Source organism: Streptomyces sp. NBC_01707 (assembly GCF_041438805.1).
GTDB lineage: Bacteria > Actinomycetota > Actinomycetes > Streptomycetales > Streptomycetaceae > Streptomyces.
In genome coordinates this window covers 3,387,089-3,442,333 of sequence record NZ_CP109190.1, presented here as the reverse complement: position 1 = coordinate 3,442,333, position 55,245 = coordinate 3,387,089, and the positions used below count along the sequence as shown (strand labels likewise).

Below are 55,245 nucleotides of genomic sequence, written 5' to 3'. Positions count from 1 at the left end.
AGTGGAACAGGACGTACGGGTGACGGCCACGGCCGGCTCGGCAGCATGCTGTCGGGGCTGGCCGTGGCCGTCGGCCTTGTGCTCTTCCTCGGCGGGTTCGCCTGGGGCGCGCTGGTGTACAAGCCGTACATCGTGCCGACCGAGTCGATGACGCCGACGGTGAACGCGGGGGACCGGGTTCTCGCGGAGCGCGTGGACGGCAGCGAGGTGCGCCGCGGCGACGTGGTGGTCTTCACGGACCCGGCCTGGGACAACAACATGCCCATGGTCAAGCGCGTCGTCGGAATCGGCGGTGACAAGATCGCCTGCTGCGAGAAGAGCGGCCGGCTCACCGTCAACGGCAAGCCGATCGATGAACCGTATCTGCAGACACAGGGCCTTGCCTCGGTGAAGAACTTCACGGCGAACGTGCCCAAGGGACAGCTCTTCCTCCTCGGGGACGAGCGCAGCGGTTCCCTGGACTCCCGGGTCCATCTGGACGACCCGGGACAGGGATCGGTGCCGCGCAGCGACGTACAGGCCCGGGTGGACGCCATCGCCTGGCCGATGAACGGCATGGTCGAGCGACCGCAGGCGTTTGCCGCTCTCCCCGGCGGGGTGTCGGCTCCCGGCCCCCTGAAGCTTCAGCTCGGTGCCGTGGTGGCGGGCGTGGTCCTCATCTTCGGAGGCTCCGCGTACGGTCCGATCGCCGCGCGGTCCGCACGCCGGAGGAGCGGGCAGGACCGAAGGGTGCCTGCCGGTGCCCACTGAGAAGCGGAAGGTGGCCCGGGTGGTCCTGCTCGACCCCGACGACCGCATTCTGCTGGTACACGGATATGAACCGGAGGAGCCCACGAGCACCTGGTGGTTCACCCCCGGCGGTGGGCTGGAGGGCGACGAGAGCCGGGAGCAGGCGGCCCTGCGCGAGCTGGCCGAGGAGACCGGGATCACCGACGTCGAGCTGGGTCCGGTGCTCTGGCAGCGGATCTGCTCCTTCCCGTTCGACGGGAGGCGCTGGGATCAGGACGAGTGGTACTTCCTGGCACGTACGACGCAGACGGCCACGGACCTGAGCGGGCTGACCGGGCTGGAACAGCGCAGTGTCGCGGGTCTGAGGTGGTGGACCTCCGCCGAACTGTCGGTGGCGCGTGAGACGGTGTACCCGACCAGACTCGCCGAGCTGCTGCGCACGCTGCTCGAAGAGGGTCCGCCGCGTACGCCACTGGTTCTGGCCCCCGAAATCGTCTAAGCGTCCAGGGGCGCCCGAGCCTGGCGCACAATAGGTGGACGCACGGCTGAAGGGGAACATGCCAATGAGCGCCGAGGACCTCGAGAAGTACGAGACCGAGATGGAGCTGAAGCTCTACCGGGAGTACCGCGATGTCGTCGGTCTGTTCAAATATGTGATCGAGACCGAACGGCGCTTCTACCTCACCAACGACTACGAGATGCAGGTGCACTCGGTCCAGGGCGAGGTGTTTTTCGAGGTGTCCATGGCGGATGCCTGGGTCTGGGACATGTACCGGCCCGCCCGATTCGTCAAGCAGGTACGCGTGCTGACGTTCAAGGACGTCAACATCGAGGAGCTCAACAAGAGCGACCTCGAACTGCCGGGCGGCTGAGCCGCCCAGGGCCTCTCGTTCGGATCATGCTGGGCTCGCGGGGGTCCCCGGCACGCGGATCTGCCGCGTTGTCGTCAGTTCTCCCCGAGCTCTCGGTTTCGCTCGAGCAGGGGAGACCCCATGTGCTCCGCGTGGGCTCCTTCCTCCGCCTTGCGGCTGCACGCACCGCGGTGACATCAGCCGCCCGGCGGCGGGCCGCTCCCTGAGCCGGCCTGATCCGAACGAAGGACCCGGGAACGCCCCTCCGACCGGTCCCCCTCACAGGTGGCCGGGTTGTCCACAGCCGCCGAGTTGTCCACCAAGATCCACCGGTCGGGGTCGGACGGGACAGAGTCGGTGCCGGAGGTGGTGCCGATATGAACGCACGGGGGGCACTCGGGCGGTACGGCGAGGATCTGGCGGCGCGGCTGCTGACCGACGCCGGCATGGCCGTACTGGCACGGAACTGGCGCTGTCGCACCGGTGAGATCGACATCGTCGCCAAGGACGGCGACGCGTTGGTCGTCTGCGAGGTCAAGACCCGCAGGGCGGGGGCGTTCGAGCATCCGATGGCGGCCGTCACCCCGGTCAAGGCGGACCGGCTGCGACGGCTGGCCGAGATCTGGCTCGACCTGAACGGCGGTCCGCCGCCGGGCGGGGTGCGGATCGACCTGGTCGGCGTGGTGGTGCCGAGGCGCGGAGCGCCGGTCGTCGAGCACGCGCGGGGGGTGGCCTGATGGGGTTCGCGCGGGCGTGCTCGGTGGCGCTGGTCGGCGTCGACGGCGTGGTGGTGGAGGTCCAGGCGGACCTGGAGCCCGGGGTGGCGGCTTTCACCCTGGTGGGGTTGCCGGACAAGAGCCTGGTGGAGAGCCGGGACCGGGTCAGGGCCGCAGTGGTCAACTCCGGGGCCGAGTGGCCGCAGAAGAAACTCACGGTCGGGCTCTCCCCGGCCTCCGTGCCCAAGGGCGGCAGCGGATTCGACCTGGCCGTGGCGTGTGCCGTGCTGGGCGCGGCCGAGCGGATCGACCCTGCGGCCATCGCGGATGTGGTGATGATCGGGGAGCTCGGGCTCGACGGCCGGGTGCGGCCGGTGCGCGGAGTGCTGCCCGCCGTGCTCGCCGCGGCGGAGGCCGGGTACCGCAAGGTCGTCGTGCCCGAACAGACCGCGGGCGAAGCGGCGCTGGTCCCGGGGGTGTCGGTCCTCGGGGTACGGAGCCTGCGGCAGCTGATCGCCGTGCTCAGCGACGAACCGGTGCCCGACGAGCCGGAGATCCGCGAGGAGGGGCGCCCCGACACCATGCTCGCGGGGCTGATGGTGCCGGGAGCCGGCATCGGTACCGGACTGGCGATGGGCTCCGCGCAGGGCGACGGACACCGCCCGGACCTGGCGGACGTCGCCGGCCAGGAGACGCCGCGAAAGGCCCTGGAGGTCGCCGCGGCGGGTGGTCACCATCTGCTGCTCTCGGGACCGCCGGGCGCCGGCAAGACCATGCTGGCCGAGCGGCTGTCCGCGATTCTTCCGCCGCTGACCAGGCGGGAATCCCTCGAAGTGACCGCGGTGCACTCGGTGGCGGGCATCCTGCCGCCCGGCGAACCGCTGGTCTCCCGGGCGCCGTACTGCGCGCCGCACCACTCGGCGACCATGCAGTCGCTGGTCGGCGGGGGCAACGGACTGCCGCGGCCCGGTGCGGTCTCGCTGGCCCATCGCGGTGTGCTCTTTCTGGACGAGGCGCCGGAGTTCTCCGTGCGGGCCCTGGACGCGCTGCGCCAGCCGCTGGAGTCGGGGCATGTGGTGGTGGCGCGCAGTGCCGGTGTGGTGCGGCTGCCCGCCCGTTTCCTGATGGTGCTGGCCGCCAATCCGTGTCCGTGCGGCCGCCACACGCTCACCGGCGCGGCCTGCGAATGCCCGCCCTCGTCGGTCCGTCGCTATCAGGCGAGACTGTCCGGGCCCCTGCTCGACCGGGTGGATCTGCGTGTGGTCGTCGCTCCGGTCACCCGTGAGGACCTGATGGGGCGGGGCGGCCGCGGCGAGTCGACGGCCGATGTCGCCGCCCGGGTACGGGAGGCCAGGTCGCGGGCGGCGGCCCGGCTCGCGGGCACACCCTGGGCCACCAACAGCGAGGTCCCCGGCCATGAGCTGCGGACCAGGCTGCTCGCGGCGCCCGGGGCGCTCATGGAGGCGGAACGGGACATGGAGCGCGGACTGCTGACCGCACGGGGACTCGACCGGGTCCTGCGAGTGGCATGGACCCTGGCCGATCTGCGTGGCGCCGATCGCCCGGAGGCGTTCGACATCGCGGTGGCCCTGGAGCTTCGGACGGGGATCTCGCGCGGGGCCTCGGTGCTGGACCGGGCTTCATGACGCCGGGCGGCCCCGGCGCCGGACCGGGCATCAGGGCACCCGTCACGGCACCGGAGGGCGTTGACGAGGGGCGGGGCATCAGCGCGCCCGGCGTCCGGGAGCGGAGCCGTGAAGCGGGGTGGGCGCGACCGGCGGTGGGCGACCGGGAGCGCCTGGCGCGGGCCGCCCTGACCCGTGTCCTCGAGCCGGGCGACGAACGCGGTGGCCGCTGGCTGCGCGAAATCGGCGCCACCGAACTGATACGCCGGATCACGGCCCGGGACGGGAGCGCGGAACAGCTTCGGGGGATGACGGCGAAGCGGCTGGCCGGCTACCGGTTGCGGGCCGAAACGGTCGACCCCGAGCGGGACCTGGCGTCGGTCGCCGCCGTGGGCGGCCGCTTCGTCTGCCCCGGCGACCGTGAGTGGCCCGGTCAACTCGACGACCTGGGGTACTCCCGGCCGACCGGCCTCTGGGTTCGGGGGCGGCCCGATCTGCGGCTCTGGGCGCTGCGCTCGGTCGCGGTGGTCGGCGCCCGGGCGTGTACTCCGTACGGGGCACATATGGCGGCGAGTCTTGGGGCGGGGCTGGCGGAGCTGGGCTGGGTGGTGGTGTCGGGGGCCGCGTTCGGGGTGGACGGGGCGGCCCATCGCGGCGCCCTCTCGGCCGGCGGGGCGACCATGGCGGTCCTGGCCTGCGGGGTGGACGTCGCCTATCCCCGAGGGCATGCCGAGCTGATCGAGCGCGTGGCGGAACAGGGGCTGCTCATCGGAGAGCTGCCACCGGCCGACCATCCGACGCGTAGCAGATTCATCCTCCGGAACCGGGTGATTGCCGCGCTGACCCGGGGGACGGTCGTGGTCGAGGCCGAATACCGCAGCGGCTCACTGGTGACCGCGCGCAGTGCGCAACGGCTGGGCCGGTTCACCATGGGGGTGCCGGGGCCCGCCACCAGTGGTCTGTCGGCCGGGGTCCACGAACTCCTCAGGGGCGAGGGAGTCCTGGTCACCGACGCCGCGGAAGTCGCCGAACTGGTGGGGGAGATCGGCGATCTCGCCCCGGTCCGGCGTGGCCCCGTACTTGCCAGGGATCTGTTGGACGCCGCCTCCGCCCGGGTTCTGGACGCCCTGCCCTCCCAAGGCTCCGTCAGTCAAAGGGACATCGCCCGCACGGCGGGCACCGGTGTCGACGAAGCACTCGGCAGATTGTACGAACTGCACTCACTGGGGTTCGTCGAACGCGCTGGCGAAGGCTGGCAGTTGACGCCGCGCCCGACACGCAAGGGCGGCCCGCGGCGAGGCGGTCCTTGACCTGGAGCATTCGGGTGAAAAGGTGATGCCGATGACCTCGGTGGATCCTTCAGTGACGCCTCCGGGACCGGTCCACGCGGTGACGGTTCCGGAGTGCAGTCATGTCCATTCGTCCGGAAGTGCCCGGCGCAGATCCTCTATCCTTCGCGCACCGCAACACTTCAGTCACGCTACGCTCACAAGGATTTCGGCCCAGACACAAGTCCCCCAGCAGTCCACAGCAGAACGGCTCAAGGCACCACATGCCCCAGCACACCTCCGGGTCTGACCGTGCGCCAGTACCACCGGCTGCGCGTGGCACTGTGCGCCCTCCTGCCCCTTCCTCGCTCGACGAGTTGTGGCGTTCGTACAAGTCCACGGGCGACGAGCGGCTGCGGGAGCAGCTGATCCTGCACTACTCGCCGTTGGTGAAGTACGTCGCGGGCCGGGTGAGCGTGGGACTGCCGTCCAACGTCGAGCAGGCGGACTTCGTCTCCTCGGGAGTCTTCGGGCTGATCGACGCGATCGAGAAGTTCGACATCGAGCGGGCCATCAAGTTCGAGACGTACGCAATCACCCGCATCCGTGGCGCGATGATCGACGAACTCCGGGCGCTGGACTGGATCCCACGCTCCGTGCGGCAGAAGGCACGGGCCGTGGAGCGCGCCTACGCCACGCTGGAGGCGCAGTTGCGGCGTACACCCTCCGAGCCGGAGGTCGCCGCCGAGATGGGCGTCACGCTGGAAGAACTGCACGCGGTTTTCAGCCAGTTGTCGCTGGCGAACGTGGTCGCGTTGGAGGAGCTCCTGCATGTCGGCGGCGAGGGTGGTGACCGGCTGAGCCTGATGGACACGCTGGAGGACACCGCCGCCGACAATCCCGTGGAGGTCGCCGAGGACCGTGAGCTCAGAAGGCTGCTCGCCCGGGCGATCAACACACTCCCGGACCGTGAGAAGACGGTCGTCACCCTCTACTACTACGAGGGCCTCACCCTCGCCGAGATCGGCAACGTACTCGGGGTCACCGAGAGCCGGGTCAGCCAGATCCACACCAAATCGGTGCTGCAGTTGCGCGCGAAACTGGCCGACGCCGGACGTTGAGACGGGTGCGCGGCAGGCGATCGGTGCCGCCCGTCCCCCTCTCCCACAGGTGCCGCCGTACAGTGGATCCGTGCCCAGGATTCGAGCGGCCTCCGTGGCCGAGCACCGGACCATGCAGCGCGGCGCCCTCCTGGACGCTGCCCGATCCCTGCTGTCCGAGGGTGGTACGGAGGCATTGACCTTCCCCGCTCTCGCCGAGCGCACAGGCCTCGCCAGGTCCTCCGTCTACGAGTACTTCCGCTCCCGGGCGGCCGTGGTCGAGGAGCTGTGCGCCGTCGACTTCCCCGTCTGGGCGGCCGAGGTCGAGCTCGCCATGGAGCGGGCCGGGACCCCTGAGGGAAAGATCGAGGCGTATGTGCGCCGCCAGCTCGACCTGGTCGGGGACCGGCGGCACCGGGCGGTTGTCGCCATCTCCGCGAGCGAGCTGGACGCGGGCGCACGCGAGAAGATCCGGGCCGCGCACGGCGGACTGATCGCCATGATCGTCGAGGCGCTCGGCGACCTCGGCCACGAGCAGCCGAGGCTCGCGGCGATGCTGCTGCAGGGTTCGGTGGACGCCGCCGTGCGCCGTATCGAGCTGAGCGTGGCGGAGCCGCCGGACGTGATCGCGGACACCGTCGTCGCCATGATCCTGCGGGGCATCCGGGGCTGACGCCCGGACCGGAGGGCCGCCGTGGCGAGCAGCGCGGCAGGGGCCGCGTATCCGATGGCGCCCGGTGTGTCCGGCGTCGGTTCCGGTACGCCGACGACCGGAAGCAGCCGGGACGGGCCGCGTCGGAGCAGTGACGGCGGCAGCAGGGTCAGCGGGTCCAGATATGCGTCACCGCGCCGCAGCCCCCAGTGCAGACACCCGGACGCACAGTGGAACGGACCCGCCTCCAGGACCGCGACCACCTGCCCGGCGACAGCCTCCTCGCCTTTCTCGACCAGCGCGCGCACCGGTTCGTAAGTCGTGCGCAGCGGCGGATCACCCGTCCCCGCCACCTCGATCGCGACGACTCCGCGGCCCGCGACGCGCCCTGCGAACGAGACGCGGCCGGAGGCGGCGGCGCGCACCGGCGCACCGGGCCGGGCGGCGAGATCGACGCCACGGTGCCCCCGTCCGTATGTACTGGCCGGGGGTTCCCACCCCCGTACGACCGCAGGGTGCCCGTCGAGCGGCCACACGCGCTCGGCGCCGGGCCCGGAGTCGGCAGCGGTGGCGGCGTGCGCACTGCACAGCAGAGTGAGTACCGCCAGGGCCACCGCCGCGAGCAGGGTTCGCGCCCGACGGGAACGGCTCGCCTCACCGCGGCGGGCAGCAGGCGGTTCAGGTGTGTATCGCATGATCGGAACCGTCCCGCATCCGGCGGATCCATGCGGATCATGGACCGGATCTGTGGACCACCGGCCGGTTGTGGACATCGCCGTCACCCGGCACCCGACGGGTCCCGTACACTTCTTGTGGCGATCCGGGTCACCGGGTCGACTTCGCACGCCCCGCCACCTCCCTCTCTGCGGACGGTGGCCGCGCTCCTCGGTCCCTTGTGGCACGGCGCGTCGGGGCGTCAGGCGCGACAGCAATCCTGCGGTCGCGACAACCGAGCACCTCAAGGAGTACGGCCATGGCCGTCGTCACGATGCGGGAGCTGCTGGAAAGCGGCGTCCACTTCGGTCACCAGACCCGTCGCTGGAACCCGAAGATGAAGCGCTTCATCTTCACCGAGCGCAACGGCATCTACATCATCGACCTGCTCCAGTCGCTGTCGTACATCGACCGCGCCTACGAGTTCGTCAAGGAGACCGTCGCGCACGGCGGCTCCATCATGTTCGTGGGTACGAAGAAGCAGGCCCAGGAGGCCATCGCCGAGCAGGCGACGCGCGTCGGCATGCCGTACGTCAACCAGCGTTGGCTCGGTGGCATGCTCACCAACTTCTCCACCGTCTACAAGCGCCTTCAGCGTCTGAAGGAGCTCGAGCAGATCGACTTCGAGGACGTGGCCGCCTCCGGCCTCACCAAGAAGGAGCTCCTGGTCCTCTCCCGCGAGAAGGCCAAGCTGGAGAAGACCCTCGGTGGTATCCGCGAGATGCAGAAGGTGCCCAGCGCCGTCTGGATCGTCGACACCAAGAAGGAGCACATCGCCGTCGGTGAGGCGCGCAAGCTCCACATCCCGGTCGTCGCGATCCTCGACACCAACTGCGACCCCGACGAGGTCGACTACAAGATCCCGGGCAACGACGACGCGATCCGCTCCGTCACCCTGCTCACCCGCGTGATCGCCGACGCCGTCGCCGAGGGCCTCATCGCCCGTTCCGGCGCCGCGACCGGCGACTCGAAGCCGGGCGAGAAGGCCGCCGGCGAGCCGCTCGCCGAGTGGGAGCGCGACCTGCTCGAGGGCGACAAGAAGGCGGACGCCGAGGGCGCTGCCGAGGTGCAGACGTCCGCCGAGACCGAGAAGGTCGCGGACGCCGCCGAGACGCCGGCCGAGGCCGCTGCCGAGGCTCCGGCCGCGGACGCCGAGCAGGCCTGACCACTGCTTCACGGCTGAATGACGGCGGGGGCCGGTGCCACAAGCACCGCCCCCGCCGTTCACCCGTAGATCTTTCAGACTTCGAGAGAGAATCACAGACTCATGGCGAACTACACCGCCGCTGACGTCAAGAAGCTCCGTGAGCTCACCGGCGCCGGCATGATGGACTGCAAGAAGGCGCTCGACGAGGCCGACGGCAGCGTCGACAAGGCCGTCGAGGCCCTCCGCATCAAGGGCCAGAAGGGCGTCGCCAAGCGCGAGGGCCGTTCTGCCGAGAACGGTGCCGTTGTCTCCCTCATCTCCGAGGACAAGACCTCCGGCGTCCTGCTCGAGCTCAAGTGCGAGACGGACTTCGTCGCCAAGGGCGAGAAGTTCCTCGCCGTCGCCGACGCGCTCGCCGCGCACGTCGCCGCGACCTCGCCGGCCGACCTGGCTGCGCTGCTCGCCTCCGAGATCGAGGCCGGCAAGACCGTCCAGGCGTACGTCGACGAGGCCAACGCCAACCTCGGTGAGAAGATCGTCCTGGACCGCTTCGCGCAGTTCACCGGCGGTTACGTGGCTGCGTACATGCACCGCACCATGCCCGACCTCCCGCCGCAGGTCGGCGTGCTCGTCGAGCTGGACAAGGAGAACGCCGAGGTCGCCAAGGACGTTGCGCAGCACATCGCCGCCTTCGCCCCGAAGTACCTCAACCGCGACGAGGTCCCGGCCGAGACGGTCGAGAACGAGCGTCGTGTCGCCGAGGCCACCTCTCGCGAGGAGGGCAAGCCCGAGGCCGCCCTTCCGAAGATCGTCGAGGGTCGCGTCAACGGCTTCTTCAAGGACGTCGTCGTCCTGGAGCAGGCCTTCGCCAAGGACAACAAGAAGTCTGTCCAGAAGGTCCTGGACGAGGCCGGTGTCACCCTGAAGCGCTTCTCGCGCATCAAGGTCGGCATCTGAGTCCGTCCGCGAAAAACGGTGGACCCCGATAGGGTCTAGTGCAGTCGTACGGCCGCACACCTGCCGTACGACCGCAGATCTGACGAGGAGGCCATTGCCGCTGAGGGACACCAGACCCACCGGCAATGGCCTTCTTCGTATGTGCACGAGGAGAAACTCCATGAACAAGGGCGCGGACGCCGCAAAAGGTGACCAGAAGCGCGAGGACGGCAAGGTGCCCGGGCGCTTCATGCTGAAGCTGTCCGGCGAGGCGTTCGCCGGCGGCGGGGGACTCGGCGTCGACCCCGACGTCGTACACGCCATCGCCCGGGAGATCGCGGCTGTCGTCCGGGGCGGTGCCGAAATCGCGGTCGTCATCGGCGGCGGCAACTTCTTCCGCGGCGCCGAGCTCCAGCAGCGCGGCATGGACCGGGCGCGCTCCGACTACATGGGCATGCTCGGCACGGTCATGAACTGCCTCGCGCTCCAGGACTTCCTGGAGAAGGAGGGCATCGACTCCCGGGTCCAGACCGCCATCACCATGGGCCAGGTCGCCGAGCCGTACATCCCGCTGCGCGCCGTGCGCCACCTGGAGAAGGGCCGCGTCGTCATCTTCGGTGCCGGTATGGGCATGCCGTACTTCTCCACCGACACCACTGCCGCCCAGCGCGCCCTGGAGATCGACGCCGAGGGTCTGCTGATGGGCAAGAACGGTGTGGACGGTGTCTACGACTCCGACCCCAAGACCAACCCCGACGCGGTGAAGTTCGACGCTCTGGAGTACAGCGAGGTGCTCGCCCGCGATCTCAAGATCGCCGACGCCACCGCCATCACGCTCTGCCGTGACAACCGGCTGCCGATCCTTGTCTTCGAGCTCACCGCGGCGGGCAATATCGCCCGCGCCGTCAAGGGTGAGAAGATCGGCACGCTCGTGAGCGACCAGGGCACCCGGGCCTGAGAACCGGGGGGACGGCGCCGGGGGATCCCGGTGCGGTCCCGAGGCTCTTCGGGAACACTCCTGGAGGGGCCCCGAAGGATGGACAACGGCCTGCCGGTCGGACACCGTGCAGGTGAGGACGCGACGCAGGACCCGCCGGGCCGGAGCAAGCCGGGCCCACTCTAGACACGCAGGAGCACGTGGTGATCGAAGAAACCCTCCTCGAGGCCGAGGAGAAGATGGAGAAGGCCGTCGTGGTCGCGAAAGAGGACTTCGCCGCGATCCGCACCGGCCGTGCGCACCCGGCGATGTTCAACAAGATCGTCGCCGACTACTACGGCGCGCTGACCCCGATCAACCAGCTGGCCTCTTTCTCGGTTCCCGAGCCGCGGATGGCCGTCGTGACGCCGTTCGACAAGAGCGCTCTGCGCAACATCGAGCAGGCGATCCGCGACTCCGACCTCGGCGTCAACCCGAGCAACGACGGCAATATCATCCGGGTGAACTTCCCGGACCTCACCGAGGAGCGTCGCCGCGACTACATCAAGGTCGCGAAGACGAAGGCCGAGGACTCCAAGATCTCGATCCGGGCCGTCCGCCGCAAGGCCAAGGAGACCCTGGACAAGCTGGTCAAGGACAAGGAGTCCGGCGAGGACGAGGTGCGCCGCGCCGAGAAGGAGCTCGACGACATCACTGCGAAGTACGTCGCGCAGGTCGACGAGCTGCTCAAGCACAAGGAAGCCGAGCTGCTCGAAGTCTGATGAACGACTCTTCCTGGGGCGCCTCGCAGGCCGGCTACTGGGGTGCGCCCGAGATGCAGGCTGCTCCGGCGGGTCCTGCATACGATGTGCATGACGCCCAGCACACTCGGCCCATGCCCATCGTGCCTGACGTTCCCGACGCAGGTAGAGACGCTGACGACCGTGACGACCGTGACGAGCGGGACGGGGGAGCCGCCCGCCGGGGCGGTGGCCCCCTGTTCCGTGACGAGAAGCCGCAGGAGCCCATGTCCACCCCGCCGCCCCCGCAGAAGAAACGTGCGGGCCGTGATCTGCGAGCCGCCATAGGGGTCGGCGTGGGGCTCGGTGCCGTCATCGTCGCCTCGCTCTTCATCGTCAAGGCCGTCTTCATCGGCGTGATAGCGATCGCCGTCGTCGTCGGCCTCTGGGAGCTCACCTCCCGGCTCGAGGAGCGCAAGGGCATCAAGGCGCCGCTCGTGCCGCTCGCGGTCGGGGGCGCGGCGATGATCGTGGCCGGCTATGTCCGCGGTGCCGAGGGCGCGTGGGTCGCGATGGCGCTGACCGCCCTGGCGGTGCTCGTCTGGCGGATGACCGAACCGCCGGAGGGGTACCTCAAGGACGTCACGGCGGGGGTCTTCGCCGCGTTCTACGTACCGTTCCTGGCCACCTTCGTCGCGATGCTGCTGAGCGCGGACGACGGTCCGCAGCGGGTCCTCACCTTCCTGCTGCTGACCGTGGTCAGTGACACGGGGGCGTACGCAGTCGGCTGGCGCTTCGGCAAGCACAAGCTCGCGCCGCGCATCAGCCCCGGCAAGACCCGTGAGGGCCTGTTCGGAGCGATCGCCTTCGCGATGGTCGCCGGTGCGCTGTGCATGCAGTTCCTGATCGACGGTGGCACCTGGTGGCAGGGTCTGCTGCTCGGCCTCGCTGTCGCCGCCAGCGCCACCCTCGGCGATCTGGGTGAGTCCATGATCAAGCGGGATCTCGGGATCAAGGACATGGGCACGCTGCTGCCGGGCCACGGCGGGATCATGGACCGGCTGGACTCGCTGCTGCCGACCGCTCCGGTGGTCTGGCTGCTGCTGGTGCTTTTCGTCGGCTCCAGCTGAACAGTCGGGTTGCCACCCGTCCTGGCCTGCGTTTTTGTGAGTGAGGGTCCGTTGCCCACAGGGCGGCGGGCCCTCACTTCTCTGTCTGCGGGACTGCGAGAACCGTGCCTGTTCACGGGCGTGACGCCGAGGCCGGCGATCCAACTCCTGAAGCGGGTGTCAGCCCGCCTCTCCCGACTCGAACGTTGCTGTGGGGTCTACCTGCAGTGACCGGTGGACTCACAGGCAGAGGCCGCGCCGTACTCGTGTGGGTGGCCGCCCTGCCATTGCACCCACTGCGGGTCGTCGAGTACGTCACCGGCGTCGGGCAGGCCTGCGCGGCGCAGGAACTCGATCACGTCGTCGTCGCTGCGGGCGAGGCCGGCGACCTGGGCGCGGATCGTCACCCGACGGCCTCCCGTTCCGGCTGGGCGGTGGATGACGATGGGTGTTTCGCTCATGTCCTCGGGTTCTGACGGTCTTCGGTTCACAGCACTCCAAGCTCTCTGTCCGGCCGGCAGTACGCGCAGGCCGTGATGCCGTCTTCCGTGAGCGCGCGCAGGGCCTGCTCCCGGGTCATCGGCTTCGTTCTCCTGCCGCCCATGCCGCAGTCGCCTGTGTGGACGGCGTCGGCATGGGAGGTGCCGCCCGCGCGCTGCAGGGAGAGCTTCCAGTCGGGTGCCGGTGGCGGCAGGGTGCGTGCTGCCCGGGCGGCCGTGGCCTCGCGTTCTTCCAGCTCGGCGATGGTCCGATCGGTTCGGCCGAGCTGGTACGCCTGCCACTCGCGCACGATGCGCAGGCGATCCAGACGAGAGAGGTTTTCGGACACGTATTCGATTCTAGGTCCCGGTGGGACGCTCTGCGCACGTTCTCTCCGTAGTGCGATCGGTCACTGTCCCTCGGGGCGGCTGGGACGGCTCCGGGCCGTCGGTGGGCCGTCAAAGGGCCGCGACGTCGGCCGATGGCGACCGACGACGACCGGGCGTGTGTGCACCTCACCCGCCCTGACCTGGCGAAGGCCTCTGCCACCGCGGCGTGTCTGCAACACTGGAGGAACCATGCCTAAGCCCGGAGAACTGGCAGCGAACGGACAAGAGCAGGCCCCCTACCTGCGCGTTTGGTGCACCTGAGGGGTCTACTTCTGGTGGCTGGGCCGTCTCTGGGCCGTCGGTGCTACTCCCCGCACGACAACTCGCTCATCGAAATCAAAACCCTCGGGCTCGGCTCCCTGCGCTACGAACGCCCCGAGTTCCTGGAGCGCTACACGGTCGACACCGACGAGTTCGGCAAGCTCCCCGACCTCACCCGGCTCTGGCGTGACTTCCGCCGGCCACTGCCCTCCGCGGTGCGGCAGACCCAGCTCTACATGTACCTCGGCGTGCACTTCGAGGATCTCGAAGTCGACCGCACGGTGTTCTTCTACGACTTCAAATCGACTCAGGAAACGAAGTCCTTCACCGTCACCTACGACGAGTCGTTCTCCGAACCGCTCATCGACGCCGACGCCGACGCCGACGCCGACGCCGACGCCGCCGCCGCGATCTGCGACTGCGTCGCCGCCGACATCGCACCCCACTGCAACATCAACGGCCGTATCGGCTGCTCGTCCTTCCTGGAATTCAAGGAGGCGGAGTGACTACCGCCGCCGACCGACTCTGGGACGAGCTCGAAGGCATGGCCTTCGAGAAGGAGGAGCGGCCCGACGGCTACCTCCCCGCGCTCCCGCGTGACATCACCGCGCTGACCGACCAGGAGCTGATGAACCTCTACGGCCAGTTCGTCACGTCGCCGCCCTGAGCCTGTGCGAGGCCCTCGACATAATCCACAGCAATGCCGAGGCCCGCGCCAACTTCTGCTCGCGCGACCTCACCCGCCGGCAGAACTCCCGCGACACCGAGGCCCGCGCCAACCGCTGGGGAGTCTGATGCCGCGCAGTTACCTCGGCATCGACCAGTCCTGCAGCGGCTGCGCCATCGTCACCTACACCCCGGCCACCGGCCACACCGGCGTCGAGCGGTTCGACTTCTCCCCCAAGACGGCCGGCACCTGCCCGCGGCGCATGGTGCACGTCCACTGGACTCTGCGCGAGTTCTTCCACGCTCAACGCCTGGCCGGCACGGTGGGCGCCGTCGCCTTCGAAGGGTACGCCTACGGCGCAAAGTTCAAGCGTGAGGAAATGGGCGAACTGTGCGGCGTCCTGCGCCTGGCGCTCGTGCAGACGTGGCACCCGGGCCTGCTGCACGCGGTCGCCCCGCCGTCCGTCAAGAAGTACGTCACCGGCTCCGGCCGGGCCGACAAGGACAAGATGCTGCTCGCGGTGTACATGCGCTGGCAGTTCGAGGCGCCGAACCACGACGTGGCCGACGCCTACACCCTCGCGCGGATCGAGGCCCACCTGGACCCCGAGCTCCGTGTGGAGCCGCCCGAGCTGAAGTTTCAGCAGGAGGTGCTCGACACGGTGCGCGGGACGAAGAAGTCTCCTCGCCTGCAGACAGGGCCCAGTTAATGGCCGCTGGTCACGGTGAAAGTGCCAAAGCAAGTGGTCCCGTCAAGGGTCGTGAACTTCACCGAGTGAGGCCCGGGACGTGTCGACTGGGGCACGGTGCCCAAGAAGGCGATAGCCCGACCCTCGTTATTGACCGGGAGTGTGACTGGTTCAGACAGCCCTCCCCAGTCAACTGTGACCGTAGAGTTTGTAGGCAAATCGCTCACTATGGCCTGGACACCATCCCGGCCAGCGACTACCGGGGGTCCTCCCGCCCTGACGTGACACTTAGCCTTGGGCTCTTCCGTCGTCTTGGGCGGCGGTTTCGGCGGTGTCTGCCCCCAGCAAGCTGGCTGAAAGATTATCGGCTCCTTCCAGTTGCACGTGATGAGGCCCCCATCGGCTGTGCTCGTGTGGTCGCCGAGGACGCGGTGGCCTCCGTCTCCGCCACCAGGGACGCGGTGGCCTCCGTCTCCGCCACCAGGGACGCGGTGGCCTCCGTCTCCGCCACCAGGGACGCGGTGGCCTCCGTCTCCGCCACCAGGGACGCGGTGGCCTCCGTCTCCGCCACCAGGGACGCGGTGGCCTCCGTCTCCGCCACCAGGGACGCGGTGGCCTCCGTCTCCGCCACCAGGGACGCGGTGGCCTCCGTCTCCGCCACCAGGGACGCGGTGGCCTCCGTCTCCGCCACCAGGGACGCGGTGGCCCCCGTCTCCGCCACCAGGGACGCGGTGGCCCCCGTCTCCGCCACCAGGGACGCGGTGGCCCCCGTCTCCGCCACCAGGGACGCGGTGGCCTCCATCTCCGCCGGGCCAGTCGCCTCCACCGGGGTCGCGGTGGCCGCCGTCTCCGCCGGGCCAGTCACCGCCACCGCCCCCGCCGCCACCACCGCCGGGCCAGTCGCCGCCGTCCCCGCCGCCGTCCGCCGGTGCTCCGGCCGTTATCTCATTGGGCGATGGGGAGGCTGCCACGGCAGTGGTGGCTCCTGTGGAGGCGAGGAGCCCAGTGGTGAGGAAGGATGCGCAGATGAGCTTGGGGATTTTCCGGCGGACGCTGGTAGTCATGACGATGTCCTTGTGCGCGTAGAGGATGCGCTTATGGCGATGGGCTTTATCCTCCCGGGGGTCAGTTTCATTGAAACGGTGACAACTCGCGGCGCCCCACCCAGAGTTGGACGGCCGCCGTCAGTTCCCCCACATGCAATCGACCCGGCGGCCAAGCCTGGGAGACGCAAATGCGGTTGACGCCCCCGCAATCTCGAACGAGGGCGCTCACGCCCTGACCGCGCCTACCAGCCGCGTCGTGTACAGACCTCCCTGTACGTGTACACCCATGTCCGCGTGCGGTAGTTGTAGACCCGCTGCTTGGTGGTGGTGCAAACGGTATTGCCGCGTCCGGGGTCCCGGCCACACTTGCGTGGGTGTTGGTCGCACCACCGGCTGCTTGGTACTGATGCGGTGGTCTTTGATGCGGTGGTCTGTGGTGCCGCCTGGGCTACGGGCGCAGCTATTGAAAAGGCAAGCGCCGAGGCCAAAAGAGACGCACACGCCAACCTGGGGATTCGCCTACGCGGATTTCTGGTCATGATGGTCCTTGTCTTGTGGCGACCCCCGAGTTCTGCTGATCCCCCGTAACTCCACGCTCCGCCCATTGCTAACCTCTCGCAAGTTCCTCCCTGTCCACCGGCCGAGTTGCGCGGCTGCGCTGGCTAAGCCTGGCTGCGTAGGTGAGACCGGAGAGTGCTTGTAGGCGGTTTCGGAGAGCGGTCTGAGTCTTTGACCTTCTGGAATGTGGCTGAGGACTGGCAGCAGGCAGTTGCGTCGGAACGTGAGTGACGTCAAGCAAATGTTGACCGTAGGCTCTGGGCGAGAGGCAGGTGCAGTGGACATCACGGTGCAGTGCATCAAGACGTCCTGGACAAAGCAGTCTCGGGGCGGGGAGGCCGCTGCCCGCAGGAACGCGGCGCCGGTCGGCTTCTCGTTGCCTCAGGTGCCCCCTGGGTTTGCCGACTTCGTCCAGATGTCCGAGCGTGACGGCTTCGAGCTGCGTTCGAGCCAGAAGGACCTTCGCGAGATCGGTGTCAGCCTGCGGGACGAAGGCGATCGGCTCCGAGTGCTAGCTCGTGTGGAGCCGCTCTTCGGCTTGCCTCCTCGGCCGCGCAGGCCGCCGGCAGTTCGACTACTTCCCGGGCAGCGGGTCCGCTGGCAGTTGAACTACCGGTTCACCAGCGCGCTGGGAATCCGCGGGTGGTGGTACTGGCTCGACACGTTCAACATCGCTTATGGCCACGTCGACTGGGATGTCTTCCTGTCGGAGCCGACTGTGATCGTCGATGAGTGCGGGCCAGTTCGATAGAGCAAGCGGACTGGGCTCAGACGGCTGCTCGTTCTGCTTGGGCGCGGGTGGTGGCGAGCGGTAGGAGTCGGTGTCGGCTGTCGCTCACACCGGATACCGCGTCAGGGGCCGTGGGCCTGGCCGCTGTCCCGCTACCTCGCCTGTGTTCTATGCGGCTTGGGCCGTACCTGGCCCGTTATCACTCTTGCTGGCGCTCTCGTAGAGCCTGTTCACGGCCTTCCGCGTACGGCCTTCACTGCTCGGCATGAGGTGCGTGTACACCTTCAGAGTGAAGCCAGGGTCCGTGTGACCGAGGTAGTTGCTCAGAGCCTTGATGTTCTCTCCCGCGTCCAGGAGCACGGACGCGTAGAAGTGCCGTAGTGCGTGCATTCCGTGCTCGCGAGCCGAGGGCAGAGGCTGCCCCTTCTCCTCCGGTTTCGTGATGAGCCCTGCTGTAGCAAGGGCGGGTTTCCATGGGCTGATGTTGAAGTTGCTTCGGTAGACGTGGTTGCCGCGCGGGCCCGTGAAGACAAGAGATCGGGTGAGGGGCGGTCCGTCAGGCTTCAGCCAGGGGAGAGTCACGCTGACGGGCGGGTATCGCTTGATGTGCTGCGCCAGCACCTGCCCTACCTGGTCGGGTAGCGGCACATCGCGGGTCTTCTCCCCCTTTGGCAGGGCGAAGAACGACCGGCCCTTCACCACCTTGATTTGCAAACCAACGTGCAGCCAGCCCGTAAGGAAGCCCACCGCGTCAACGGGGAGCCCGAAGATCTCGCCCTGCCGCAGACCGCATCCCGCACCGACATCCACCATGGCTTGGTACCGCTGGGGAAGTGCCTCCCGTACGGCGAACGTCTGCTCCCTGGTCCAAGGTGTGACGCGCTCTCCGCTCGGCTTTGGTGCCTTGACGGAGCTGGATCGGCAGGGGTTCCGAGGAATGAAGGTGTCGTCAACGGCCGCGGTCAGCACAGCCGAGACCGTCGCGAAGATGCTCCGCCGGTACGACGACGCCAACCCGGCGTCTTCCAACTGGCGCGTCCATGTACGGATGTGGCTCGGCCGGAAGGAAGCGAGCGGTCGCGACCCGAGGTAGGGGAAAGCGTGCAGTCGAAGTTGTGTCTCCGTGGTCGCCCGAGACGCCACGTTCGAGGTCTGAGCGGCGATCCAGCGTTCCGCGTACTGCCGGAACGTGGTTCGGCTGGCGGCCGGATCGATGTAGTGGCCGCGTGACATGTCGGCTTCGATCTGCGCGAGCCACTGTTCCGCGAGGCGCTTCTGCCGGTCGGGGAAGGCCTTCGACTGCTCTGTGCCGTCGGGGCCCACATAGCGGGCGCGGTAGCGACTGCCGTTGCCGTGGCGATCAGTCTTGGTGCGGGTGATCTTGCCATCGGGGCCAGTCTCGGTCTTGTACCAGCGGTCTTGGATGTGGCCTGCCATGGGTGGCTGCTCCTAGGTGACATGGGGCAGGGGCACGGCCCGTGTGGGTCGTGCCCCTGCTGGTGTGATCGTCTATCGGTTAGGCCGCGTCCGTCTCGATGAGGCTGTCGGCCCAGGCGCGGACGGCGGCGGGGTCGTAACGCAGGTGCTTGCCGATGCGCATGGCCGGCGGCCCGGTGCGCTTCTTGCGCCAGGCGTAGACGGTCTCGACGCTCGGCAGGCGGAACATGGTGGTGAGGTCTTCCGGGGTCAGGTAGTGGTCAGGGAGTCCGGCGCGCAGGGTGCTGAGCGCGTCAGGCTGCTCGGGGCGGGTGTGGGTCACCGGGGCTCCTCGGGCGGGTCGGGTGGTGCTGAGGGGCTGGGATCGCTGACAGAACTGACAGAACCTCGCCGGTATCCCGCTGACCTGCCGTTTCTCCGGCCTTGAGTGCTCTGACAAAACCTCGAAAAACTCTGACAGAACCTCCGGACGGAGGGTTCTGTCAGAGCGCCCGTTTCCGGGCGGGGAGGTTCTGTCAGAGTTTTCGGAGGTTCTGTCACAGCCGTGATCATGGGCGTTTGCGCAGGTCAGTGGGTTGGAGCGGGGGTTGTGTCAGTTCTGTCAGCGGGTTGGGGGTTCTGTCACGCGCCGGCGAGCGGCGGGGTGACGCTGGGGTGGGTGTCGTAGCGAGGCGAGGGTGGCCGGCCGCCACGGCCGGTTCGCGGGGGCAGGGGCTGCTGCCGGACCCATCCGTGCTCTTCGAGCAGGTCCAGCGCGGGGTCCAGATCGGTCATGACGGGGAAGTCCCCGCGCGCCAGGCCCCGGAACAGGTCGCGCTTCGTGAAGCCGGACAGGCGCTGTTCCTTGAGGTGGGTCAGGAGCTGGTGGGCTGCTTCCTGTGCGGGGTCGGCGCCCATGTCGTCGAAGACCTCGACGGCGTGGGCAGTGAAGTAGTCGCCCAGCTCGGTCGCGGCGGCCATGGTGGCCGCTTCGATCGGGAGCTCCCATCCGTTGTCGGGGTGGGTGGCCAGGTGGATGAGGGCGGCGATGCGGGCCACGGCCCCGTCCCTTTTGCTGGCCCACTTCACGATCGGGGCGAGTGAACCACCCTTGCCGATACGGGATTCGGTGACCTTCTGGTAGGCCAGCATGACCGAGTCGGCCTCGGGGGTGAGGGTGAGCAGGGCTGGGTCGGTCCAGTCCGCGAGGACCATCGTCAGGCCACCGAGGCGCTGGGCGTAGGTGGCGGTGGTCTCTTCGGTGATGAGCTCCGGGGTGAGGTTGCGGGACCCGACGAGAGAGACGGGCTTGGCGTAGAGGAACCGTGCGAGCAGGCCTCGCCCGTCGGCTCCCTTGACCCGGCCGATCGAGTCCAGGACCTCGGGCTGGATGGCCAGGGCCATGGTGACGGCGGGGTTCTCGATGTGCTGGGCGTCGCGGCCCTGGCGGTTGACGCGGGTCATGTCTCCGGCGTGGCCCTTGAGGAAGATGCCCATGTTCGGGGCGCCGGAGTAGCGGCCGGCGATGATGTCGAAGATCTCGCCTTCGGCGGACATGACGCTGATCCGGCCGCCCTGCTCTGCGAGCAGGGTGGCGAGGCTTTCCGGGGTGACGTCGTCCGCGACCAGCTGAGGCTTGCACGGCACGGTCAGTTCTTCGGCCTGCTGGGCCAGGTGGACGGCGTCGGCGGTGAGCTGGTCCCGCAGCCCCAGTTCGGCCGCTGCTGCTTTCTGAGCGGCCTTGTCCGCTGCTGCCTTGGCCAGACGTGCCGTGGTCTCGGCCTCCGCCCGTAGGGGGCCGGACAGTTCCACGAGCGTCTTCTCGACCGCGAGCAACGGGCCGGTCATCAGGGCGAACACGGCGGACTTCCGATTGCCGGGCGGCAGTGCGACGGCGGTGTAGAGGTTCACCGGCTCACGCCAGTGCCCGCGCACGCACACGGTGGCACGGCCGCCAGCCGCCGTCGCGATGACGCCCAGGGCCAGGCACCCGGCCAGATCGGCCGGGGTCTGCGTCTCCTCGGCCACCGCAGCGACCATGTCCCCCAGCCACGACGGCAGCGTGTGCACGGGGAAGGCGGGCAGCGCCCGGCGGTGGTTGAAGGGTACCGGCTCGTCCCACACGGGGCCGGTGATGGACTCGGGGTCGAGGGCGTCGAACCCCTCCCACAGATCGGCGGTCATGCGGCCTTGCTCCCTTCCGTGTTGCCGAGCAGCGGGCAGTGTTCGGGGTGGTCGGTGTGGGCTTCGATCAATGCGAGGACCCCGGCTCGGCCTGTGGCCTTCCGATCGAATCCGCACGCGCACCAGGAGCGGGCGGACGGGGTCGCGGAGTAGGACGGCGGGGCGACGATGTGCAGCCACCGGACCGCACGACGGGGCTGGTCGGTGCCCGTGGGCGGCTGCTGGTCAGGGCGGACAAGACGAAGCGGACGGCCTGCGGCCGACGACTTCTGGGCAACAGCCGCACGCCCGGTATGGGGCTGCTGTTCTGGGGCGTCCGGCAGGCCCGTCAACCCGAGCTGCTCGCCCTCCGGGAGGGCGATGGTTCCGTCGCTCATGCGGCCCTCCCCGTGTTCGTGTTGAGGCCGTTGGCAACGGCGCGTTCCGCGTACGCCTCGGGGACACCGACGGAGACGGCTGCGGCGACGACCTGCTGCCCCAGGGCGTCCAGGCCGCACGGTCCGGGGCACCGCACGTGCTGCGCAGCCAGGAACTGAGCCACCCCGAACGCCTGCGAACCTGCGCCCGACTCGGTGCGGGATCGCACCAAGGCGATCCCTCGCTCCAGGCCGGTGTGCACATACCGCTCGGTGTGCCGGCAGCCGGTGGCCACGGTCGCATCCCACACGGCGCGCTCAGGGGTGGAAGAGACCACCTCCCCCCGGGCGGGGGTGGTCTCTTCCCTCTCGACCAGGGCCAGGGCGGCCGACGGCAGCTGTGTGATGGTGCCAGTGCCGGGCCCGAGCCAACGGGCGTAGGCCATGGACGACTTGATGTCTACGCCCGACCGGACAGAGTTCGCCGATCGCATCGCACCCAGGTAGATCCAGTGCTCTCCGCGGGTCGTGGGCACGGTTCGGGTGGCAGGCAGGGTCTGATGCGCCCAGGCGACGGCTTGCGCGTTGTCGAGGTCGACGACGGTGAGGTTGGCCCCGCCGGGGTGGTAGGCGACGGCCTGCGCCTGCGCCCAGGCACGTAGCCACGGCGGTGAGGTGAGTGTGTGGGTGTTGGTGGTGGCGGCGGCCCAGCCGTGGCAGACGCCGGGGCACGCGCATGGCCCGGACGTCTTCATGACCGGCCGGCCGCCGCACGCGTTGCTGGTGCAGGGGCGGCAGTTGCCGAACGGGAGCTTCCCGGCCCGTAGCGGCAGGACCGGGACCGCGCGGGCGGCCAGATCGAGGGCGGTGGTCAGGTGGGTGCTCATGCGGCCACCTCCAGCGGGGCGGTGGTGTTCCACGGGGCGGGCACGGCTCCGAGGAGTTGCCCGTAGGCGTGGTGGGCCTGTTGGGGGACGACGCCGTTGCCGAGGATGCGCAGTTGTTCTTTGCGGGGGATGTCGGGGACGGCGGTGACCCAGCCGGTGGGCAGGCCCATGAGCCATTCGGCGAACGCGGGAGTGATGCGGCGGTTACCGGTGCGGCCCACGTCGGTCGGCTCGGGGGCACGGCGGTTGAGGATGCCTTCCCAGCGCCGGATGGCAGGGCTGTAGTCGACGCCGTCGACAGAGATCCACCGCTCGTCGGACAGCAGCCAAGCGAAGTCCGTGAGCGTCTTGCCCGAGTTGAACTTGGCGCCCGGCCTCCGCTTGGCGGTGTAGTTGCGGGTGCCGCGCGAGTCGGCGACGGTCGGGGACGGAAGCAGGCTCAGGACGCCTTCTCGTCCGGTGTCACCGGCAGCCTCGTCACCAGCGTTCGCAGGTTCATCCCGCCCTTGCGCTTCGGAGACGTGCCGGGGCCGCCAGTGCCGTCGGAGGTCGTGGGGGTCGGCATCAGCGGGATGGGCAACTGCGAACCACCGGTCCCGCTGGTGCGGGGCGCCGACTTCGGGGTCACCAGCTCGTAGACATGTCCACCGGACGCCATACCCGATCGCGGCCAGGTCCGCGGCGACGACGTCCAGCCCTCTCGAGCGGAGCGCCGCCACGTTCTCCAGGAAGACGTAGCGGGGTCGAAGGACGCCCACAGCTTGAGCAACGTTCTTCCAGACCTTCGACCACTGGCCATTGATGCCGTCCTTTCGTCCTGCGTTGCTGATGTTGCGGCACGGGAACCCGGCTCCGATCACGTCGGGCCGATGCAGGGCCCGAACCTGGTCCCAGTCGATCCGGGTGATGTCGCCGAGGTTCGGGATGCCGGGGTGATGGGCGGCGAACACCTTCGCGGCGTAGGGGTCGTTCTCGGCGTAGGCGACGGGCACCGCGCCGATGCCGGCACCGAGCGCGGCTTCCAGACCGCCGTAGCCGGCGCACAGGGCAACAGCCCGTAACGCCTGATCCGGCACTCGCCGGATCGGGACAGGTTGAGTCATGCTGGATGCCTCCAGTTCTCTGATGTGAGGTGCTGGACGAGGGCGGCCCCGGACCATTGGCGTGAGAAGGGGCCGCCCTCGGCACAGCTACTGGTCTGCGGCGGGGAGTTCGGGGAGCCCCGCGCGGGTGAGTGCCTGCGGGTCGAAGCCGGGCAGGGTGGCGCGGGCGGTGAGCGCCTGCGCGAGGGCGTCGGCGTAGGCGACGGATTCGCGGGCCACCTCGATCTGTGTGCGGCTGCGCAGCATCTCCACCCGCTCGATGTGCGCATGGTCCTCGCGCCGGACAGTGGTCTGCCGCTCATACGCCACGGTGGCGCGGCCATCGGTGCGCCAGTAGCGGGCCGCGATCCCGTACGCCACGGCAGTGGCGAGCACCCACAGCAGCAGCGGCAAGGAGAGTCCGTCGGCGTATCCGGCGACCCCAGCCAGCGCGAGCCCACCAGAGGTGGCGAACGCGGTTGCGGCGAGCACTCCGTCACCACCACCCCGGCCCGTAGCGGCGAACGCGCCAGCCGTCGCGGCCCCCGCGGCGAGGACGACCATCAACGCAGCGTTGCCGACAGAGTGTTCGGCTCCGTTGGCATTCCAGATCCGCCCCAGAATCAGCACCGTGGATGTAGCAACGGCTGGGGCAGCCTTCGGGGCCGCGAGGGCGACCCAGTGGCGGGCGACAATCTGTTCGTTCATGGCGGGGTCCTCCTACAGGTCCGGGATGGCGTCGATGACGGCGGTAGTGAGTTCGTTGATGGGTCCGGAGGCGCCGGTGGAGGCGAGGAAGAACCCGAACATGACGGCGATGAACGCGGAGCCGTAGCCGAGGGTGTTGGAGCGGAGCAGGAAGAACAGGACCAGTCCGAACAGCAGGACCAGCGAGACGGTGACGGCCACGACGGGCCCCCTTCCGGTGTGGTGGTGCCGAGGTGGGTTAGCGGGTGCCGTCGCGGTGCAGGCGGGCGGCGACGTTGTAGAGGTGCCGGCCGACGCGTATCCGCTTGCCGGTGGCCATGCAGCGATGGCAGTCCTTACCGCGCTTGGCGCGCCCCTTTCGGTCGGTCTTGATGGCAAAGCCCCAGCCGTGGCACTTGCGGCAGTTCCCGAACGGCGAGGACGCACACAGGGATACATAACTGAGAGCGACGAAGAGGAGGAGCGCGCTAGCGAGCAGGGCAGGGGTCATGGCGGGGCCTCCGGGCCTGTTTCAGGGGTTTGTGCAGGTGGGCCGCTATGCGCTAGTGGCCTGATCAGATGCCAGATGGGCCGCTATCGGGGCTGCTATCGATAGCAGGGTGTGGCGCTATCGATAGCAGCCCCTGCGGGTCAGCTCGCGTCCCGATTTCCGTTACGCTCCGCAACTGCGGTGGCGATGTCGTCGCGCTTGATACCGCGCTTGTTGACGAACTTGCCGTCGATGCGGCGGCCCACCTGCCCGGCCGCGATGCCGTACGGCTTGAGTGCTGCGGTCAGGTGCGCGGTCTGCTCCTCACCGGACATGCGGACCCAGTCGCCGTACCGCTCGGGCCGCAGGTCCGCGAGGCGTTCGACCACGGTCTCGTTCCACACCTTCGACTCGTCCGCGGGGATGACCGCGAGGATGTCCGGCAGCAGCGAGTCCGCGGCGCCCTGACTGGCCTCGAACGTTTCCCCGAGCGCGTGCCCGGATAGGGTTCCGGCGGCTTCGCGCAGGCGGCGGGCCCGCAGCCCGATCACCTCGGCGGTGGGTGCGTCGACGTAGACGGACGAGACGATCCGGGCGTCGGCGCCTTCACCGACGAAGTAGTGGATGCCCTTGTCCTTCCAGCTGAACATCGTGGCCCGGATGCCCCGCTTGTAGCTGGACGTGCCGAGGACCATGTCGTTCTCCAGCTGCCCCATGACCTTCAGGCACCACCGGGCCGACGCGTTCGCGCTGATCCCGGTGGGCAGTGCCTTCGCGTCCGGGCGCTGTGTGGCCAGGAGCAGCACGATCCCAGTGGCGGGGCCGCGCTTGACCAGGTCGGTGCAGATTTCCTCGAACTCCCCGCCGTGCTTGGGGTGCTCGAACCACACCTGGCACTCGTCGACCCCGATGACGATCGGGTGCAGTCCGAGTTTCGGCTTGTTCGCCAGCTCGGACGTCACCTTCGACTCGGGGCAGATGTCCCGCGGCAGGGACCGGATCATCTTCGCCCTGCGGCGGAGTTCGGTGCGCAGTTCTCGCAGGTCAGCGAGCGCGTATTCGATGTCCTCGTCGTCGTCTCCGGCCCGGTGGCGGTGCGAGACGCGCTCGCCGACGGGGTCGAGGTCGCCGGTTCCCTTGAGGTCGTAGGTGTGGACCTCGGCGCGGGTGTCGAGGGCGGCGATGAGCAGGAGCAGGCGGAGCAGGAACGTCTTGCCCATGCGGGGGATGGCTCCGATGACGCCTGCGATGTACATCAGGGTGATGTCGACCCAGCGTCCGCGCTGGTCAGTGCCGAAGGAGACCGGCTTGAACAGGTCGACGGAACCGCCCTTGATCAGGGGCCATGCGGGCTTGGTGGCGGTCGACATGTCCTGGTCCCCGACCCAGAGGACCAGGCGCCCGGTGTGCTCGTCCGGGACGGCTTCGGGCCACACGCAGCCGAGTGGGCGGCGTAGGCCGGAGGCGAGCTTGTCCCTACGTTCGATCACGTCGGTGACGGTCACGCCGTACGGGAGGTCTCCCTCCGCGCGCCATCCGGGACCGTCGCGGGTGATCGGCGCGGTGAACGTGAACCCGTCCCGTCCCTTGCTCTGCACCTGGTTGATCGCCGTGATGCCGAGCGCACCAAGTGCCCGGAGCACAATGTCAGAGGTGAGCTTGGGTGCCTTGGTCATCTCCACGGCTCGGGTGATGACCGGTGCGTCGGCCTGCGTGCCGGCCGACCCGAGCGCCATTAGCACCGCCCCGACCGAGAGGGCTTGGAGCCAGCCGGGGGCGAGGACGTAGATGGCGAGCGCGGCACCGAGCCCAACGAACATGGCCAGCACTGTGATCAGGGTCCGCAGCCGGACGCGGCCGTCCCGCTGCCGGGAGAGCTTCAGATACTCGGCCGCGTCCTCGCGACGGACCGAGGCGAGTCGGACCGGCTCGCCCTCGCGGTCGGCGACCCACCGCATCGTCCCGCCCACGAACTTTGCCGCACCGCGCGGCGACTGGAACACGAGCCGGGCCGCGTAGTACGGGGAACGCAGCGCGTGGTACCCGGCCAGGTGCCCGTAGTGGCCTGCGGCCCAGCGGGCGGCGGTCTTGAACTCGGCAGCCGACCGCAGCCATGCCGGGACAATCGCCCGACGCTTCGCGCCCATGATTCGGCCCAGGAACCCGGGGCCGACTTCGGCCGGACCATCGACCATCAGGAGCTCGGTCGGGTCGCCCGACTCGGCGCCCGACCGTGTGGAGAACGAGTCGGCCGACCGGTCGGCGGTGGGGTCGGCCGACTCGGAACGGGCCGACCGTGCTTTGTCGAGGTCGACTACGTCCCCGCCCGAGTCGGGTGCGGCGGCTTTCATGTCGGCTTCGAGTCGGTTGAAGAGTTCGCTTTCGTCGTCGTGATTCACTGACAGTCCTTCCCGGACTACAGGGGTTGGAAGGGGTCCGGACGGCGCTTTGGACGGCCTACCGTCCGGACCTCGCTTGGCGGTTGCTGTGCAGTTCAAGCGGCGCGCTGTTCTTCGGGGTAGGCGCAGCCGGGGCACATGCCGAGCGAGGTCGGGATGCAGTACCCGACATCCACCCGGCAGGCGGGGCAGGTGCGCCGTGCGGTCATGGCTTTGGCGAGCGCGGCCCGCTTGGCCGGCGTCATCGGGCGGACCGGCTTGGCCAGCTCGATGCGGTACAGGAACGCGACCGCCACGCCTGCCTTACGGCGGCGGGAGCGGCGCATGATCTGTGCGGCGACTGCTTGTCCACCGGGGCGCAGCCCGCGGTCACGGAGTTGGCGGCGGGTGGCATAGCCGTCAGGGGCGAACTTCCATGGAAACGTCGGTATCCCGTGCATCGCGCCGGTCGGGTCGTAGCACTTGCCGAACGTCGGGGACATCAGGCGACCGCTCCCATCTCAGGTGCGGCCGTGCGAGAGCCGCGGCGGCCGGAGCGGCGACCGGTGACGGTGGCGAACAGCCTGCCTAGCCCTGCCCGGCGGACCCCCGCCCGGCCCTGCTTCGCGGCGTACATCGCCTCATCCGCCCGGCGCAGCAAACCCGACAGGTCATCGTCCGGGTGGTCGGCGGCACGGACCCAGCCCAGCGACACCGTGGTGTGCACCGCAGGATCGAGACCGTCCGCGGGGCGGGCGAGGACGCCGTGCAGGACCGCGAGGAGGTCGGCGGCGGTGCCGTGGTCGTCGAGGACGACCGCGGCGAACTCATCGCCCCCGAGCCGTCCAGCGACCCCGTGCCGGCCGACGTAGTGGGCCAGCCGGTCCGCGGTCGCCTTCAGTAGCGCATCGCCTGCGGCGTGGCCGTGGCGGTCGTTGATCTGCTTGAAGTGGTCAACGTCCGCGAGGACCACCACCGCCCGCGGATCCTTCAACAGGACCGTGGCCCGGCGAGTGAACCCGTCGCGGGTACGGAGCCCGGTGAGCGGGTCACGGCGGGCGGTCTGTAACCGTCGGCGCATCCATGCCGTGTGGACGGACCACCCGGCCGCGAGCGGTCCGGCCGCGGCCAGGGCGGTTAAGAGCGTGCTCATGCCGCCACCGCCCCGGGGGCGTCACCGTCGTTGTCCTGCTCGGTGTCGACGGCGTGCAGCGGCTGACCGGCGGCCCGCTCGCTTTTGAGGGTGTCGCGCAGGATGCGGGCGGTGGCCTGGGAGACGTGCACCGCGGCCCGGATCCGGTCCGCGGTCAGCTCCGCGTCCGTCCAACCGGTCGTGGTCGCCCGAGCTTCGGACAGGATCTCGTCCGGGGTCCGCTTGGTGTTCGCCTTGCCCGCCGTGCGGCGAGTCGGGCGCTTCGCAGATGGCTTGGACTCGACCGGGGGCTTGCCCTCGGGCTTCGGGTCCGGGGCGGGCGGTACTGCCTCGCTCGCGGGGTTGAGCTCCCCGAGCTTGAGCAGCACCCGTTCCGGGCGGGGCGTCTTGGACCGCCACAGGCGGCCGTGCCGCTCGCGCAGCTCGGCACGGGCCAGCAGGCGTTCCCGCTCGCGGGCCAGCGCGTCACCGTAGGAGGTGACCTCCCACAGCGTCATCCGGCGCCACAGGGCGAACGTCGACAGCGGGGCGAGCAGCCAGCGTGAGGCACGGATCTTGTCCATGCGGCGGCCGGTCACCGCACCGATCCGTACCGCGTAGATGTGGGCGGCGATCTCGGAGAACACGACCCACAGGAGCGGCATCGTGCCGTGGGCGACCTTCGCCCATGTGCCGTGGCCAGCCGAGACGTTCAGACCACAGGTCACCAGGGTGAGGACCCAAGGCACGAACCTGACCCAGGCAAGCCCCATGTCCATCCGGATCAGCATCAGGTTCGCCACGGTGAACACCGGGATCGCCAGATCGATACCGACCGGCAGCATCCACGGCGCACCGAACCCCCACCGCAGCGCGGCAGCGGACACGGCATCGAACGAGGAGATCAAGCCCAGGGCGCCGACCCCCGCCGCGGCGAGCGCACCGACCCCGGCCAGTCCCATTTCCGGGCGGGTCAAGGGCGGAACGGCCGGCCGATCCGGCGTCTGCGAAGTGGTCGTCATGCCGCTGCCGCCTTCCGGGACGGCCGACGACGACCGAACGGCCGCGGTAGCGGGATGACGTTGAACAGCTCCGGCGCGAACGTCTCGATCGCCTCGGCGGTGATCTGGCTCACACGGTCGGGGAAGTCGGGGTTATCCGCGAGGATGTCGCGGGCCGCGTCCAGACGGGCCGCACGCTCGCTCTGGCTCTCGCCCTCCACCCCAAGCCACAGCTCAATGGGGGTGCCAAGGGCCAGTTCGATGAACTCGATGGTGTTGGCCGCGACGTGTCCGGCCACAATGTTCTTCATGGGTCGTGGTTCTCCCTACGCGGTGGAACGGCCCAGAACAGCGGCCCCGGTGTCCAACCACCGGGGCCGCGCGCCGTTCAGACGAGATGAAGCGGAAGGCGATCTCCGGCTCCCCTCGACCCCGCCCGTACGAGACGGACGGAGGAGGCAACCGGCCGCTTCGCGAGGAAGCGGTCAGAGGTTCGGTTCTCCAATTCGCACGGCGCTGTTCGTTCCGGGGAGATCCGAAAATCCCGGAAGTCGTCGCAGCTTCAAGGTGTGCCGTAGCGGTTCTTTAGAGCCGATGGCGTGTCCCCCACACGGAGGGGTGAGGCCCGGTTGTGACACCGGGCCCGGTCTCGATCGGCTGGTCTCCACTCGCCTCGACCGGAACGGTCACGGCCGTCGTACTGCGGTGGATCACGCTGTGCAGTTGTTGAGCGGTGTGACAGAAGTGCGCGTTCGCCCATCGATGCCGAGCGGCATCCATGAGGAACATGTAATACCTGTACCTCATCATGCGGAGCGGAGTTCGCGCCGTCAAGCCCGCTGGCTGAGCGGTTCAGTCGTCTCTCTCGCTCGATGTGCTTCCAGACTGGCGCCGAAGCCAAAGACGATCGACCCCGCACATGTACGACTGGCAGACGTCTTCGCTACGGTGAAGTCGTCCCAAGTCGTCCCAGCGGGGGAGAGTGCGGCATGGCAAACGAGAGGCTTCGCGGAGCGATCGTTGAAAGCGGCCTGACACTTGATCAAGTGGCCGCAAGGTTAGGCGTGTCAGCCAAGACTGTTGAGCGCTGGATCAGCGACCCGAACCGCAAGCCCTATCGCAGATTCCAGTACGCCACGGCGTCGCTACTGCAATCCGAGGTGTCATATCTGTGGCAGGAGGAGCGCACGTCCGCCGAGGTGACTGAGGCTGGAAACGCTGAGCTTGTCCAGCTGTACCCACATCGCTCCGTCGTGCCGAACCGTCTGTGGCCACAGCTGTACGCACAGGCCAGGAACCACTTCGACGTGCTTGTGTACTCCGGCTTCTGGCTCACTGAAGACGCCGCGTTTCGCCAAGTAGTGAAAGAGAAGTCGGCGGCCGGCACCTCCATCCGGTTCATGCTCGGGGATCCGGACTGCGCCGCCGTTGCAACACGTGGGTCGGACGAGGGACTCGGACCCGCCATGGCCAGCAAGATTCGGAACGCCCTGCTCAACTACGGCTCACTGTTCGGGCTCCCGGGGGTCGAGTTCCGCCTTCATTCCACAACGCTCTACAACTCGATCTACAGGGCGGACGACGAGATGCTGGCGAACGGTCACCTGTACGGCGTCGGCGCGTACATGGCCCCAGTCCTGCACCTCCAACGCGTGCCAGGAGGAGAGCTGTTCGACACCTACGCTGAGAGCGTGGAACGCGTCTGGGAGTCCGCCCGGCCCATCTCCAAGCCAGACGACATCGGAGGCCAGGGCACATGAGCCGAATCGACCACTACAACGACCCGTCGGCCCCCCAGGCAAACTCGGTCGTTCCCTCGGTCACGGCAGTCGTCCGGGATGACAGTGGACGACTACTCCTCATCCACAGGACCGACAACAATCTGTGGGCACTGCCGGGCGGTGGTCACGATATTGGAGAGAGCGTCGCCGACACCGTCGCCCGTGAGGTGGCGGAAGAGACCGGGATTGCTGTGGTGGTCGACAGCGTCGTGGGTCTCTACACCGACCCGCACCACGTGATCGCGTACGACGACGGCGAGGTGCGCCAGCAGTTCTCGATCTGCTTCCGCGCTCGTCCGGTCGGTGGTTCGCTACGTACCAGCAGCGAATCGAAAGAGGTCCGCTGGATAGATCCAGCGGACCTCGATGGCCTCGACATCCACCCGTCCATGCGGCTGCGCATCACGCACGGCCTGGACGACTCACGGCGTGAGCCCTACATCGGCTGATCGGCGGCCTTGACCAGCGCGAGCCGCCCCTCGACTCGTCTTGCGGCTGCGTGGATTTCCGGGGCCGCCCGTTGGATGAAGCGGCCCACGATGGTGTCCGGGCCGTACCGCTTCACGATCTCGTCCAGCCGCTCGGATGGTGTGGTCTCCACGCCGTCCGGCGTCGTCGTCATGTCGCAGAACACAAGGGCGTCCACGAGCTCGGGGCGCTCAAGCTCGAACTCGCTCTCAAGCTCTTCTCGGAGTCCGCGTTCCTCAGCTTCGAGGACGGCGCAGGAGTGATAAGCCACAAGGCGAACGACCCGTTCGTCTGCCCCCTGCTTGCGGAGGAACCGGGCGCCGTCCAACGGATGAAAGCCCGTGACGGCCAGCGCGGGCGAATACCCGACGTCATGGAGCACAGCGGCAGCTTCCAGGAGTTCCGCGTCCTCGCCGAGAACCGGAGCAAGGGCCCGAGCCCGCTTGGCGACCCCGAGGGAGTGCGCCCACCTCCGGGGCAGCGGGTCCGACAGCAGCGATTCGGATAGCGAGTGCGCCCACTCATTCAGTCCCATGGCGACCAAGACTACGGCTGGCCGGCGGAAGCCGGGAGGGCACGCACCGTACGCCCCCTGCCGTGAACCGTGAGGAGCAATCCTGTTCCTTCCATCTGAGCAAGGCCACGTCGCACAGCGGTACGCGAGACGCTGAACCGCTCACAGAGCCTCGCCTCCGACGGGTAGGCGTCCCCCACCGCGAGCGAGTCGTCTTCGATCACGGAGATCATCCGTTCCACGAGGGGCCGCCGATCGCCGCCATGCGGGACGCGCCAGCCGACCCCGGGCACAGACTCAAGTGCACCTTCGGTTTCGAGGGCCTTGAGCGCACGACGAATCGTGTTCCGCGAGACACTATGGGCGTCCGCAAGTTCTGCCTCGGAGGGCAGGCCGTCGACGAACGCGCCCTCTTCGATTCGCTTCCGCAGAGCCTCCGAGATGACCAGGTAGGTTCCGCGCGGACTGGCCTCCGACACTTGGGCTCCTCTCACGTCTCCACCCCTATGGTGCCAAGCGTCCCATGGCGTCCGGCCACACATCAGCGCTGCTTCCGTGCTGCGTGTTCAGCCGCTTCACGGCTTTCACACAGCACGGGTGCGCGGCTACGGCCAACATACCGACGGACACCCAGGGCAGTCCGTGCGGCCCTACACCAGACCCAGCTGCGTATTGCAGGGCGTTCCGCGACTTAAGACGTTTCCGGCTCATCGGGAAGAAAGATCGTATGTGCGACTAGAAGCGTACGAGCTTATCTTCCTGGGTGAGGTGAAGGACTACTCTATCCTCCAGATCTCCCCAGAATTCTGACGGAGGATCATTATCCACGGCGATGATTTGCAACCGGTCACCGTACTCCGCAGCTACTTCGATTAGGAGTCGATACATGTCGTGGATTCGATCCTCATCGAAGCCCTTGCGACCGGCATTAGCTGAAAGGCCGTCTAGCACCAGGAGTCCAGGTAGTGGCAGGTCTAGGTCGATAGCAACGGCATGATGAGCCAACGAATGGGCCACGTTGACGAGGGTCTTTAGGCCTTGACTCGACAGCTCATCAAACGTGCGGCCACTGATCTCGGGCAGGTATGTTTTTCGGTTAATTACCACACTCAGATCCTCACTGAAAGTAGGGATATTGAGTTTGGTTAGATAGGAGAGGAGCTTCTCCTCCAGTGCACGAATCTTGACCTCGGCAGTCGACTCACCAAATTCACGCTCCGCGATTGCATCTTGGATTGTCAACTTCCTCTCTTCTAGCTCTAGCTTAGTTTGTGCTGTCCGCTTGAAGCGATCGACGAGGAGTGCGAAGTCCGCCAACTTTGCCTTTTCCGCCATCAAATAAGCACGGCGGGCAGCGCGAGACTGAATTTCTGTAGCGTTGTCAGAGATGAAAGACTCTGTACGTCCATTGAGTTGCGTTGCTAGTACGTGTTCCTGCTGAGTGAGGCTTGCGTATCGGGAACGCAGTGCTTCCAAGCTCTTCTCTCTGGAAGCCACGACCGATTCTGTCTCCTGGATCTGCCCGACAATCCTGTCCTGTTCGGCCAGGAAGGATTCCCTTGTTGCGCTGGGGCGTGGCTGTTGCAAGCAGAGGTAGCAGCAATCGTCCGTCGATCGCGCAGGAGTCACGTCGTTGCCGCACCTTGGGCAAACGATAAAGTCAAAGTCAACAAGCCATTCGTCGGATATGACAGCTCTAGTCAAGCGCGAAAACTGACTCTGGAGCTGCTCGCTCAAGTCGCGTAGGTCACCGACCTGTGCCTCGTTTCGACGAATATCCTCAGCTACCTTCCTCGCCTCCGATCGTCGACTCAGTAGATCGGAGCGAAGTTCACCAACATCAAGACTCTCGATAACACTCGTCGCAACGGTCGCAGCGTCAGATTCACTGGCCGCGAGCAAAGCATCAATTTCCGCGACACGATCTGCGATCACGTTCCGATCGGCGAAAGGCGTCTCCGCGAGAAATTTCTCTTGTAGCTCTCCCTCTCTCTCAATTGAGTTGATTTGTGAGTCAATCCTTTTGAGATCGGCAACCAAGCGTGCCACCTGTGCATCATAAAGGCCATATATAAGCTCAAATACCCATCGCCGCTTTTGATCGCGGAATGGGTGCAGGTGGCCGAATACTTGAGAGTCGATTTCATCGCCTGTGATTACACAGTAGCCCAGCCAGTCCGTGATGGTTACTGGCGTTAGACCCTCGGTAGGTTTCGACCTCGCTTGCGGTACTGAAACGACAGGGATCCCGGTCTGCTCGAGCAGGAACCGCCCAAACGAAGCTTTCGACCCTACGGCCGGCACGCGGAACGCGGCAGGCTCCGAATCTACTGTTTCGAACTTTTCAGCTACATCGACAGGCGCAGTGCGCGTGACTACTAGAGGGCGACTTACGAGCCATTCCCTTCCTCCAAGGCGCAACTCTGCTCGAATATCACTGATAGCGTCCGTCTCGGAAGGAAGGCCTGAGGGGACGGTACCCAGGAGTGCCCGCAGCAAGCGCACGAAGGTCGTCTTTCCGGTGGTGATGTTTCCATGAACCACATTGAGCCCTGATTTCAATGCAACTGAACGCCTGGCACCGACGAAGTCCACGTGGAGCACCATAAGCGTGTGGCTGCGTGAGGGAACATTTCTGGTGTTCACGTCAACTCCTCGTGCCAAGTAGAGTCGGCCACCTCGGGAAGTTCATACAGATATTTCTTCAGGGTGGATCCGCTTTTATCCAGATGCCTACGAAGTAGCTTGATCCTGCTATCGATTACATAGAAACTCTCGTCGTCCCGCAAACTCTCCGACAGATCCGCTCCTATTGCGGTTGTAGAGTAGCCGAGGCCGTTAGCGCTTTCCAGAGGTTCTACTCTGACCAGGCCCCGACCGATTAGAGAGCCCAGAACTGCGTAGTAAGAAGGATCCCAGGGCCCATACTTGTATCGCATCATCCGTGAGTCGAGCGGCGCATCCGTATCAAGTAGTTCTGGACGCTGAATTTCTACGCCAAGCTTCTCAAGGACTCGACTTAAGTGTTTTGGATAGCGCAGCAAGAAGTCCAGCTTCGCCAGCTTTACGCGGCCCTCAAGGCATCGCCCGATTCCCCTCGGCTTGTGGCTGAACCCATCGATCAATAGAAGCACGCGTGTTTCGGCCTCAGGTGTCGCACGAAACTTGTGACGCGGAATCGTTTCCCGTACGTCTAGAGATCTATTCATGCCGCTCTCCATGGGAATCGGCACGCATCCGACAGATGACACAAATATCCGTAGAGCTCAAGTCCGTCTCCCTCAAATAGGTCGGACTTATCAAGCTGACCAAGAATGCCCGGATTGCTTAGTAGTTCTGCGCTGATGTAATCGGCGGGTCGTGCAGCGGCTACAGGATTGGTGGCAGAATTCAAACTTGCTTTGTCTGCGATTGCGCGCGCAACAGTCAAAATTCTGGTGTCTAGCTTCGCGAACTGGCTGTCAACGTCGGAGCGACTGGCGAGGAGGAGTTGCCTGGATATATCTGCCTGCGCGCGCAAGTCCTGAGCTTGCTGTAGCACGGATGGACTGACGCCGGCGCGACGCATCTTAAGTTCCAGCATGGAGGTTATTTCGCCAGCTGACATGCGTTCCAGTAGGTCTTGATCGGTTTCGCTAGCCAGAGGTGGAGTCATCGACGTTATCTGCGATCTGCTCAGGAAATGAACTGCTAGATCATCGGGCACAGTTGGTTCGTCAGGAGACGCGACGCACTCAGCCACGAGGCGGCGCACTACGCCATTTGGAGGCTCGCCTGCCTGTGCTGCTGAGGCACCTTCGAGGAGCCGCGTGTACACGTCCTCTAGCTCGGGTATTGACTGGCCTGGCCAAAGTGCAGCCATCTCCCGAAGGATGACGGCATCGATGTGTGCTCGCGATGGCTGCTTGACATGAATGAATAGACGGCCGAGAAAATCGTCTATGTGGCCTCGAGGAAGACCCAGCGTGACCATCTTGGTGCGAAGTGCGCTAGGTGCAGTCGTAGGGTTCTCGAAGAAACTAACAGTTTCTTTAAGATCCGACATGGGTCCTTCGAGCCACAGTTCAAATGCAGAGTTTTCGTGAACGCCGACCTCGCGCGCACCCTTGTATGCGCGAATAAGCGAATCAATTCCATGGCCCTTGTCGCAAGTTGCGTTCGCACTCCACGACCCACGATCACGAGTTTTTAGCTGCGCAAATCGCACAAAATCACGGTAGATAATGGCTAGATCTTCGAGCTTCTCGCAAATGATCGCGATGGGGGCACTGTCGGATTTCAAGCATGTGAGCCAGTGCCGTACCGCTTGTTTGGCCTGCCATTGGTAACGTGCGAAGGTTCGGGTTCCAGTCTCTTCACTCTCCATCCTTGCGAGAGCTTCTAGCAGATTCTCTACCGGCTCCGCCATGCCCACCCCTTCGGCCCTGCCGTAACAGCTTGTAACGACAAGCTCACCCCTGCGGGATGCTACCGGCTTGATCGCATATGCGGCAGGCCTTCGCGCATGGGAGTCGGGTTCTAGGACTCCGAGCTGCGCTGCTCTGGATGCAATGCCGACACATCCGGGTCAAGTGCTTGCAGAGCCTGAGGTGCTCTCAGGTAGTTATCCAGGCGCAACAGGTCCCCCAGCGGAACTGGTAGGCGTCGGTCCGCCGGGGGAGGGGGGATGTCAGCCGCGGGTGACAGCGACCAGCAGCCCGGTAACGGTGGCTACGAGCATCATCGTGGCGAGGGCCCCGGCGAGCGGGGCGCACCAGGCGGGGCGGTGGAGGAGTAGGACTAGGACCCCGGCGCCGACGAGCAGGGTAACGATGCCGAGCAGCAGGCCCAGGAGCAGGGTGGTCACGGTCACGCCCGCTCCCACCTCTGGGCGGCGGCCGCGGCGGCGAGGGCGGTGTGCCGGGCGCCGAGCCGCTTAAGTTTGCGGCGGACTCGTTCGCCCAGTGCGGCCGGGTCGAGGCCGGTGAACTGCGCTGGAGCGAGCGCCATAATGCTGGATGCCGCCTCGGTCCAGCTGGTGACCTGCGAGTCGGCCCAGGCCATCGCAACGGCACGCTCGGCCGGCGTGAGGTCGTTAAGGACCGTTGCCACCCGCGGGTCGTCGGGCACGGTACCGGCAAGCATCTCGTACGGGTCTGGGCCGCCAGCGACGACGTCGTAGACCGTCAGACCGTCACCGAGGGCGAAATCCAGGCCCCACAGTCGTCTGCCGTTGACCTTGCGCTCCCACAAGGGGGTCATTTGCCGGTGGAGTACCCGGGTCTCGGCCTTGAGGTACTCCAAGGCGCCGGGACCAACCCGGCCATCGGTGTGCAGGGAGCCAACCCAGTCACCCAACAGGGCGGTGGAGACCGGCTCCTGCCATCGTGCGCCGCGCCACAACCCCAGGACCTCGGTCATGAACGCTTCGACCGAGCGCCCGTTCCCGGCCGCGGCGGCTTGCCGCGCGGCGAGGGCACGGGCAGTGCGCAGCACAGGGGCGGGGACAGGCCCAGAGGGGGACCGGAGCGGACCGGGCTGGCCGACAGGGTCCTGGCGGAGAGCCGGATCGTTCAGCGTGACGAACTTGGTGGGCGAGAGGTTTGCGATCTCGGGAGCAACGGTCCCGTCGGGACGGATTTCCATCAGGCCGCACTCCTCGGCGCCCCCGCTCTCAAAGGCGAACATCGGGATGTCGCCCCCCTTGCTGCGCTTCACGGCTACGTACGCCAGCAGGTGCCCCTCCAGTGCCGCCCCGACGAAGGGATACGGCTCGGGGGGCCTGGGCTTGATCTGCTGCTGGATTGGCCACGAGGTGCTGGTCGTCATCCGCGATGCTCCTTTACGAGGTTCGAGCCTTCACCCCTCGGTCCCGGCACGGCAGCGATCCGGCAATGAAACCCAGATCTCCCCCTGTGACGCTGATCACTCCTGATGACATGCAGTACCGGCGCTGGGCACCTACGACACTCAGAATGACCACCGCGGCGTCTCACCTCAGTCACCGCTCGGGCTGACAATCGGTCTGCCCGTACTGATCACCCGAGGAAACTTAGGCGCCGGTGCCAGCTGACGAAGGGGCACTCCGGCACGCCACACTCCAGGCATGACAGGAACGCTCTACCACTTCACCAACCCGGACGGCTGGGACAAGATCCGCTCCTTGGGTGTCATCACCCCACAGTGCCACCGTGCACCCCATGACCTCTTTGAAGGTCCTGTGGTCTGGTTGCAGGACACCGACAACGTCGACGACAACGGCTTGTCCTCATGGGACGACAAGAACGAGGTGCGCATCGCCGTCCGGCCCACCCTCTCCATGCAGTACTGGCCCGCCTGGAGGGCTGGCGTTGCCACGGCTACGACGCTTGGCAGGACGGGATCGCCCGAGTCTTGGTACGTCACCCGCAGGGGCATCCCAGAAGACGCCTGGGGCGAGGTCCTCAACCTCCGCAGCGGCGCTCCACTTCGATCTGGTCCGGCAACCCACAGCGTTGCCGACTGGGGCCACCTGCCCGACCTCGACGAGTGGGCCACGATGAAGCAGTTCTGGGACAGTCTCCAGCCCACCCAGCGCACTGCGGAGCTTGCGCTGTACCGGTTCCGCGTTGCCGAGGAGGTGAAGAGCGTCCTGGACAGTACCCAGAGCGAGCAGCGACGCAGGGCGGCCTGGCGCTCGATGATCGAAATGAGCGATCTTCTGGTGGGCCGCCCGACGACCGGATGACGTCTCCTGCGGCATATCCGTCAAAGCCTTCTTGGCACGCTTGGCCTTCCTCCGGGCCGTCTGTGGGCCGTCCGACGGGGGCCGACGATGACCGCCAACGGCCAATGACACCCACAACCACGCAGCTCTCCGGCATATTGCGGAGCGACGCCGCATCCCGCGGATGGGTGGCTCTATACCAGCGCTTCAGGAGCCGGAGACCGGGCTGTTGCTCCAACGGTCCGCGGTTCACAGCACTCCAAGCTCTCTGTCCGGCCGGCAGTAGGGGCAGGCCGTGATGCCGTCTTCCGTGAGCGCACGCAGGGCCTGCTCCCGGGTCATCGACTTCGTTCTCTTGCCGCCCATGCCGCAGTCTCCCGTGTGGACGGCGTCGGCATGGGACGTGCCGCCGGCGCGCTGCAGGGAGAGCTTCCAGTCGGGTGCCGGCGGCGGCAGGGTGCGTGCTGCCCGGGCGGCTGCGGCCTCGCGTTCTTCCAGTTCGGCGATGGTCCGATCGGTTCGGCCGAGCTGGTACGCCTGCCACTCGCGCACGATGCGCAGGCGATCCAGACGAGAGAGGTTTTCGGACACATATTCGATTCTAGGTCCCGGCGGGACGCCGTGCGCGCACCCTCTCTCTCGTGTAATCGGTCACTGTCCCTCGGAATCGCTGGGACGTCTCTGGGCCGTCTGTGGGCCGTCAAAGGGTCGCCGACGTCGACTAATGACGACCAACGACGACCGGTCGTCTATGCACCTCACCCGTCCTGACCTGGCAAAGGCCTCTGCCACCACGGCGTGTCTGCAACACTGGAGGAACCATGCCTAAGCCCGGAGAACTCACTTTCGTCGCGCCCCGCGGAGCCAAGAAGCCGCCGCGGCACCTCGCCGACCTCACGCCCGCCGAGCGCAAGGAAGCCGTCGCCGCGATCGGCGAGAAGCCCTTCCGCGCGCAGCAGCTGTCGCAGCACTACTTCGCGCGGTACGCGCACGACCCGGCGGAGTGGACCAACATCCCGGCCGGTTCGCGGGACAAGCTCGCCGAGGCGATGTTCCCCGACCTGATGTCCGTGGTCCGGCACATCAGCTGTGACGACGACACCACCCGTAAGACGCTGTGGAAGCTGCATGACGGGACGCTGGTCGAGTCCGTCCTCATGCGGTACCCGGAACGGGTGACGATGTGCATCTCGTCGCAGGCCGGGTGCGGGATGAACTGCCCGTTCTGCGCGACGGGGCAGGCCGGTCTGGACCGCAATCTGTCGACCGCGGAGATCGTCCACCAGATCGTGGACGGTATGCGGGCGCTGCGCGACGGAGAGGTGCCGGGCGGGCCTGCGCGGCTCTCCAACATCGTCTTCATGGGCATGGGCGAGCCCCTGGCCAACTACAAGCGGGTGGTCGGCGCGATCCGCCGGCTGACCGACCCCGAACCGGACGGCCTCGGCCTGTCGCAGCGCGGGATCACCGTCTCCACCGTGGGCCTGGTGCCGGCCATGCTGCGCTTCGCCGACGAGGGCTTCAAGTGCCGGCTCGCAGTTTCGCTGCATGCGCCGGACGACGAGCTGCGGGACACGCTCGTGCCGGTGAACACGCGCTGGAAGGTGCGCGAGGTGCTCGATGCGGCATGGGAGTACGCGGAGAAGTCCGGCCGCCGGATCTCCATCGAGTACGCGCTGATCCGCGACATCAACGACCAGGCCTGGCGTGGTGACCTGCTCGGCCGGCTCCTCAAGGGCAAGCGCGTGCATGTCAACCTGATTCCGTTGAACCCGACGCCCGGCTCGAAGTGGACGGCCTCGCGGCCCGAGGACGAGAAGGCCTTCGTCGAGGCGATCGCCGCCCACGGGGTGCCCGTGACGGTGCGGGACACCCGCGGCCAGGAGATCGACGGAGCGTGCGGGCAGCTGGCGGCATCCGAGCGCTGAAAGCGGCCCGTGTAATCTGGGCCGAAATCAATTTCATATTCCGACAGGGGAGCGCCACAGCGCTGAGAGTGCGGCACCGACGACAGGTTGGCCGCAGACCCTCTGAACCTCGCCCGGGTCATTCCGGGTAGGAAGTTCGGTCATCAACTCATGCTGTTGCGCCCTGCCCGCCTCCCGGCGGGCAGGGCCGCGTCTCTTCCTGGTCAAACCCAGGAGGAATCAACGATGAGCACCACCAGCACCACGCGCCGCACCAAGCAGCTTGCGGCGACGGCCGTCGCGGCCGCACTCGGCGTCACGGCACTCGCCGGCTGCGGCAGTTCCGACGGCTCGGCCTCCGGGTCGGGCGGCACGAAGGGCTCCGGGTCCAAGACCGTGACCCTGGTCAGCCACGACTCCTTCAACGCCTCCAAGGACGTACTGAAGGCGTTCACCGAGGAGACCGGCTACACCGTCAAGGTGCTCAAGAGCGGTGACGCCGGTGCCGCACTCAACCAGGAGATCCTGACCAAGGGCTCCCCGCGCGGTGACGTGTTCTTCGGCGTCGACAACACGCTGCTCTCCCGCGCCCTCGACAACGGTCTGTTCACGCCGTACGAAGCGAAGGGCAGCGACCGGGTCGCGGCCGACACCCAGCTGGACGCGACCAAGCACCGGGTCACGCCGATCGACACCGGCGACATCTGCATCAACTACGACAAGAAGTACTTCGCCGACAGGAAGCTCGCGCCGCCGACGACCTTCGACGACCTGGCGAAGCCCGCGTACAGGAACCTCCTCGTCACGGAGAACGCCGCGACCTCGTCGCCCGGGCTCGGCTTCCTGCTGGGCACCGTCGCGACCTACGGCGAGAGCGGCTACCAGGACTACTGGAAGAAGCTGAAGAGCAACGGCGTCAAGGTCGTGGACGGCTGGGAGCAGGCGTACAACGAGGAGTTCTCCGGCTCCGCGGGCGGCAAGAAGGCCAAGGCCGACCGGCCGCTCGTCGTGTCGTACGCCTCCAGCCCGCCGGCCGAGGTGCTGTACGCGAAGCCGCAGCCGACCGAGGCCCCGACGGGGGTCGCGACCGGCACCTGCTTCCGCCAGATCGAGTTCGCGGGGCTGCTGAACGGCGCGAGGAACGAGGCGGGGGGCAAGGCTCTGCTGGACTTCCTCATCAGCAAGAAGTTCCAGGAGGACATGCCGCTCAACATGTTCGTGAGTCCGGTCACCAAGGACGCGAAGCTGCCGGAGATCTTCACCGAGTTCGGCGCGACGGTCGACAAGCCGACCACCGTGGCCCCCGACACCATCGCCAAGAACCGTGAGCAGTGGGTCCAGTCGTGGTCCTCGCTCGTAGTGAAGTAGCGAAGGCGCCCGCACCCGGTCCGGGCGTGCGCGAGGAGGGTCCGCGCGCCCGGGCGGGGCGCGCGAGCGCAGCGCGCCCGAGGGCGTGGCGCGGGGGCGCGGTGCGGCTCGGACTGATGGCCGTGCCCGTCGCGTTCTTCGCGGTGTTCTTCGCCTACCCCGTCGTCGCGATCGTCGGCCGTGGGCTGAAGGCCGACGGTGTCTGGCAGTTCGGCCGGATCGGCGAGGTGCTGAGCCGGCCGGACATCCTCGACGTCCTGTGGTTCACCACCTGGCAGGCACTCGCCTCGACCGCGCTGACCCTGCTGATCGCGCTGCCCGGCGCCTATGTCTTCGCCCGCTTCGATTTTCCCGGCAAACAGCTGCTGCGGGCAGTCGTCACCGTGCCGTTCGTCCTGCCGACCGTCGTCGTCGGGACGGCCTTCCTGGCGCTGCTGGGGCGCGGCGGCTTCCTCGACGAACTGGCGGGCGTACGGCTCGACACCACCGTGTGGGCGATCCTGCTCGCCCATGTCTTCTTCAACTACGCCGTGGTCGTACGGACCGTCGGTGGGCTGTGGTCGCAGCTCGACCCACGGCAGGAGGAGGCCGCCCGGGTGCTGGGCGCCGGGCGGTTCGCGGCGTGGCGGCGGGTGACGCTGCCGGCCCTCGCGCCTGCGGTGGCCGCCGCGGCGCTGATGGTCTTCCTCTTCACGTTCACCTCCTTCGGGGTCGTGCAGATCCTCGGCGGTCCGGCGTACTCCACGCTGGAGGTGGAGATCTACCGGCAGACCGCCCAGCTGCTCGACCTCCCCACGGCCGCCGTGCTGACGATGGTGCAGTTCGCCGCAGTCGGCACGGTCCTGGCCGTACACGCCTGGACCGTGCGGCGCAGGGAGGCGGCGCTGAGGCTGGTCGATCCGGCGCAGACCGCCCGCAGGCCGCGCGGTGCCGGACAGCGGGCGCTGCTCGGCGGGGTCCTGCTGACCGTGCTGGTGCTGATCCTGCTACCGCTCGGTGTGCTGGTGGAGCGCTCGCTGGACGTGCCCGGCGGTCATGGCCTCGACTACTACCGCGCCCTGCGGTCCGTGGACGCGAGCGGCGGCACATTCCTGGTCGCGCCGCTCGAAGCGATCTGGAACTCGCTGCAGTACGCCTTGGTCGCGACCGCGATCGCGCTGGTCGTCGGCGGCCTCGCGGCGGCGGCGCTGACGAGGCGGGCCGGGCGGCTCGTGCGCGGCTTCGACGCGCTGCTGATGCTGCCGCTCGGGGTCTCCGCGGTCACCGTCGGCTTCGGCTTCCTGATCACGCTGGACAAGCCCCCACTGGATCTGCGGACCAGCTGGATCCTGGTGCCGCTGGCCCAGGCACTGGTCGGGGTGCCGTTCGTCGTACGCACGATGCTGCCTGTTCTACGGTCGGTGGACGGGCGGCTGCGCGAGGCGGCGACGGTGCTCGGTGCGTCACCGCTGCGGGCCTGGCGCGAGGTCGACCTGCCGCTGGTTCGGCGGGCGCTGCTGGTCGCGGCGGGCTTCGCGTTCGCCGTGTCGCTCGGCGAGTTCGGGGCGACGGTGTTCATCGCGCGGCCCGACAACCCGACGCTGCCCGTCGCCGTGGCCCGGCTTCTCGGGCGGTCCGGGGAGCTCAACTACGGCCAGGCGATGGCCCTCAGCACCGTTTTGATGCTGGTGTGCGCGGTGTCGCTGCTGCTGCTCGAACGTATCCGCCCGGACCGGTCCGGGGAGTTCTGAAGATGCTCGGGGTGTTCTGGACATGCTGACACTGGAAGCCGCCACCGTCCTCTTCGGGAAGCGGGCGGCGCTCGACGCGGTGGATCTGAAGGTCGCGGACCACGAGATCGTCTGTGTGCTGGGGCCGAGCGGCAGCGGCAAGTCGACACTGCTGCGGGTGGTCGCCGGACTGCACCCGCCGGACGACGGCAGGGTGCTCCTCGACGGCGTCGACCAGACCGGCGTACCGGTGCACCGGCGCGGTCTGGGGCTGATGTTCCAGGATCATCAGCTCTTTCCCCACCGGGACGTCGGCGCCAACGTCGCCTTCGGGCTGCGGATGCGCGGAGTGACCCGTGGCGACCAGGACCGCAGGGTCGCCGAACTCCTCGAACTGGTGGGCCTGCCCGGCAGCGAACGACGGGCTGTGGCCGCGCTGTCCGGCGGCGAGCAGCAGCGCGTCGCTCTCGCGCGGGCGCTCGCCCCGCGACCGAAGCTGCTGATGCTCGACGAACCGCTCGGCCAGCTCGACCGCAGCCTGCGTGAACGCCTCGTCGTCGAACTGCGCACGCTGTTCGCCCGGTTGGGTACGACGGTGCTGGCCGTCACCCATGACCAGGGCGAGGCGTTCGCCCTCGCGGACCGGGTCGTCGTCATGCGCGACGGACGCATCGCCCAGGTGGGCACCCCGCTGGAGGTCTGGCAGCGCCCCGCCTCCGCGTTCGTCGCCCGGTTCCTGGGTTTCGACAACGTGGTGGATGCGACGGTGACCGGCGCGGCCGCGGCGACGCCATGGGGACGGGTGCCGGTGCCGGACGGGGCCCCGCAGGGACCGTGCGCACTGCTGGTACGTCCGGCGGGCGTCCGGATCGGTGCCCCGGCGGACGGCCTGCCCTGTACGGTCGGCGCCCGCACCTTCCGGGGCAACCATGTCGCGGTGACACTGCGCCCCGACAGCGGTCCGCTCCTGGAGGCGGAGTGCCCGCTGCGGGACACCCCCCAGGAGGGGGCGAAGGTCGGCGTGACGTTCGACGCGTCGGAGACGGTGGTGCTGCCTGCCGTCGCCTGATCGTGGGCGGCGGGTCGGTGCCGCTCGCGACGCCATGCGGCGGGACCACTACCGGGTGTCCCGGAAGAGCGGTTTCGTCCGTTTCGGGGAACACCTCATGCGACCGGGGAAGATCCGGAACGACTCCGAAAAAAGGGCAGGGACCATGACTGGAACGGCACGCGAGGGCATCGACATCACCCGCGTCTTCGACGCCCCACGGGAACAGGTTTTCGCGGCCTGGACGACCCCCGAGCACTTCGCCGCCTGGTACGGCGGGGATGCCGATGTGCCGCTCGACCGGGTGTCGATGGACGTCAGGCCGGGGGGCACGTGGAGCCTGGTCATCGTGGTGCCGGGCACCGAGATGCCGTTCCACGGGGTCTACCGCGAGGTGGTCGCGCCGGAGCGGCTGGTCTTCACGCTGAAGGACGCCGGCGCGCCCGCCGACATCGAGGGCGAGATCGTCACCGTCACCTTCGCCGAGCGCGGCCGCAAGACCACCGAGATGGTCTTCCAGCAGCGCGGCGGCAACCTCACGCCCGAGCAGTACGCGGCGGCCGAGGACGGATGGGAGGCCTTCTTCGACGCGTTGGTCAACCGACTCGCGGCGGTCTGAAGCGGACAGGCTCCCGGCCGGCCCCTCAGCCGGTCAACCGGGCGAGTGCCTCGGGGGCCTCGTCCACCGTGTCGACCAGCGCGATACGGGACTCCATCGGCCGGCCCGCGGCGAGTGCCTGGAGCAGCGGCCAGGCGGGCAGTTCCTCCGTCCAGTGGGCGCTGCCGACCAGCACCATCGGCGTCGGTGCGCCGCGTGAGCCGTAGTAGTTCGGCGTCGTGTTGTCGAAGATCTCCTGCACGGTTCCGGCGGCGCCCGGCAGGAAGATCACGCCCGCGGTGGAGCGGGCGAGCAGCCCGTCCTCGCGCAGCGCGTTGGCGAAGTACTTGGCGATGTGGTCCGCGAACGGGTTCGGCGGCTCGTGACCGTAGAACCAGGTGGGGATCGAGACCGAGCCGCCGCCGGCCGGCCACCGCTGCCGCACGGAGAAGGCGGCCAGCGCCCATTCGGTCACCGACGGGGTGAACGACGGCACGTCCGCGAGGAGTTCGCAGGCCTTGTCCAGCATCGGATCGGGATGCGGAGCCGCGTAGGCGCCGAGGTTCGCCGCCTCCATCGCGCCGGGGCCACCGCCGGTGGCCACCGTCAGTCCGCTGCGCGCCAGTGTTCTGCCCAGCCGGGCCGCGGCCGCGTACGCGGCGCTGCCGCGGGGCGTTGCGTGGCCGCCCATCACCCCGACCACCCGGGCCCCGGTGAGGAGTTCGTCCAGCGCGTCGGAGACCGCGTCGTCGTGGAGCGCGCGCAGCATCGAGGCGAAGGTGTCGCCGTTCGCCCGGGTCTGCTGGAACCATCGGTACGCGCGGGCGTCGGGCGTCGCCTCGTAGCCTCCGTCCGCGAGTCCTGCGTAGAGCGCGTCGGGGGAGTAGAGCAGGCCGCGGTACGGGTCGAAGGGCAGCCCCGGCACGGGCGGGAACACGAACGCCCCCTCGGCGCGCACCTTCGCGACCGCCTCGGGCGTCAGACGGCAGCCGAGGAAGACGGCGCCGGACGTGTCGGCGGCGAGCAGCGCGTCGCTGCGGTCCGTCAGGTCGACGGACTGGATGCGGTGGCCGGCCAGTGTTCCTGCGGCGGCCGCGGCGTCGAACTCGGCGACCGACTCGATCTCGACGCCGGGTGCAGGAAAGCTGTCATCCGGGTTGTCCACGCTGTCATGCTACGTACCGGCCGGGGCGAACAGCTTCGTTCGTACGGTCACATGCCCCGAGCGGGGCGCGCACGCGCGGGGCCGCGGGGTCTGGCACGGGGGCGTACGGGGATCGCGGGAGTCAGTGGCTGCCTTCAGGCACCTCGACTGACCGTCGGCCGTCTCCACGGCCGGCCGACGGCCCCTCAGCCGGTCAGCGGCAGCGCGGCCAGTTCGGCGATCGCCCAGGTGATCGGGGTGAACACGACCAGCAGGATGGCGACGCGCAGGGCCGTCGCGGCCCGCAGCGCCGAGGCCGGCGCACCGAGCCGCAGCAGCATCCGCACCATGTGGGCGCGTGCCTGCTTCGCCTCCAGGGCGGAGGTCAACAGCGTCGCCGTCGTACATCCCAGTACCAGTACGGCTCCGAGCGCGGTGAGCGGTCCGAAGGGGCGCGGTCCCGTCCCGTACAGCGCGAAGGCCGCGATCACCGCGGAGAGCACCGCGCAGACCGCGCCCAGCGGGCGGCCGATCCGGTGCGCCTCGTCCATCAGCATCCTTCCGGCCAGCAGGCGCACGGCTCCAGGGCGCATCGCCTGCAGCAGCCGTCCGGCGAAGTGCGTCAGTCCGGAGCCCGCCATGGCCAGACCGATCGCGGTCAGAGACCATCCCGCCAGCACCCATGCAGGGGTGGTGTCGAGCTTCCCCGGCAGGGGGAACGCGCTGCCCACGCCATCACGGCTCGAGTACGCCTCGACGGCGAGACCGACTGCCGCCATCGCCACACCCCACGGCAGTCCGGTCGGCGCCGGAGCCGGAGCCGGCATCTGCTCGTCCGGCGAGATGTCCTGCTCGTCGTTGTCCGGCATTGCCGCCTGCACCGGCCGGGTGCGCAGCGCCATCGCACTTGCCGTCGCCGCGGTCACCGGTGCCAGCGCCAGCAGCAGGAGGGCCGCGGCCACCGGCAACGGGGCGCCTGCGCCGAGCAGTCCGGCCGCCGCCCCGTCGAACGGCAGCCCGGTCAGATCGCCGCGCAGATGCAGGAAGAGGAGCAGCGCAACCATCGACCCGAGGGTGCAGGACACGGCGGTGGAGACCGCGGCGAGCACGCTGAGCCGGAACGGCCCGAGACCGACGGCGGACAGTCCTGGACGAGGGCGTGTACTGGGATCCGTGCGGGCGACCGCGACCGCGAACTGCACGGTGGCGGCCAGCGGTACGAAGCACCACAGCAGCCGTAGCGCCGCGGTGGTCGAGTATGCCGGATGCGTGGACGCGTACCCCAGGGTGCACAGCAGCAGGAAGCCGACCCCGGCGGAGGCGGCCGCGACCAGCAGCCGCCGTACCTGGACCAGCGGATGGGTGCCGCGGGCTAGACGGAGAGCGAGCACGCCGCGCGGCCTTCCGTATCGGACACGGAGGGCAGGGCGACGGTGGTGACACAACGGCCGTCCAGCAGCGGGACCGTGCGGTCGGCGAGCGAGGCGATCTCCGCGTCATGGGTGGCGAGCACGACCGTGATGCCGTGCGAGCGGGCCGCGCTCGTGAGGGTTCGCAGCACATGGGAGCGGTCGGCGCGGTGCAGCGTCGCGGTCGGCTCGTCGGCGAAGATCACTGTGGGCGTGCCGGCCAGCGCGCGGGCCACGGCGATCCGCTGGCGCTGCCCCTGGAGGAGTGTGTGCGGCCGCTTCTTGGCACACATGCCGATGTCGAGCCGTTCCAGCCACTCCATGGCGGCCTTCTTCGCGACCCGGTGCGAGGCGCCGCGCAGCAGCAGGGGGAGCGCCGCGTTCTCCCAGGTGTTCAGCTCCGGTACGAGCTGGGGCTCGGGCGCGATCCAGCCGAACCGGTCCCGGCGCAGCCGCTCGCGCAGCCGCGGACCCATGGTGTGGACCGGGACACTGTTGAACCACACCTCGCCCTGCTGGGGCACCAGTTGACCGGAGAGACAGTGCAGCAGAGTCGTCTTGCCGCTGCCGCGCGGGCCGGTCACGGCGAGGATCTCACCGTCGCGGACCCCCAGGGAGACCCCGCCGAGCGCGGGTGAGCCGTTGTGGGAGTGGTGCAGGGAACGCGCCCAGATCACATCGTTGTCCGGCGGAGCCACCATGGCGTACACCTCGGTTCAGATCAGAGTTCCCGTCCCCTGTACGGGGGAACGAAGAGGGGGCCGATCGGTCACTGGGCACCGTAAGGATTCGAACCACGGCAGCACGGCACCACGCGGCCCGGGTGCGCTCCATCCCACTCGAATGGGCGCATCCGGGCCGCGTGGACCGTATGAAATGACTGCTGGAAGTACGGATGAGCGATGATCCGACCGTGGTCAATCGGTCAGTCGATCCGTGGTCGATCGGCCGATCGACTCACGAGCCGGATCACCGTTCGGATCAGAGCTTCGTCCAGGCCTCCGTCAGCACCGACCGCAGGATGGACTCGATCTCGTCGAACGTCGACTGGTCGGAGATCAGCGGCGGGGCGAGCTGGACGACCGGGTCGCCGCGGTCGTCGGCCCGGCAGTACAGACCGTTCTCGTACAGCGCCTTGGAGAGGAAGCCGTACAGGACGCGCTCGGTCTCCTCGTCGGTGAAGGTCTCCTTGGTGACCTTGTCCTTCACCAGCTCGATGCCGTAGAAGAAGCCGTTGCCACGGACGTCGCCGACGATCGGCAGGTCGTGCAGCTTCTGCAGCGTCGTGAAGAACGCGTTCTCGTTGTCCAGGACGTGCTGGTTGAGACCCTCGCGCTCGAAGATGTCGAGGTTGGCGAGGCCGACCGCTGCGGAGACCGGGTGGCCACCGAAGGTGTAGCCGTGCAGGAAGGTGTTGCCGCCCTCGTAGAACGGCTCGGCGATGCGGTCCGAGACGATGCAGGCGCCGATCGGGGAGTAGCCCGACGTCATGCCCTTGGCGCAGGTGATCATGTCCGGCACGTAGCCGAACTTGTCGCAGGCGAACATCGTGCCGAGACGGCCGAAGGCGCAGATGACCTCGTCGGAGACGAGCAGCACGTCGTACTTGTCGCAGATCTCGCGCACGCGCTGGAAGTACCCGGGCGGCGGCGGGAAGCAGCCACCGGCGTTCTGCACGGGCTCCAGGAAGACGGCGGCGACGGTTTCCGGGCCTTCGAACAGGATCTCCTGCTCGATCTGGTCGGCGGCCCAGCGGCCGAAGGCCTCCGGGTCGTCGCCGTGTATAGGGGCGCGGTAGATGTTGGTGTTCGGCACCTTGTGCGCGCCGGGAACCAGCGGCTCGAACGGGGCCTTCAGGGCCGGCAGACCCGTGATCGACAGGGCGCCCTGCGGGGTGCCGTGGTAGGCGACGGCGCGCGAGATGACCTTGTACTTGGTCGGCTTGCCCTTGAGCTTGAAGTACTGCTTGGCAAGCTTCCAGGCCGTCTCGACGGCCTCGCCGCCACCGGTGGTGAAGAAGACCTTGTTGAGGTCACCCGGCGCGTAGTCGGCGAGGCGCTCGGCCAGCTCGACCGCCTTCGGGTGAGCGTAGGACCACACCGGGAAGAAGCCCAGCTCCTGGCCCTGCTTGTACGCCGCCTCGGCGAGCTCGTGACGGCCGTGACCGGCGTTGACCACGAACAGACCGGACAGGCCGTCGAGGTAGCGCTTGCCCTGGTCGTCGTAGATGTAGGTGCCCTCGCCACGCACGATGGTGGGAACGGGCGCGTTCTCGTAGTCCGACATGCGGGTGAAGTGCATCCACAGGTGGTCGTACGCGGTTCGGCTGAGGTCCTTGCTCACGGCTATCGGGTTCCCCACATATAGGTCTGCTTCTTGAGCTTCAGGTAGACGAAACTCTCGGTGGAGCGCACGCCGGGGATGGCCCGGATGCGTTTGTTGATCGTTTCCAGCAGGTGGTCGTCGTCCTCGCAGACGATTTCCACCATCAGGTCGAAGGAGCCCGCGGTCATCACCACGTACTCGCACTCGGCCATGGCTGACAGCGCCTCCGCGACGGGATCGAGATCGCCTTCGACATTGATGCCGACCATCGCCTGCCGCCGGAACCCCACGGTGAGCGGGTCCGTGACGGCGACGATCTGCATCACGCCCTGGTCGAGCAGCTTCTGAACGCGCTGCCGTACAGCCGCCTCGGAGAGGCCCACGGCCTTGCCGATCGCGGCGTACGGACGACGCCCGTCCTCCTGGAGCTGCTCGATGATTGCGAGGGACACGGCATCGACCGCTGGTGACGATCCGTTCCCGGTCCTGGAGTCTGCGCTGCGACTGGCCACGGATCCACTCTGCACTGGGACTCGTCTGTCTGGCAACCCCGGATCGATGAAATTCGTTGTTTGGAGGCCTTGATCTAACTGAATCCGAAGTTCACGGCGGTTGGGTATGTCGAAAGCGTTACCCCAGCGACTAGGCTGGACATCTCACCCATTGGACGTGTCGACAGGAGGGGTGGTTGTGACCACCGAGGTGCGCCGTCTGCGCAACTACATCAACGGAGAATTCCGGGACGCCGCGGACGGGCGGACCATCGACGTGGTCAACCCGGTGACGGAAGAGGTCTACGCGACCTCGCCGCTCTCCGGCCAGGCCGATGTCGATGCCGCCATGACCGCCGCGGCCGCCGCCTTCCCCGCCTGGCGCGACGCCACGCCCGCCGAGCGCCAGAAGGCCCTGCTGAAGATCGCGGACGCCTTCGAGGAGCGCGCCGAGGACCTGATCGCCGCGGAGTCGGAGAACACCGGCAAGCCGCTCGAACTCACCCGCACCGAAGAGATCCCGCCGATGGTGGACCAGATCCGCTTCTTCGCGGGTGCCGCCCGGATGCTCGAAGGTCGCTCGGCCGGCGAGTACATGGAGGGTCTGACCTCCATCATCCGCCGCGAGCCGGTCGGGGTCTGCGCGCAGGTCGCGCCGTGGAACTACCCGATGATGATGGCTGTCTGGAAGTTCGCCCCGGCGCTCGCCGCGGGCAACACCGTCGTCATCAAGCCGTCCGACACCACCCCGGCGTCGACCGTGCTGATCGCCGAGATCATCGGCCAGATCCTGCCCAAGGGCGTCTTCAACGTCATCTGTGGCGACCGGGACACCGGCCGTGCGATGGTCGAGCACCCGACCCCGGCGATGGCCTCCATCACCGGTTCGGTACGGGCCGGCATGCAGGTCGCCGAGTCGGCCGCCAAGGACGTCAAGCGCGTCCACCTGGAGCTCGGCGGCAAGGCACCCGCCGTCGTCTTCGAGGACTCCGACATCGCCAAGGCCGTCGAGGGCATCTCCGTCGCGGGCTTCTTCAACGCCGGCCAGGACTGCACGGCCGCGACCCGCGTCCTCGTCCACGAGTCGATCCACGACGAGTTCGTCAGCGCGCTCGCGAAGGCCGCCGCCGAGACGAAGACGGGTCGGCCGGACGACGAGGACGTGCTGTACGGCCCGCTCAACAACGCCAACCAGCTGAAGCAGGTCAGCGGCTTCATCGAGCGGCTCCCCGCCCACGCCAAGGTCGAGGCGGGCGGCCACCGGGTCGGCGACAAGGGCTACTTCTACGCCCCGACCGTCGTCTCCGGCCTGCGCCAGGACGACGAGATCATCCAGAACGAGGTCTTCGGCCCGGTCATCACCGTCCAGTCGTTCACCGACGAGACGCAGGCCGTGGAGTACGCGAACGGCGTCGAGTACGCCCTCGCCTCCTCGGTGTGGACCAAGGACCACTCGCGGGCGATGCGGATGTCCAAGAACCTCGACTTCGGCTGCGTGTGGATCAACACCCACATCCCGCTCGTCGCCGAGATGCCGCACGGCGGATTCAAGAAGTCCGGCTACGGCAAGGACCTCTCCGCGTACGGCTTCGAGGACTACACGCGCATCAAGCACGTCATGACGTCTCTCGACGACTGACCCTCCGTGCATGCGGTGGCGGCCCCGGGCTCCGGCCCGGGGCCGTTTCCGTGCCCCGCTCCTGACGGGGCATCGACAGGGTGTGCGGGTGGAGCGCATGCCGCTGGACGAATGGTCCATTGTCCGCCGAACCCGCCGACCGGCATCCTGCGCAGGTGCGAGCGATCCCGAACCACCCCATGTCCCGCCGGTCCCTGCTGCGCGCCTTCGGGGCGGGAGCGGCCGGTGCCACGCTGGCCGGCTGCGGAGTGCCCGCCGCGTACGTGCAGCCCGGTGACCGCGCCGGACGCGACTTCTCCGCCACCGACCACACGCTGCGGTTCGCCAACTGGCCGCTGTACATCGACACCGACGACGAGGACGAGTCCAAGCGGCCCACCCTCGACACGTTCACCGAGCGCACCGGGATCTCCGTCGGGTACACCGAGGAGATCAACGACAACGACGAGTTCTTCGGGAAGATCAGCCCGGCGCTGATGAACCACCAGCAGACCGGCCGGGACCTGATCGTCATCAGCGACTGGATGGCCGCCCGGTTCGTACGTCTCGGCTGGGTGCAGGAGATGGACCGGACCGAGCAGCCCAACGTCGCCAAGTACCTGGACCCGCAGCTTCGTTCGCCCGGTTTCGACCAGGGGCGCCTGCACAGCGTCCCGTGGCAGTCCGGGATCACCGGCATCGCGTACAACCGCAAGAAGCTCGGCCGCGAGATCAAGCACACGAGCGATCTCTGGGCGGCGGACCTGCGCGGCAAGGTGACGCTGCTCTCCGGGCTCGACGAGTCCTTCGCCCTGCTGATGCAGGGCAACGGCGTCGACGTCACCCGCTGGACGCGGGACGACTTCTACACGACGTGCGACCAGGTGGAGAAGCTGGTGAAGGAGAAGCACATCCGCCGCTTCACCGGGAACGACTACATCAAGGATCTGTCCACCGGCGATGTGCTCGCCTGCCAGGCCTACTCGGGCGATGTCATCCAACTCCAGGCGGACAACCCGGAGATCGAGTTCGTCGTCCCCGAGGAGGGCGCCGAGCTCTGGGCCGAGTCGCTCATGATCCCCAACCTCGCCCGCCACAAGCGCAGTGCCGAGAAGCTGATCGACTACTACTACGAGCCCGAGGTCGCCGCGGAACTCGCCACCTGGGTCAACTACGTCTGTCCCGTCCCGGCCGCCCGCGAGGTCCTGGCCTCGGCCAAGGACGAGGAGACCGCCGCCCTCGCCGAGGATCCACTGATCTTCCCCGACGACGCGATGCGCAGACGGCTGGCCATCGCCCGCGACATCACGTCCGAGGAACGCGCCGAATTCGCGAAGAAATGGAACTCCGTCGTCGGCCTCTGAGGGAGCTGCCGGGGCGGCGTAAAGAGCAGGTAAACCCGGGCGTACGCTGCGGGCATGAGCGAGCGAAGAGCCCTGCTGAGGCGCATACGCGTGTGGTTGGTCGCCTTTATCGTCTGTCTGGTGCTGAGCGGGCTGACCGCCTTCCCGCTCGTCCATGAACTCCACTGGACCGAGGACCTGCTGAGGTCCTCGGCCTCGCCGGTGCCTGAGCACTTCCCGGCTCTGATGGAGTGGATCACCCGGGTCCGGACCGGTCTGGACGAGGCCGACACGGAGTACCCCTTCGTGCTGTACGGCACCGACTGGCTGGCATTCGCCCACCTCGTCATCGCCGTCGCCTTCTACGGTCCGTACCGCGACCCGGTCCGCAACATCTGGGTCATCGAGTTCGGCATGATCGCCTGCGCCGGGATCATCCCGCTCGCGCTGATCTGCGGACCGGTCCGGGGGATCCCCTTCTGGTGGTCGGTCATCGACATGTCGTTCGGTGTCATCGGAGTGATCCCGCTGCTCGTCGTCCACCGGATGATCAAGCGGCTGGAGGCGCTGGAGGGGACGCCCGATCCGGTGGCCGGCCCGGCGGCGGCTCCGGCGGTCTGAGTCACCCGGCCGACCGGGCGCCGAGCGGGCGGTACCGCCTGCTGACCGAGGCGCGTTCCCGGATGCCGATCGGACCCGTTCCGGTGACGGTCCCAGGACCTCCACGGTCCGGGGACCGGCCCCGGGTGCCCTCGGGCCGATGCCACGTGGACGGATGGGGCCGGCGCCGTCAGGGCTTTCGGGCCACTGCGCCGAACTGGGCGACCTCGGCCCCCACCGTGACCGGGCCGGGGCGCCAGCGAGCGCACGACACGATGCCGGGTCCGACGAGCTCCAGACCCTCCAGGAACGAGGCGAACTCGGCGCGGCTGCGGGCGGTGATCGGTGGTGTGGCGTTCTCGTTCCAGAACCGCATGGCCGCTTCGTTGCCCGCGCCGCCCAGCTCCAGCGTGGGGTGGGTGAGCACCAGATAGCTGCCGGACGGCATGGCGTCCATCAGCTTCCGTACGATGCTCCGCGCCTCGACCGTGTCGAGGACGAAGTTCAGGACGCCGAGCATCATCACCGCGACCGGCTTCCTCAGGTCCAGGGTCGGTTCGACCGCCTGCAGGATCCGTTCCGGCTGGCGGGCGTCCGCGTCGATGTAGGTGGTCGCACCCTCCGGCGAACTGGTGAGCAGCGCGCGGGCGTGCGCGAGCACGATCGGGTCGTTGTCGACGTAGACGATGCGGGCGTCCGGCGCGGTGTGCTGCGCGACCTCATGGGTGTTGTCCGCCGTCGGCAGGCCGGTGCCGATGTCCAGGAACTGGCCGACACCCATGTCACCGGCGAGATGGCGGACCGCGCGCCCCAGGAACGCCCGGTCGGCGCGGGCCACTTCACCGATGCTCGGGTACATACCGGTGACCCGATCGCCGACCGCGCGGTCGACGGGGTAGTTGTCCTTGCCGCCCAGCCAGTAGTTCCAGACCCGGGCGTTGTGCGCGATGTCGGAACGGACCCGGGGGGAAAGGGGGTTGCTCCGCGGATCGGTCACGTCAGTCACATCTGCTCCTCCGGGGCCGGGGCGACATCTCGATCGATGAGGCACCGTCCATCATGCCGGATGGATCAACGAGGCTCGGAGACGGCCGAGTTGGCGAGCAGGCCGTGCAGGGCGTCGACCCGGTTGGTGGTGATCGAGTCGACGCCGTGCGCGATCAGGCGGCGCATGGTGCGCCTGGTGTCGGCCGTCCAGGCCGAGACCAGCAGCCCGTCCCGGTGGACACGGTCCGTCAACTCCCGGCTCACCAGGCCGAACCGGTAGTTCAGCCAGCGCGGCCGCACCGCGTCCAGCAGGGC

General features: G+C 68.0%; 60 protein-coding genes, 1 pseudogene and 1 riboswitch (2 of these 62 only partly in view). Of the genes and pseudogenes, 28 read left to right on the top strand and 33 right to left on the bottom strand.

What is annotated here, in order from left to right; genetic code table 11:
- From lepB to OG963_RS15420, 8 genes are all read left to right on the top strand, one after another.
- Positions 1 to 750: the 3' portion of a signal peptidase I gene (gene lepB / locus OG963_RS15455; RefSeq protein ID WP_093778604.1), read on the top strand. Its footprint begins 3 nt before the window's first position; 750 of the gene's 753 nt are visible here — the last part of the coding sequence; the start codon falls outside the window, past its left edge; its stop codon occupies positions 748 to 750.
- Entirely contained in the window at positions 740 to 1,228 is a 489-nt protein-coding gene (locus OG963_RS15450) for an NUDIX hydrolase (RefSeq protein WP_093778602.1), read from the top strand. The genes lepB and OG963_RS15450 overlap by 11 nt, the downstream gene beginning before the upstream one ends.
- 64 nt (positions 1,229 to 1,292) lie before the next feature.
- On the top strand, positions 1,293 to 1,601 hold the full coding sequence (locus OG963_RS15445; protein WP_003965949.1) for a DUF2469 domain-containing protein: 309 nt from the start codon (positions 1,293 to 1,295) through the stop codon (positions 1,599 to 1,601).
- 356 nt (positions 1,602 to 1,957) lie between these two features.
- A complete protein-coding gene (locus OG963_RS15440) occupies positions 1,958 to 2,317 on the top strand; it encodes a YraN family protein (protein ID WP_093778600.1) in 360 nt (119 codons plus the stop codon).
- Positions 2,317 to 3,942 (top strand): YifB family Mg chelatase-like AAA ATPase, encoded by a 1,626-nt coding sequence (locus tag OG963_RS15435; protein ID WP_093778598.1) that lies wholly within the window; start codon positions 2,317 to 2,319, stop codon positions 3,940 to 3,942. Before OG963_RS15440 ends, OG963_RS15435 begins: the two co-directional genes overlap by 1 nt.
- The gene (dprA, locus tag OG963_RS15430; protein WP_093929325.1) at positions 3,939 to 5,231 is read left to right on the top strand and encodes a DNA-processing protein DprA; all 1,293 of its coding nucleotides are present in this window, start codon (positions 3,939 to 3,941) and stop codon (positions 5,229 to 5,231) included. The genes OG963_RS15435 and dprA overlap by 4 nt, the downstream gene beginning before the upstream one ends.
- A 242-nt stretch (positions 5,232 to 5,473) precedes the next feature.
- The gene (whiG, locus tag OG963_RS15425; protein WP_030928379.1) at positions 5,474 to 6,310 is read left to right on the top strand and encodes an RNA polymerase sigma factor WhiG; all 837 of its coding nucleotides are present in this window, start codon (positions 5,474 to 5,476) and stop codon (positions 6,308 to 6,310) included.
- 94 nt (positions 6,311 to 6,404) lie between these two features.
- Positions 6,405 to 6,962, top strand: a complete 558-nt coding sequence (locus OG963_RS15420) for a TetR/AcrR family transcriptional regulator (protein ID WP_030928377.1) — start codon at positions 6,405 to 6,407, stop codon at positions 6,960 to 6,962.
- Positions 6,963 to 7,174: 212 nt separating this feature from the next.
- Here OG963_RS15420 and OG963_RS15415 read toward each other — a convergent pair.
- A pseudogene (locus tag OG963_RS15415) lies at positions 7,175 to 7,636 on the bottom strand (peptidoglycan DD-metalloendopeptidase family protein); the annotation flags it as partial.
- A gap of 278 nt (positions 7,637 to 7,914) precedes the next feature.
- Here OG963_RS15415 and rpsB point away from each other — a divergent pair.
- The 5 genes from rpsB to OG963_RS15390 all read left to right on the top strand — a co-directional run bounded on the left by rpsB (position 7,915) and on the right by OG963_RS15390 (position 12,524).
- Positions 7,915 to 8,820 (top strand): 30S ribosomal protein S2, encoded by a 906-nt coding sequence (gene rpsB / locus OG963_RS15410; RefSeq protein WP_093778594.1) that lies wholly within the window; start codon positions 7,915 to 7,917, stop codon positions 8,818 to 8,820.
- A 102-nt stretch (positions 8,821 to 8,922) separates the two neighbouring features.
- The gene (tsf, locus tag OG963_RS15405; protein ID WP_030928372.1) at positions 8,923 to 9,759 is read left to right on the top strand and encodes a translation elongation factor Ts; all 837 of its coding nucleotides are present in this window, start codon (positions 8,923 to 8,925) and stop codon (positions 9,757 to 9,759) included.
- 160 nt (positions 9,760 to 9,919) lie between these two features.
- Positions 9,920 to 10,696, top strand: coding sequence for a UMP kinase (gene pyrH / locus OG963_RS15400; protein WP_030928369.1), 777 nt, complete (start codon positions 9,920 to 9,922; stop codon positions 10,694 to 10,696).
- Positions 10,697 to 10,878: 182 nt separating this feature from the next.
- Positions 10,879 to 11,436 carry a ribosome recycling factor gene (gene frr, locus OG963_RS15395; protein WP_277328610.1) on the top strand — a complete coding sequence of 186 codons (558 nt, stop codon included), beginning with the start codon at positions 10,879 to 10,881 and terminating at the stop codon, positions 11,434 to 11,436.
- A complete protein-coding gene (locus OG963_RS15390) occupies positions 11,436 to 12,524 on the top strand; it encodes a phosphatidate cytidylyltransferase (RefSeq protein WP_030928363.1) in 1,089 nt (362 codons plus the stop codon). Before frr ends, OG963_RS15390 begins: the two co-directional genes overlap by 1 nt.
- Positions 12,525 to 12,721: 197 nt before the next feature.
- Here the strand turns inward: OG963_RS15390 and OG963_RS15385 are convergent, their stop codons facing one another.
- Together OG963_RS15385 and OG963_RS15380 are read right to left on the bottom strand one after the other, a co-directional pair.
- Positions 12,722 to 12,964, bottom strand: coding sequence for a hypothetical protein (locus tag OG963_RS15385; protein WP_093778592.1), 243 nt, complete (start codon positions 12,962 to 12,964; stop codon positions 12,722 to 12,724).
- A 26-nt stretch (positions 12,965 to 12,990) separates the two neighbouring features.
- Positions 12,991 to 13,332, bottom strand: a complete 342-nt coding sequence (locus OG963_RS15380; RefSeq protein WP_093778590.1) for a DUF6233 domain-containing protein — start codon at positions 13,330 to 13,332, stop codon at positions 12,991 to 12,993.
- Positions 13,333 to 13,647: 315 nt separating this feature from the next.
- Between OG963_RS15380 and OG963_RS15375 the strand changes: the two genes are divergently transcribed.
- The 3 genes from OG963_RS15375 to OG963_RS15365 all read left to right on the top strand — a co-directional run bounded on the left by OG963_RS15375 (position 13,648) and on the right by OG963_RS15365 (position 15,009).
- On the top strand, positions 13,648 to 14,139 hold the full coding sequence (locus OG963_RS15375) for a hypothetical protein (RefSeq protein WP_371799173.1): 492 nt from the start codon (positions 13,648 to 13,650) through the stop codon (positions 14,137 to 14,139).
- Entirely contained in the window at positions 14,136 to 14,300 is a 165-nt protein-coding gene (locus tag OG963_RS15370; RefSeq protein ID WP_371799172.1) for a hypothetical protein, read from the top strand. Before OG963_RS15375 ends, OG963_RS15370 begins: the two co-directional genes overlap by 4 nt.
- Before the next feature lie 127 nt (positions 14,301 to 14,427).
- Positions 14,428 to 15,009 (top strand): hypothetical protein, encoded by a 582-nt coding sequence (locus tag OG963_RS15365; protein WP_371799171.1) that lies wholly within the window; start codon positions 14,428 to 14,430, stop codon positions 15,007 to 15,009.
- Positions 15,010 to 15,349: 340 nt separating this feature from the next.
- On the opposite strand, the gene OG963_RS15360 is transcribed toward OG963_RS15365, so the two are convergent.
- Positions 15,350 to 15,853: a hypothetical protein gene (locus OG963_RS15360; RefSeq protein ID WP_371799170.1), complete on the bottom strand. Its 504-nt coding sequence runs from the start codon at positions 15,851 to 15,853 to the stop codon at positions 15,350 to 15,352.
- A 1,016-nt stretch (positions 15,854 to 16,869) separates the two neighbouring features.
- Here OG963_RS15360 and OG963_RS15355 point away from each other — a divergent pair.
- Positions 16,870 to 17,343 carry a hypothetical protein gene (locus tag OG963_RS15355; RefSeq protein WP_371799169.1) on the top strand — a complete coding sequence of 158 codons (474 nt, stop codon included), beginning with the start codon at positions 16,870 to 16,872 and terminating at the stop codon, positions 17,341 to 17,343.
- A gap of 147 nt (positions 17,344 to 17,490) precedes the next feature.
- Here the strand turns inward: OG963_RS15355 and OG963_RS15350 are convergent, their stop codons facing one another.
- From OG963_RS15350 to OG963_RS15285, 14 genes are all read right to left on the bottom strand, one after another.
- Positions 17,491 to 18,759, bottom strand: coding sequence for a tyrosine-type recombinase/integrase (locus OG963_RS15350; RefSeq protein ID WP_371799168.1), 1,269 nt, complete (start codon positions 18,757 to 18,759; stop codon positions 17,491 to 17,493).
- A 79-nt stretch (positions 18,760 to 18,838) separates the two neighbouring features.
- Positions 18,839 to 19,081, bottom strand: coding sequence for a helix-turn-helix domain-containing protein (locus tag OG963_RS15345; protein WP_371799167.1), 243 nt, complete (start codon positions 19,079 to 19,081; stop codon positions 18,839 to 18,841).
- A gap of 299 nt (positions 19,082 to 19,380) precedes the next feature.
- On the bottom strand, positions 19,381 to 20,922 hold the full coding sequence (locus OG963_RS15340) for a YfjI family protein (RefSeq protein ID WP_371799166.1): 1,542 nt from the start codon (positions 20,920 to 20,922) through the stop codon (positions 19,381 to 19,383).
- Positions 20,919 to 21,299 carry a hypothetical protein gene (locus OG963_RS15335; RefSeq protein ID WP_371799165.1) on the bottom strand — a complete coding sequence of 127 codons (381 nt, stop codon included), beginning with the start codon at positions 21,297 to 21,299 and terminating at the stop codon, positions 20,919 to 20,921. Before OG963_RS15335 ends, OG963_RS15340 begins: the two co-directional genes overlap by 4 nt.
- Positions 21,296 to 22,165, bottom strand: coding sequence for a DNA primase (locus OG963_RS15330; protein ID WP_371799164.1), 870 nt, complete (start codon positions 22,163 to 22,165; stop codon positions 21,296 to 21,298). Before OG963_RS15330 ends, OG963_RS15335 begins: the two co-directional genes overlap by 4 nt.
- Positions 22,162 to 23,268, bottom strand: a complete 1,107-nt coding sequence (locus OG963_RS15325; RefSeq protein ID WP_371799163.1) for a DNA cytosine methyltransferase — start codon at positions 23,266 to 23,268, stop codon at positions 22,162 to 22,164. Before OG963_RS15325 ends, OG963_RS15330 begins: the two co-directional genes overlap by 4 nt.
- An 87-nt stretch (positions 23,269 to 23,355) precedes the next feature.
- On the bottom strand, positions 23,356 to 23,955 hold the full coding sequence (locus OG963_RS15320) for a hypothetical protein (RefSeq protein WP_371799162.1): 600 nt from the start codon (positions 23,953 to 23,955) through the stop codon (positions 23,356 to 23,358).
- 12 nt (positions 23,956 to 23,967) lie between these two features.
- A complete protein-coding gene (locus OG963_RS15315) occupies positions 23,968 to 24,156 on the bottom strand; it encodes a hypothetical protein (RefSeq protein WP_267001827.1) in 189 nt (62 codons plus the stop codon).
- A 37-nt stretch (positions 24,157 to 24,193) separates the two neighbouring features.
- A complete protein-coding gene (locus tag OG963_RS15310; RefSeq protein ID WP_371799161.1) occupies positions 24,194 to 24,445 on the bottom strand; it encodes a hypothetical protein in 252 nt (83 codons plus the stop codon).
- 140 nt (positions 24,446 to 24,585) lie between these two features.
- A complete protein-coding gene (locus OG963_RS15305) occupies positions 24,586 to 26,823 on the bottom strand; it encodes a cell division protein FtsK (RefSeq protein ID WP_371799160.1) in 2,238 nt (745 codons plus the stop codon).
- Positions 26,824 to 26,918: 95 nt separating this feature from the next.
- Entirely contained in the window at positions 26,919 to 27,305 is a 387-nt protein-coding gene (locus OG963_RS15300; RefSeq protein ID WP_371799159.1) for an RRQRL motif-containing zinc-binding protein, read from the bottom strand.
- A complete protein-coding gene (locus OG963_RS15295; protein WP_371799158.1) occupies positions 27,305 to 27,955 on the bottom strand; it encodes a GGDEF domain-containing protein in 651 nt (216 codons plus the stop codon). The genes OG963_RS15300 and OG963_RS15295 overlap by 1 nt, the downstream gene beginning before the upstream one ends.
- Positions 27,952 to 28,956: a DUF2637 domain-containing protein gene (locus tag OG963_RS15290; protein WP_371799157.1), complete on the bottom strand. Its 1,005-nt coding sequence runs from the start codon at positions 28,954 to 28,956 to the stop codon at positions 27,952 to 27,954. Before OG963_RS15290 ends, OG963_RS15295 begins: the two co-directional genes overlap by 4 nt.
- Positions 28,953 to 29,246, bottom strand: a complete 294-nt coding sequence (locus OG963_RS15285; protein WP_371799156.1) for a hypothetical protein — start codon at positions 29,244 to 29,246, stop codon at positions 28,953 to 28,955. Before OG963_RS15285 ends, OG963_RS15290 begins: the two co-directional genes overlap by 4 nt.
- Positions 29,247 to 29,924: 678 nt before the next feature.
- Between OG963_RS15285 and OG963_RS15280 the strand changes: the two genes are divergently transcribed.
- Both OG963_RS15280 and OG963_RS15275 read left to right on the top strand, forming a co-directional pair.
- The gene (locus tag OG963_RS15280) at positions 29,925 to 30,695 is read left to right on the top strand and encodes a helix-turn-helix domain-containing protein (RefSeq protein ID WP_371799155.1); all 771 of its coding nucleotides are present in this window, start codon (positions 29,925 to 29,927) and stop codon (positions 30,693 to 30,695) included.
- A complete protein-coding gene (locus OG963_RS15275; RefSeq protein WP_371799154.1) occupies positions 30,692 to 31,165 on the top strand; it encodes an NUDIX domain-containing protein in 474 nt (157 codons plus the stop codon). Before OG963_RS15280 ends, OG963_RS15275 begins: the two co-directional genes overlap by 4 nt.
- Here OG963_RS15275 and OG963_RS15270 read toward each other — a convergent pair.
- From OG963_RS15270 to OG963_RS15240, 7 genes are all read right to left on the bottom strand, one after another.
- Positions 31,153 to 31,719, bottom strand: coding sequence for an HD domain-containing protein (locus OG963_RS15270; protein ID WP_371799153.1), 567 nt, complete (start codon positions 31,717 to 31,719; stop codon positions 31,153 to 31,155). The two genes, OG963_RS15275 and OG963_RS15270, sit on opposite strands and share 13 nt — an antisense overlap.
- Before the next feature lie 11 nt (positions 31,720 to 31,730).
- Positions 31,731 to 32,177 (bottom strand): GntR family transcriptional regulator, encoded by a 447-nt coding sequence (locus OG963_RS15265; protein WP_371799152.1) that lies wholly within the window; start codon positions 32,175 to 32,177, stop codon positions 31,731 to 31,733.
- Positions 32,178 to 32,433: 256 nt separating this feature from the next.
- Positions 32,434 to 34,344: a hypothetical protein gene (locus OG963_RS15260; RefSeq protein WP_371799151.1), complete on the bottom strand. Its 1,911-nt coding sequence runs from the start codon at positions 34,342 to 34,344 to the stop codon at positions 32,434 to 32,436.
- Entirely contained in the window at positions 34,341 to 34,907 is a 567-nt protein-coding gene (locus tag OG963_RS15255) for a hypothetical protein (protein WP_371799150.1), read from the bottom strand. Before OG963_RS15255 ends, OG963_RS15260 begins: the two co-directional genes overlap by 4 nt.
- Entirely contained in the window at positions 34,904 to 36,106 is a 1,203-nt protein-coding gene (locus tag OG963_RS15250; protein WP_371799149.1) for a dsDNA nuclease domain-containing protein, read from the bottom strand. Before OG963_RS15250 ends, OG963_RS15255 begins: the two co-directional genes overlap by 4 nt.
- A gap of 261 nt (positions 36,107 to 36,367) precedes the next feature.
- Positions 36,368 to 36,550: a hypothetical protein gene (locus OG963_RS15245; RefSeq protein WP_371799148.1), complete on the bottom strand. Its 183-nt coding sequence runs from the start codon at positions 36,548 to 36,550 to the stop codon at positions 36,368 to 36,370.
- On the bottom strand, positions 36,547 to 37,506 hold the full coding sequence (locus tag OG963_RS15240; RefSeq protein WP_371799147.1) for a hypothetical protein: 960 nt from the start codon (positions 37,504 to 37,506) through the stop codon (positions 36,547 to 36,549). The genes OG963_RS15245 and OG963_RS15240 overlap by 4 nt, the downstream gene beginning before the upstream one ends.
- 277 nt (positions 37,507 to 37,783) lie before the next feature.
- On the opposite strand from OG963_RS15240, the gene OG963_RS15235 reads away from it, so the two are divergent.
- On the top strand, positions 37,784 to 38,404 hold the full coding sequence (locus OG963_RS15235) for a hypothetical protein (RefSeq protein WP_371799146.1): 621 nt from the start codon (positions 37,784 to 37,786) through the stop codon (positions 38,402 to 38,404).
- Between the two features lie 228 nt (positions 38,405 to 38,632).
- Here the strand turns inward: OG963_RS15235 and OG963_RS15230 are convergent, their stop codons facing one another.
- Positions 38,633 to 38,974, bottom strand: coding sequence for a DUF6233 domain-containing protein (locus OG963_RS15230; protein ID WP_326626902.1), 342 nt, complete (start codon positions 38,972 to 38,974; stop codon positions 38,633 to 38,635).
- Positions 38,975 to 39,204: 230 nt separating this feature from the next.
- Here OG963_RS15230 and rlmN point away from each other — a divergent pair, with 230 nt between their 5' ends.
- The 5 genes from rlmN (at position 39,205) to OG963_RS15205 (ending at position 45,034) form a co-directional block, all read left to right on the top strand.
- The gene (rlmN, locus tag OG963_RS15225; protein ID WP_030928354.1) at positions 39,205 to 40,311 is read left to right on the top strand and encodes a 23S rRNA (adenine(2503)-C(2))-methyltransferase RlmN; all 1,107 of its coding nucleotides are present in this window, start codon (positions 39,205 to 39,207) and stop codon (positions 40,309 to 40,311) included.
- Positions 40,312 to 40,346: 35 nt separating this feature from the next.
- Positions 40,347 to 40,463, top strand: a riboswitch (TPP riboswitch).
- A 73-nt stretch (positions 40,464 to 40,536) separates the two neighbouring features.
- On the top strand, positions 40,537 to 41,658 hold the full coding sequence (locus OG963_RS15220; RefSeq protein WP_093929324.1) for a thiamine ABC transporter substrate binding subunit: 1,122 nt from the start codon (positions 40,537 to 40,539) through the stop codon (positions 41,656 to 41,658).
- A gap of 116 nt (positions 41,659 to 41,774) precedes the next feature.
- Positions 41,775 to 43,388: an ABC transporter permease gene (locus OG963_RS15215; protein WP_371799145.1), complete on the top strand. Its 1,614-nt coding sequence runs from the start codon at positions 41,775 to 41,777 to the stop codon at positions 43,386 to 43,388.
- A gap of 22 nt (positions 43,389 to 43,410) precedes the next feature.
- Positions 43,411 to 44,436, top strand: coding sequence for an ABC transporter ATP-binding protein (locus OG963_RS15210; RefSeq protein ID WP_093778586.1), 1,026 nt, complete (start codon positions 43,411 to 43,413; stop codon positions 44,434 to 44,436).
- Between the two features lie 145 nt (positions 44,437 to 44,581).
- The gene (locus OG963_RS15205; protein WP_093778696.1) at positions 44,582 to 45,034 is read left to right on the top strand and encodes an SRPBCC domain-containing protein; all 453 of its coding nucleotides are present in this window, start codon (positions 44,582 to 44,584) and stop codon (positions 45,032 to 45,034) included.
- 25 nt (positions 45,035 to 45,059) lie between these two features.
- Here OG963_RS15205 and OG963_RS15200 read toward each other — a convergent pair whose 3' ends face one another.
- The 5 genes from OG963_RS15200 to OG963_RS15180 form a co-directional block, all read right to left on the bottom strand.
- Positions 45,060 to 46,178, bottom strand: coding sequence for a Rossmann fold nucleotide-binding protein (locus OG963_RS15200; protein ID WP_319328906.1), 1,119 nt, complete (start codon positions 46,176 to 46,178; stop codon positions 45,060 to 45,062).
- Positions 46,179 to 46,363: 185 nt separating this feature from the next.
- Positions 46,364 to 47,548, bottom strand: a complete 1,185-nt coding sequence (locus OG963_RS15195; RefSeq protein WP_371799144.1) for a hypothetical protein — start codon at positions 47,546 to 47,548, stop codon at positions 46,364 to 46,366.
- The gene (locus tag OG963_RS15190; protein ID WP_030928331.1) at positions 47,530 to 48,267 is read right to left on the bottom strand and encodes an ABC transporter ATP-binding protein; all 738 of its coding nucleotides are present in this window, start codon (positions 48,265 to 48,267) and stop codon (positions 47,530 to 47,532) included. The genes OG963_RS15195 and OG963_RS15190 overlap by 19 nt, the downstream gene beginning before the upstream one ends.
- A gap of 280 nt (positions 48,268 to 48,547) precedes the next feature.
- Complete coding sequence (locus tag OG963_RS15185) at positions 48,548 to 49,927, bottom strand: aspartate aminotransferase family protein (protein WP_037823046.1); 1,380 nt, start codon at positions 49,925 to 49,927, stop codon at positions 48,548 to 48,550.
- Positions 49,912 to 50,403, bottom strand: coding sequence for an Lrp/AsnC family transcriptional regulator (locus OG963_RS15180; RefSeq protein ID WP_030928325.1), 492 nt, complete (start codon positions 50,401 to 50,403; stop codon positions 49,912 to 49,914). The genes OG963_RS15185 and OG963_RS15180 overlap by 16 nt, the downstream gene beginning before the upstream one ends.
- A gap of 178 nt (positions 50,404 to 50,581) precedes the next feature.
- Between OG963_RS15180 and OG963_RS15175 the strand changes: the two genes are divergently transcribed.
- The 3 genes from OG963_RS15175 to OG963_RS15165 all read left to right on the top strand — a co-directional run bounded on the left by OG963_RS15175 (position 50,582) and on the right by OG963_RS15165 (position 53,964).
- Positions 50,582 to 52,021, top strand: coding sequence for a gamma-aminobutyraldehyde dehydrogenase (locus OG963_RS15175; protein WP_093778580.1), 1,440 nt, complete (start codon positions 50,582 to 50,584; stop codon positions 52,019 to 52,021).
- 179 nt (positions 52,022 to 52,200) lie between these two features.
- Positions 52,201 to 53,364, top strand: coding sequence for a spermidine/putrescine ABC transporter substrate-binding protein (locus OG963_RS15170; protein ID WP_093778694.1), 1,164 nt, complete (start codon positions 52,201 to 52,203; stop codon positions 53,362 to 53,364).
- A 54-nt stretch (positions 53,365 to 53,418) separates the two neighbouring features.
- Positions 53,419 to 53,964 (top strand): hypothetical protein, encoded by a 546-nt coding sequence (locus OG963_RS15165; protein ID WP_371799143.1) that lies wholly within the window; start codon positions 53,419 to 53,421, stop codon positions 53,962 to 53,964.
- Positions 53,965 to 54,133: 169 nt separating this feature from the next.
- Here the strand turns inward: OG963_RS15165 and OG963_RS15160 are convergent, their stop codons facing one another.
- On the bottom strand, positions 54,134 to 54,940 hold the full coding sequence (locus tag OG963_RS15160; RefSeq protein WP_093929507.1) for an SAM-dependent methyltransferase: 807 nt from the start codon (positions 54,938 to 54,940) through the stop codon (positions 54,134 to 54,136).
- Positions 54,941 to 55,014: 74 nt separating this feature from the next.
- Positions 55,015 to 55,245, bottom strand: partial view of a glycerophosphodiester phosphodiesterase gene (locus OG963_RS15155; RefSeq protein WP_093778572.1) — the end only. It continues 474 nt past the right edge of the window; the window shows 231 of its 705 coding nt (coding positions 475-705); its start codon lies off the right edge, out of view; it ends in the stop codon at positions 55,015 to 55,017.

Bases quoted from the DNA above. Each gene is read 5' to 3' on its own strand.
- tsf (WP_030928372.1), top strand. From the start codon at position 8,923: ATGGCGAACTACACCGCCGCTGACGTCAAGAAGCTCCGTGAGCTCACC.
- OG963_RS15205 (WP_093778696.1), top strand. From the start codon at position 44,582: ATGACTGGAACGGCACGCGAGGGCATCGACATCACCCGCGTCTTCGAC.
- rpsB (WP_093778594.1), top strand. From the start codon at position 7,915: ATGGCCGTCGTCACGATGCGGGAGCTGCTGGAAAGCGGCGTCCACTTC.
- OG963_RS15300 (WP_371799159.1), bottom strand. From the start codon at position 27,305: ATGTCCCCGACGTTCGGCAAGTGCTACGACCCGACCGGCGCGATGCAC.
- OG963_RS15170 (WP_093778694.1), top strand. From the start codon at position 52,201: ATGTCCCGCCGGTCCCTGCTGCGCGCCTTCGGGGCGGGAGCGGCCGGT.
- OG963_RS15335 (WP_371799165.1), bottom strand. From the start codon at position 21,299: ATGAGCGACGGAACCATCGCCCTCCCGGAGGGCGAGCAGCTCGGGTTG.
- dprA (WP_093929325.1), top strand. From the start codon at position 3,939: ATGACGCCGGGCGGCCCCGGCGCCGGACCGGGCATCAGGGCACCCGTC.
- OG963_RS15325 (WP_371799163.1), bottom strand. From the start codon at position 23,268: ATGACTCAACCTGTCCCGATCCGGCGAGTGCCGGATCAGGCGTTACGG.
- OG963_RS15215 (WP_371799145.1), top strand. From the start codon at position 41,775: ATGGCCGTGCCCGTCGCGTTCTTCGCGGTGTTCTTCGCCTACCCCGTC.
- OG963_RS15445 (WP_003965949.1), top strand. From the start codon at position 1,293: ATGAGCGCCGAGGACCTCGAGAAGTACGAGACCGAGATGGAGCTGAAG.
- OG963_RS15270 (WP_371799153.1), bottom strand. From the start codon at position 31,719: ATGGGACTGAATGAGTGGGCGCACTCGCTATCCGAATCGCTGCTGTCG.
- OG963_RS15310 (WP_371799161.1), bottom strand. From the start codon at position 24,445: ATGACCCCTGCCCTGCTCGCTAGCGCGCTCCTCCTCTTCGTCGCTCTC.
- OG963_RS15210 (WP_093778586.1), top strand. From the start codon at position 43,411: ATGCTGACACTGGAAGCCGCCACCGTCCTCTTCGGGAAGCGGGCGGCG.
- OG963_RS15290 (WP_371799157.1), bottom strand. From the start codon at position 28,956: ATGACGACCACTTCGCAGACGCCGGATCGGCCGGCCGTTCCGCCCTTG.
- OG963_RS15440 (WP_093778600.1), top strand. From the start codon at position 1,958: ATGAACGCACGGGGGGCACTCGGGCGGTACGGCGAGGATCTGGCGGCG.
- OG963_RS15330 (WP_371799164.1), bottom strand. From the start codon at position 22,165: ATGAGCACCCACCTGACCACCGCCCTCGATCTGGCCGCCCGCGCGGTC.
- OG963_RS15240 (WP_371799147.1), bottom strand. From the start codon at position 37,506: ATGACGACCAGCACCTCGTGGCCAATCCAGCAGCAGATCAAGCCCAGG.
- OG963_RS15295 (WP_371799158.1), bottom strand. From the start codon at position 27,955: ATGAGCACGCTCTTAACCGCCCTGGCCGCGGCCGGACCGCTCGCGGCC.
- OG963_RS15320 (WP_371799162.1), bottom strand. From the start codon at position 23,955: ATGAACGAACAGATTGTCGCCCGCCACTGGGTCGCCCTCGCGGCCCCG.
- rlmN (WP_030928354.1), top strand. From the start codon at position 39,205: ATGCCTAAGCCCGGAGAACTCACTTTCGTCGCGCCCCGCGGAGCCAAG.
- whiG (WP_030928379.1), top strand. From the start codon at position 5,474: ATGCCCCAGCACACCTCCGGGTCTGACCGTGCGCCAGTACCACCGGCT.
- OG963_RS15350 (WP_371799168.1), bottom strand. From the start codon at position 18,759: ATGGCAGGCCACATCCAAGACCGCTGGTACAAGACCGAGACTGGCCCC.
- OG963_RS15285 (WP_371799156.1), bottom strand. From the start codon at position 29,246: ATGAAGAACATTGTGGCCGGACACGTCGCGGCCAACACCATCGAGTTC.
- OG963_RS15340 (WP_371799166.1), bottom strand. From the start codon at position 20,922: ATGACCGCCGATCTGTGGGAGGGGTTCGACGCCCTCGACCCCGAGTCC.
- OG963_RS15385 (WP_093778592.1), bottom strand. From the start codon at position 12,964: ATGAGCGAAACACCCATCGTCATCCACCGCCCAGCCGGAACGGGAGGC.
- OG963_RS15280 (WP_371799155.1), top strand. From the start codon at position 29,925: ATGGCAAACGAGAGGCTTCGCGGAGCGATCGTTGAAAGCGGCCTGACA.
- OG963_RS15165 (WP_371799143.1), top strand. From the start codon at position 53,419: ATGAGCGAGCGAAGAGCCCTGCTGAGGCGCATACGCGTGTGGTTGGTC.
- OG963_RS15220 (WP_093929324.1), top strand. From the start codon at position 40,537: ATGAGCACCACCAGCACCACGCGCCGCACCAAGCAGCTTGCGGCGACG.
- OG963_RS15190 (WP_030928331.1), bottom strand. From the start codon at position 48,267: ATGGTGGCTCCGCCGGACAACGATGTGATCTGGGCGCGTTCCCTGCAC.
- OG963_RS15255 (WP_371799150.1), bottom strand. From the start codon at position 34,907: ATGAATAGATCTCTAGACGTACGGGAAACGATTCCGCGTCACAAGTTT.
- OG963_RS15435 (WP_093778598.1), top strand. From the start codon at position 2,317: ATGGGGTTCGCGCGGGCGTGCTCGGTGGCGCTGGTCGGCGTCGACGGC.
- OG963_RS15275 (WP_371799154.1), top strand. From the start codon at position 30,692: ATGAGCCGAATCGACCACTACAACGACCCGTCGGCCCCCCAGGCAAAC.
- pyrH (WP_030928369.1), top strand. From the start codon at position 9,920: ATGAACAAGGGCGCGGACGCCGCAAAAGGTGACCAGAAGCGCGAGGAC.
- OG963_RS15235 (WP_371799146.1), top strand. From the start codon at position 37,784: ATGACAGGAACGCTCTACCACTTCACCAACCCGGACGGCTGGGACAAG.
- OG963_RS15390 (WP_030928363.1), top strand. From the start codon at position 11,436: ATGAACGACTCTTCCTGGGGCGCCTCGCAGGCCGGCTACTGGGGTGCG.
- OG963_RS15250 (WP_371799149.1), bottom strand. From the start codon at position 36,106: ATGGCGGAGCCGGTAGAGAATCTGCTAGAAGCTCTCGCAAGGATGGAG.
- OG963_RS15365 (WP_371799171.1), top strand. From the start codon at position 14,428: ATGCCGCGCAGTTACCTCGGCATCGACCAGTCCTGCAGCGGCTGCGCC.